Origin of the sequence: Mucilaginibacter auburnensis (assembly GCF_002797815.1) — a bacterium.
GTDB lineage: Bacteria > Bacteroidota > Bacteroidia > Sphingobacteriales > Sphingobacteriaceae > Mucilaginibacter > Mucilaginibacter auburnensis.
In genome coordinates this window covers 461,374-519,044 of sequence record NZ_PGFJ01000001.1, presented here as the reverse complement: position 1 = coordinate 519,044, position 57,671 = coordinate 461,374, and the positions used below count along the sequence as shown (strand labels likewise).

60 protein-coding genes (2 of these 60 only partly in view) are annotated in these 57,671 nt (G+C 43.0%); 26 read left to right on the top strand and 34 right to left on the bottom strand.

The window, feature by feature from the left end; genetic code table 11:
* On the bottom strand, positions 1-355 hold the 5' portion of the coding sequence (locus tag CLV57_RS02300) for a response regulator (RefSeq protein ID WP_100339743.1). Its footprint begins 11 nt before the window's first position; only the first 355 of its 366 coding nucleotides appear in the window; its start codon is at positions 353-355; its stop codon lies beyond the left edge, outside the window.
* A gap of 93 nt (positions 356-448) precedes the next feature.
* Here CLV57_RS02300 and CLV57_RS02295 point away from each other — a divergent pair, with 93 nt between their 5' ends.
* From CLV57_RS02295 to CLV57_RS02285, 3 genes are read left to right on the top strand one after another with little or no spacing between them, the layout of a single operon-like run.
* Entirely contained in the window at positions 449-1,060 is a 612-nt protein-coding gene (locus CLV57_RS02295; RefSeq protein ID WP_100339742.1) for a SprT-like domain-containing protein, read from the top strand.
* Between the two features lie 7 nt (positions 1,061-1,067).
* A complete protein-coding gene (locus CLV57_RS02290) occupies positions 1,068-2,198 on the top strand; it encodes an alpha/beta hydrolase (protein ID WP_100339741.1) in 1,131 nt (376 codons plus the stop codon).
* A gap of 55 nt (positions 2,199-2,253) precedes the next feature.
* Positions 2,254-3,066 carry a M90 family metallopeptidase gene (locus CLV57_RS02285; RefSeq protein ID WP_100339740.1) on the top strand — a complete coding sequence of 271 codons (813 nt, stop codon included), beginning with the start codon at positions 2,254-2,256 and terminating at the stop codon, positions 3,064-3,066.
* On the opposite strand, the gene CLV57_RS02280 is transcribed toward CLV57_RS02285, so the two are convergent.
* The gene (locus CLV57_RS02280; RefSeq protein ID WP_100339739.1) at positions 3,056-3,271 is read right to left on the bottom strand and encodes a hypothetical protein; all 216 of its coding nucleotides are present in this window, start codon (positions 3,269-3,271) and stop codon (positions 3,056-3,058) included. The genes CLV57_RS02285 and CLV57_RS02280 overlap by 11 nt on opposite strands.
* A gap of 99 nt (positions 3,272-3,370) precedes the next feature.
* Entirely contained in the window at positions 3,371-3,838 is a 468-nt protein-coding gene (locus CLV57_RS02275; protein WP_157799043.1) for a BLUF domain-containing protein, read from the bottom strand.
* Between the two features lie 118 nt (positions 3,839-3,956).
* Between CLV57_RS02275 and CLV57_RS02270 the strand changes: the two genes are divergently transcribed.
* Entirely contained in the window at positions 3,957-6,170 is a 2,214-nt protein-coding gene (locus tag CLV57_RS02270) for a biosynthetic peptidoglycan transglycosylase (protein ID WP_100339737.1), read from the top strand.
* Positions 6,171-6,175: 5 nt separating this feature from the next.
* Here CLV57_RS02270 and feoB read toward each other — a convergent pair whose 3' ends face one another.
* The 3 genes from feoB to CLV57_RS02255 all read right to left on the bottom strand — a co-directional run bounded on the left by feoB (position 6,176) and on the right by CLV57_RS02255 (position 10,025).
* Positions 6,176-8,293, bottom strand: a complete 2,118-nt coding sequence (feoB, locus tag CLV57_RS02265; RefSeq protein ID WP_100339736.1) for a ferrous iron transport protein B — start codon at positions 8,291-8,293, stop codon at positions 6,176-6,178.
* Positions 8,294-8,515, bottom strand: a complete 222-nt coding sequence (locus CLV57_RS02260; protein WP_100339735.1) for a FeoA family protein — start codon at positions 8,513-8,515, stop codon at positions 8,294-8,296. It abuts the gene before it with no gap.
* Between the two features lie 526 nt (positions 8,516-9,041).
* Positions 9,042-10,025 (bottom strand): pyruvate dehydrogenase complex E1 component subunit beta, encoded by a 984-nt coding sequence (locus CLV57_RS02255; protein WP_100339734.1) that lies wholly within the window; start codon positions 10,023-10,025, stop codon positions 9,042-9,044.
* Positions 10,026-10,177: 152 nt separating this feature from the next.
* Here CLV57_RS02255 and CLV57_RS02250 point away from each other — a divergent pair, with 152 nt between their 5' ends.
* Together CLV57_RS02250 and CLV57_RS02245 are read left to right on the top strand one after the other, a co-directional pair.
* A complete protein-coding gene (locus CLV57_RS02250) occupies positions 10,178-12,031 on the top strand; it encodes a DUF4153 domain-containing protein (protein ID WP_100339733.1) in 1,854 nt (617 codons plus the stop codon).
* A gap of 25 nt (positions 12,032-12,056) precedes the next feature.
* Complete coding sequence (locus CLV57_RS02245) at positions 12,057-12,458, top strand: PH domain-containing protein (protein ID WP_100339732.1); 402 nt, start codon at positions 12,057-12,059, stop codon at positions 12,456-12,458.
* A 211-nt stretch (positions 12,459-12,669) separates the two neighbouring features.
* Here CLV57_RS02245 and CLV57_RS02240 read toward each other — a convergent pair whose 3' ends face one another.
* Positions 12,670-13,488: an N-acetylmuramoyl-L-alanine amidase gene (locus CLV57_RS02240; protein ID WP_245856827.1), complete on the bottom strand. Its 819-nt coding sequence runs from the start codon at positions 13,486-13,488 to the stop codon at positions 12,670-12,672.
* A 241-nt stretch (positions 13,489-13,729) separates the two neighbouring features.
* Positions 13,730-14,578 (bottom strand): KPN_02809 family neutral zinc metallopeptidase, encoded by an 849-nt coding sequence (ypfJ, locus tag CLV57_RS02235; protein ID WP_100339730.1) that lies wholly within the window; start codon positions 14,576-14,578, stop codon positions 13,730-13,732.
* Positions 14,579-14,770: 192 nt separating this feature from the next.
* On the opposite strand from ypfJ, the gene polA reads away from it, so the two are divergent.
* Positions 14,771-17,584 carry a DNA polymerase I gene (polA, locus tag CLV57_RS02230; RefSeq protein ID WP_100339729.1) on the top strand — a complete coding sequence of 938 codons (2,814 nt, stop codon included), beginning with the start codon at positions 14,771-14,773 and terminating at the stop codon, positions 17,582-17,584.
* A 76-nt stretch (positions 17,585-17,660) separates the two neighbouring features.
* On the top strand, positions 17,661-18,062 hold the full coding sequence (locus CLV57_RS02225; protein WP_100339728.1) for a DoxX family protein: 402 nt from the start codon (positions 17,661-17,663) through the stop codon (positions 18,060-18,062).
* A 21-nt stretch (positions 18,063-18,083) separates the two neighbouring features.
* Here CLV57_RS02225 and CLV57_RS02220 read toward each other — a convergent pair whose 3' ends face one another.
* Positions 18,084-19,019, bottom strand: coding sequence for a hydrogen peroxide-inducible genes activator (locus CLV57_RS02220; RefSeq protein ID WP_100339727.1), 936 nt, complete (start codon positions 19,017-19,019; stop codon positions 18,084-18,086).
* Positions 19,020-19,153: 134 nt separating this feature from the next.
* On the opposite strand from CLV57_RS02220, the gene CLV57_RS02215 reads away from it, so the two are divergent.
* The 9 genes from CLV57_RS02215 to rplS all read left to right on the top strand — a co-directional run bounded on the left by CLV57_RS02215 (position 19,154) and on the right by rplS (position 24,835).
* Positions 19,154-19,708 carry a DNA-3-methyladenine glycosylase I gene (locus CLV57_RS02215; RefSeq protein ID WP_100339726.1) on the top strand — a complete coding sequence of 185 codons (555 nt, stop codon included), beginning with the start codon at positions 19,154-19,156 and terminating at the stop codon, positions 19,706-19,708.
* 128 nt (positions 19,709-19,836) lie between these two features.
* The gene (locus CLV57_RS02210; RefSeq protein ID WP_100339725.1) at positions 19,837-20,364 is read left to right on the top strand and encodes a 30S ribosomal protein S16; all 528 of its coding nucleotides are present in this window, start codon (positions 19,837-19,839) and stop codon (positions 20,362-20,364) included.
* 154 nt (positions 20,365-20,518) lie between these two features.
* Positions 20,519-21,043, top strand: coding sequence for a ribosome maturation factor RimM (rimM, locus tag CLV57_RS02205; protein WP_100339724.1), 525 nt, complete (start codon positions 20,519-20,521; stop codon positions 21,041-21,043).
* 71 nt (positions 21,044-21,114) lie between these two features.
* Positions 21,115-21,552 carry a hypothetical protein gene (locus CLV57_RS02200; protein WP_157799042.1) on the top strand — a complete coding sequence of 146 codons (438 nt, stop codon included), beginning with the start codon at positions 21,115-21,117 and terminating at the stop codon, positions 21,550-21,552.
* Between the two features lie 10 nt (positions 21,553-21,562).
* The gene (locus tag CLV57_RS02195) at positions 21,563-22,411 is read left to right on the top strand and encodes a hypothetical protein (RefSeq protein WP_100339722.1); all 849 of its coding nucleotides are present in this window, start codon (positions 21,563-21,565) and stop codon (positions 22,409-22,411) included.
* Positions 22,412-22,538: 127 nt separating this feature from the next.
* Entirely contained in the window at positions 22,539-23,336 is a 798-nt protein-coding gene (locus tag CLV57_RS02190; protein ID WP_100339721.1) for a hypothetical protein, read from the top strand.
* A complete protein-coding gene (locus tag CLV57_RS02185) occupies positions 23,333-23,533 on the top strand; it encodes a helix-turn-helix transcriptional regulator (protein ID WP_100339720.1) in 201 nt (66 codons plus the stop codon). Before CLV57_RS02190 ends, CLV57_RS02185 begins: the two co-directional genes overlap by 4 nt.
* A 93-nt stretch (positions 23,534-23,626) precedes the next feature.
* The gene (gene trmD, locus CLV57_RS02180; protein WP_100339719.1) at positions 23,627-24,301 is read left to right on the top strand and encodes a tRNA (guanosine(37)-N1)-methyltransferase TrmD; all 675 of its coding nucleotides are present in this window, start codon (positions 23,627-23,629) and stop codon (positions 24,299-24,301) included.
* A gap of 180 nt (positions 24,302-24,481) precedes the next feature.
* A complete protein-coding gene (gene rplS / locus CLV57_RS02175; RefSeq protein WP_100339718.1) occupies positions 24,482-24,835 on the top strand; it encodes a 50S ribosomal protein L19 in 354 nt (117 codons plus the stop codon).
* Between the two features lie 201 nt (positions 24,836-25,036).
* Here rplS and CLV57_RS02170 read toward each other — a convergent pair whose 3' ends face one another.
* Genes CLV57_RS02170 through CLV57_RS02155 form a run of 4 tightly spaced genes read right to left on the bottom strand, consistent with a single transcriptional unit; the run spans position 25,037 to position 27,675 of the window.
* Positions 25,037-25,702, bottom strand: coding sequence for a phosphatidylserine decarboxylase family protein (locus tag CLV57_RS02170; protein ID WP_100339717.1), 666 nt, complete (start codon positions 25,700-25,702; stop codon positions 25,037-25,039).
* Between the two features lie 21 nt (positions 25,703-25,723).
* A complete protein-coding gene (locus tag CLV57_RS02165) occupies positions 25,724-26,530 on the bottom strand; it encodes a phosphatidate cytidylyltransferase (protein WP_100339716.1) in 807 nt (268 codons plus the stop codon).
* Positions 26,527-26,739 carry a putative signal transducing protein gene (locus CLV57_RS02160; protein WP_100339715.1) on the bottom strand — a complete coding sequence of 71 codons (213 nt, stop codon included), beginning with the start codon at positions 26,737-26,739 and terminating at the stop codon, positions 26,527-26,529. Before CLV57_RS02160 ends, CLV57_RS02165 begins: the two co-directional genes overlap by 4 nt.
* A gap of 9 nt (positions 26,740-26,748) precedes the next feature.
* Positions 26,749-27,675, bottom strand: a complete 927-nt coding sequence (locus CLV57_RS02155; protein ID WP_100339714.1) for a CPBP family intramembrane glutamic endopeptidase — start codon at positions 27,673-27,675, stop codon at positions 26,749-26,751.
* Positions 27,676-27,717: 42 nt separating this feature from the next.
* Between CLV57_RS02155 and dusB the strand changes: the two genes are divergently transcribed.
* The 3 genes from dusB (at position 27,718) to CLV57_RS02140 (ending at position 29,764) form a co-directional block, all read left to right on the top strand.
* Positions 27,718-28,728: a tRNA dihydrouridine synthase DusB gene (gene dusB / locus CLV57_RS02150; protein WP_100339713.1), complete on the top strand. Its 1,011-nt coding sequence runs from the start codon at positions 27,718-27,720 to the stop codon at positions 28,726-28,728.
* A gap of 112 nt (positions 28,729-28,840) precedes the next feature.
* Entirely contained in the window at positions 28,841-29,227 is a 387-nt protein-coding gene (gene apaG, locus CLV57_RS02145; RefSeq protein ID WP_100339712.1) for a Co2+/Mg2+ efflux protein ApaG, read from the top strand.
* Between the two features lie 45 nt (positions 29,228-29,272).
* Positions 29,273-29,764: a hypothetical protein gene (locus CLV57_RS02140; protein ID WP_100339711.1), complete on the top strand. Its 492-nt coding sequence runs from the start codon at positions 29,273-29,275 to the stop codon at positions 29,762-29,764.
* A gap of 64 nt (positions 29,765-29,828) precedes the next feature.
* Here the strand turns inward: CLV57_RS02140 and CLV57_RS02135 are convergent, their stop codons facing one another.
* The 8 genes from CLV57_RS02135 to kbl all read right to left on the bottom strand — a co-directional run bounded on the left by CLV57_RS02135 (position 29,829) and on the right by kbl (position 36,522).
* Complete coding sequence (locus CLV57_RS02135) at positions 29,829-31,448, bottom strand: glucuronyl esterase domain-containing protein (RefSeq protein ID WP_100339710.1); 1,620 nt, start codon at positions 31,446-31,448, stop codon at positions 29,829-29,831.
* 224 nt (positions 31,449-31,672) lie between these two features.
* Positions 31,673-32,404: a zinc metallopeptidase gene (locus CLV57_RS02130; RefSeq protein WP_100339709.1), complete on the bottom strand. Its 732-nt coding sequence runs from the start codon at positions 32,402-32,404 to the stop codon at positions 31,673-31,675.
* 154 nt (positions 32,405-32,558) lie between these two features.
* Entirely contained in the window at positions 32,559-33,140 is a 582-nt protein-coding gene (locus CLV57_RS02125) for a TetR/AcrR family transcriptional regulator (protein WP_100339708.1), read from the bottom strand.
* 4 nt (positions 33,141-33,144) lie between these two features.
* Positions 33,145-33,561: a Rieske (2Fe-2S) protein gene (locus tag CLV57_RS02120; protein ID WP_245856825.1), complete on the bottom strand. Its 417-nt coding sequence runs from the start codon at positions 33,559-33,561 to the stop codon at positions 33,145-33,147.
* On the bottom strand, positions 33,561-34,595 hold the full coding sequence (gene pheS, locus CLV57_RS02115) for a phenylalanine--tRNA ligase subunit alpha (RefSeq protein WP_100339706.1): 1,035 nt from the start codon (positions 34,593-34,595) through the stop codon (positions 33,561-33,563). Before pheS ends, CLV57_RS02120 begins: the two co-directional genes overlap by 1 nt.
* Positions 34,596-35,015 (bottom strand): PIN domain-containing protein, encoded by a 420-nt coding sequence (locus tag CLV57_RS02110; protein WP_100339705.1) that lies wholly within the window; start codon positions 35,013-35,015, stop codon positions 34,596-34,598.
* Positions 35,005-35,289, bottom strand: a complete 285-nt coding sequence (locus tag CLV57_RS02105) for a DUF6364 family protein (protein ID WP_100339704.1) — start codon at positions 35,287-35,289, stop codon at positions 35,005-35,007. The genes CLV57_RS02110 and CLV57_RS02105 overlap by 11 nt, the downstream gene beginning before the upstream one ends.
* 42 nt (positions 35,290-35,331) lie before the next feature.
* Positions 35,332-36,522, bottom strand: a complete 1,191-nt coding sequence (kbl, locus tag CLV57_RS02100) for a glycine C-acetyltransferase (RefSeq protein WP_100339703.1) — start codon at positions 36,520-36,522, stop codon at positions 35,332-35,334.
* Positions 36,523-36,638: 116 nt separating this feature from the next.
* Here kbl and CLV57_RS02095 point away from each other — a divergent pair, with 116 nt between their 5' ends.
* Positions 36,639-39,128 (top strand): DUF5686 and carboxypeptidase regulatory-like domain-containing protein, encoded by a 2,490-nt coding sequence (locus CLV57_RS02095; protein ID WP_100339702.1) that lies wholly within the window; start codon positions 36,639-36,641, stop codon positions 39,126-39,128.
* On the opposite strand, the gene CLV57_RS02090 is transcribed toward CLV57_RS02095, so the two are convergent.
* Complete coding sequence (locus CLV57_RS02090; RefSeq protein ID WP_100339701.1) at positions 39,129-40,433, bottom strand: UDP-N-acetylmuramoyl-tripeptide--D-alanyl-D-alanine ligase; 1,305 nt, start codon at positions 40,431-40,433, stop codon at positions 39,129-39,131.
* Positions 40,434-40,659: 226 nt separating this feature from the next.
* Here CLV57_RS02090 and CLV57_RS02085 point away from each other — a divergent pair, with 226 nt between their 5' ends.
* A complete protein-coding gene (locus tag CLV57_RS02085) occupies positions 40,660-41,526 on the top strand; it encodes an alpha/beta hydrolase (RefSeq protein ID WP_100339700.1) in 867 nt (288 codons plus the stop codon).
* Positions 41,527-41,541: 15 nt separating this feature from the next.
* On the opposite strand, the gene CLV57_RS02080 is transcribed toward CLV57_RS02085, so the two are convergent.
* Positions 41,542-42,810, bottom strand: a complete 1,269-nt coding sequence (locus CLV57_RS02080; RefSeq protein ID WP_100339699.1) for a mandelate racemase/muconate lactonizing enzyme family protein — start codon at positions 42,808-42,810, stop codon at positions 41,542-41,544.
* Positions 42,811-42,930: 120 nt separating this feature from the next.
* Between CLV57_RS02080 and CLV57_RS02075 the strand changes: the two genes are divergently transcribed.
* On the top strand, positions 42,931-43,539 hold the full coding sequence (locus CLV57_RS02075) for a class I SAM-dependent DNA methyltransferase (RefSeq protein ID WP_100339698.1): 609 nt from the start codon (positions 42,931-42,933) through the stop codon (positions 43,537-43,539).
* 46 nt (positions 43,540-43,585) lie between these two features.
* Here the strand turns inward: CLV57_RS02075 and CLV57_RS02070 are convergent, their stop codons facing one another.
* From CLV57_RS02070 to CLV57_RS02055, 4 genes are all read right to left on the bottom strand, one after another.
* The gene (locus CLV57_RS02070) at positions 43,586-44,653 is read right to left on the bottom strand and encodes a serine hydrolase domain-containing protein (RefSeq protein WP_157799040.1); all 1,068 of its coding nucleotides are present in this window, start codon (positions 44,651-44,653) and stop codon (positions 43,586-43,588) included.
* 188 nt (positions 44,654-44,841) lie between these two features.
* On the bottom strand, positions 44,842-45,480 hold the full coding sequence (locus CLV57_RS02065) for a phosphatase PAP2 family protein (RefSeq protein WP_157799039.1): 639 nt from the start codon (positions 45,478-45,480) through the stop codon (positions 44,842-44,844).
* 4 nt (positions 45,481-45,484) lie between these two features.
* Entirely contained in the window at positions 45,485-46,240 is a 756-nt protein-coding gene (locus CLV57_RS02060) for a phosphosulfolactate synthase (RefSeq protein WP_100339695.1), read from the bottom strand.
* Positions 46,241-46,343: 103 nt separating this feature from the next.
* Positions 46,344-47,747 carry a tetratricopeptide repeat protein gene (locus tag CLV57_RS02055; RefSeq protein ID WP_100339694.1) on the bottom strand — a complete coding sequence of 468 codons (1,404 nt, stop codon included), beginning with the start codon at positions 47,745-47,747 and terminating at the stop codon, positions 46,344-46,346.
* A 243-nt stretch (positions 47,748-47,990) separates the two neighbouring features.
* Here CLV57_RS02055 and amaB point away from each other — a divergent pair, with 243 nt between their 5' ends.
* Both amaB and CLV57_RS02045 read left to right on the top strand, forming a co-directional pair.
* Entirely contained in the window at positions 47,991-49,532 is a 1,542-nt protein-coding gene (gene amaB, locus CLV57_RS02050) for an L-piperidine-6-carboxylate dehydrogenase (protein WP_100341281.1), read from the top strand.
* A gap of 167 nt (positions 49,533-49,699) precedes the next feature.
* Positions 49,700-51,328, top strand: a complete 1,629-nt coding sequence (locus CLV57_RS02045; protein WP_100339693.1) for a S8 family serine peptidase — start codon at positions 49,700-49,702, stop codon at positions 51,326-51,328.
* Positions 51,329-51,424: 96 nt separating this feature from the next.
* Here CLV57_RS02045 and CLV57_RS02040 read toward each other — a convergent pair whose 3' ends face one another.
* Entirely contained in the window at positions 51,425-53,098 is a 1,674-nt protein-coding gene (locus CLV57_RS02040) for a glutamine--tRNA ligase/YqeY domain fusion protein (RefSeq protein WP_100339692.1), read from the bottom strand.
* A gap of 198 nt (positions 53,099-53,296) precedes the next feature.
* Between CLV57_RS02040 and CLV57_RS02035 the strand changes: the two genes are divergently transcribed.
* Entirely contained in the window at positions 53,297-54,184 is an 888-nt protein-coding gene (locus CLV57_RS02035; protein WP_100339691.1) for a bestrophin family protein, read from the top strand.
* Positions 54,185-54,271: 87 nt separating this feature from the next.
* On the opposite strand, the gene CLV57_RS02030 is transcribed toward CLV57_RS02035, so the two are convergent.
* From CLV57_RS02030 to CLV57_RS02010, 6 genes are all read right to left on the bottom strand, one after another.
* Positions 54,272-54,694: a hypothetical protein gene (locus tag CLV57_RS02030; protein WP_100339690.1), complete on the bottom strand. Its 423-nt coding sequence runs from the start codon at positions 54,692-54,694 to the stop codon at positions 54,272-54,274.
* A gap of 16 nt (positions 54,695-54,710) precedes the next feature.
* A complete protein-coding gene (locus CLV57_RS02025) occupies positions 54,711-55,451 on the bottom strand; it encodes a ferritin-like domain-containing protein (protein ID WP_245856823.1) in 741 nt (246 codons plus the stop codon).
* A gap of 39 nt (positions 55,452-55,490) precedes the next feature.
* Entirely contained in the window at positions 55,491-55,643 is a 153-nt protein-coding gene (locus CLV57_RS18275) for a hypothetical protein (RefSeq protein WP_157799038.1), read from the bottom strand.
* 7 nt (positions 55,644-55,650) lie between these two features.
* Positions 55,651-56,994 carry a cell envelope integrity protein CreD gene (creD, locus tag CLV57_RS02020; RefSeq protein ID WP_100339689.1) on the bottom strand — a complete coding sequence of 448 codons (1,344 nt, stop codon included), beginning with the start codon at positions 56,992-56,994 and terminating at the stop codon, positions 55,651-55,653.
* Between the two features lie 98 nt (positions 56,995-57,092).
* Positions 57,093-57,401, bottom strand: a complete 309-nt coding sequence (locus tag CLV57_RS02015) for a winged helix-turn-helix domain-containing protein (protein WP_245856821.1) — start codon at positions 57,399-57,401, stop codon at positions 57,093-57,095.
* Positions 57,398-57,671: the end of a hypothetical protein gene (locus CLV57_RS02010; protein WP_100339688.1), read on the bottom strand. 359 nt of this gene lie beyond the right edge of the window; the window shows 274 of its 633 coding nt (coding positions 360-633); its start codon lies beyond the right edge, outside the window — the gene reads right to left on this strand; its stop codon occupies positions 57,398-57,400. The genes CLV57_RS02015 and CLV57_RS02010 overlap by 4 nt, the downstream gene beginning before the upstream one ends.

The following is a 57,671-nucleotide window of genomic DNA, read 5'->3' as shown; positions in this document are numbered from 1 at the left end:
ACTGGTATTCTACTTTTTGCATAAACACATCTATATCAAATGGCTTATGTAAAACATCGTTGGGCGCGCCGGGTAATTGTAGAGCTTCGTCCAGATTATCGGCCCCCGAACATAAAATTACCGGAAGGTCTTTAGTAGAAGTATTCAATTTAAGTAGCTTGCAAATATCCCGTCCGTCAAAGTCTGGCAGACCAAGGTCCAATATTACCAGGTCGGGGTGATCTATTTTAATAGTATTAAATACTTCATTTCCGGTGTACAAGGCAGTAACTTCATAGCCCTTACTGTTTAATATATAGGTCATTACTTCTACCATGAACACATTATCATCAACTATTAATATCCGCTTCATCATGATATATTTTTAATTGTAATAGATGAGTCAAACCCTGTGCCATGGTTTTTTAAACTGGTTTGCAAAGTGTTATCTTTACCGTCGAGGTAAAATTTGGACAAAGTAAAAGTACTGCAACGCTATCTGCCACCCGACGCGGCTCCGCTAATTGGCCGCTGGATAGATTATTTTAAGTGCGAGTTTAAAATTTCGCGCAACCGCAACAGCAAGTTTGGTGATTACCGCCCTCCGTTTGATGGAAAGGGGCATCGTATATCAGTTAATTATGATCTTAATCCTTATGCGTTTTTGGTAACCACCGTACATGAATTTGCGCACCTGCATACCTGGAACGAGCATAAGCACAAGGCCAAACCGCACGGCACCGAGTGGAAAAACAACTTTAAGCGCATGATGCAGCCTTTTTTTGAAAAGGAAATATTTCCGCCTGATGTTAAGGCCGCCATTGTAAGTTACCTGAATAACCCTGCTGCCTCCAGTTGTTCTGACCTGGGCTTGTACCGCTCCTTACGCAAGTATGATGCACCTAAAGAAGATGTACACACGGTAGAGAAAATACCTGTACATGCGCTGTTCAAAATAAAGGATGGCCGTGTGTTCCGTAAAGAAGAAAAGCTGAGAAAGCGCTATAAATGCACAGAAGTGGCTACAAAAAGGGTCTATTTGTTTAGTCCGGTTGCTGAAGTTGAACTGATAAAAGATTAAGGCCGGAATGATACGTTTGGTTATACCCATCGCGCTGTTCCTGCTTTCGCTTTTGGCGGTTTTTAACGCGCCTGCTTATTACCTGTGGCTAATGGCCATAGCCGTAACAGAATATCCGCTGGTTTTTGTAGCCATAACTATTGTTGTATTACTCACAGGCTTTTGGATGAGGCAGTACAATATGGCAGGAAGCATAGCAGGGATATTAGCTTTGCTACTGTTTTTATCGCCCATTGCACGCGCTTACAAGGTTGCGGCTACCTTGCCGGATGAAATGGACGCAAGCTTTGGCAAAAGTACTCTTCCACCTCAAAAGCCTTTTAGTTGGCTTAAACTATTCTCATCTGTACAGAACAGCTCTTATAAAACGTTCACTTACGCAAACTATACAGACATACAGCTTAACCTCGACTTTTACAGCGCCCATGCAAAGGGTAACAAGCCCTGCGTTGTGGTTATACACGGCGGATCGTGGAGCAGCGGTGACAGTAAACAATTATCAGAGTTAAACACTTACCTGGCTAAAGCCGGTTACAATGTAGCTGCCATTAATTACCGCATGGCCCCAAAGTATAAAAGTCCGTTACAAATAGAGGATGTTAAAAACGCCTTGAATTACTTACGCCAACATGCCGATAGTTTGCATATTGATACCACACAATTTGTTTTGTTAGGAAGATCGGCAGGCGCGCAGATAGCCTTGCTGGCGGGATATACTTTAAAAGATGCAGGTATAAAAGGCGTTATTGATTTTTACGGACCGGCAGATATGGTTTGGGGCTATTCGCTGCCGGCTAATCCGCTGGTGATGGACTCTCGCGCGGTGATGGAAAACTACCTTGGCGGAACTTATACCGAGGTGCCCCAAAACTATGCGGCAAGTTCGCCCATTGCGTTTGTTAACCCCAACTCGCCACCTACCCTCATCATTCATGGGGCTAATGATGTACTGGTAGCTTATGAACATAGCCGCCGCCTCAATGAAAAGCTGGAGCAAAACGGCATAAAACATTTTTGGCTCAAATTACCCTGGGCCACGCATGGCTTTGATTATAATTTGAACGGTCCAGGCGGTCAGCTTTCAACTTATGCAGTGGGGCGGTTTTTAGATTTTGTAACTAAACGTCCCTCACAATAAAAACATTGATGAATTAAAACGGTTACATAACGCACACTATTAAACAGCTAACGCCGTGACTTTATACTTCCTTATTGTAATACCGCTACTGGCCATTTTGGCTTTTATCATCTTTAAACGTAAAAACAAACCTGTTATCAGTGAGCCTTTAGAAGTGCTTGACAGATCGCTTGTAACCTTATTAAATACACACATTGAATACTACCGCGAGTTAGAGCCTCAGGATAAAAAGCAGTTTGAAAGCAGGGTGGCCCGCTTTTTTCAATATGTAAACATTGAAGGTGTAGGTTTGGAAATAACTGATGCCGACCGTATAATGGTGGCTTCAAGCGCGGTTATTCCGGTTTTTGCATTTGGCGATTGGGAGTACCCTAACCTTACCAATGTTATTTTGTACCCGGACACTTTTGATAACGAATACCAGTTTGAAGGCAACAACCGCAATATTATGGGCATGGTAGGTACAGGGTATATGAACGGGCAAATGCTGCTGTCGCGCAGCGCGCTGGTAAAAGGCTTTTCCTCACAATCCGGTAATCAAAATACAGCTATTCATGAGTTTGTGCATTTGGTTGATAAAACTGATGGCGCTACAGATGGTGTACCAGAAAACCTGCTGCCCAATGCTTACGCCGAGCCCTGGCTTAAACTAATGCATCAGGAAATGCACCGCATTAAAGATGGCCGCTCAGACATTGACCCTTATGCTTTAACCAACGAGGCCGAGTTTTTTGCTGTTGCTTCCGAATACTTTTTTGAAAAACCCGGACGCTTTCAGCAACGCCACCCTGAGTTATATGAGCAGTTAAGCCTGATATTCAGGCAGGAGCCGGCTAATAATATTGATCAGTTTGGGATTAAACGTTAGTACGGTATGCTGTGTAAACGCAGGTAATCATTTTATTTAGCTCGTCGTAAAACTCGGTAAATTCTTTTGTTTGCACGTGCGCGTTAAGGCTGGTATTTTCCTTGCAGCTCACAACCAGCCATTTTAATAATGCCCCTTTAACATCAGCAATGTGATGCTTTTCACAGTAAAGTCTTAAAAATTCTTCGGCAGCTACTTTCTCCATTCTTATTTAAAGATAAGTTTAGGGGTTAGCAAATATATACAACGCCTGCCTGTAAAGAGTTTATAAAAACACGATATGACCTATTGGTCAGCATATGCATTAAAAAAATGGCTTCTCGTTGTTTATGGTGTAAAAAGACCGGAAGAAATTGAGTACCTCATGCTGCTCATGGCGCATGTGCTGCTCCAAAAAGCCGGCATCTACATTAAAAAAGCCAGGAATATCGCCGGTTTGGCCGGCGGCTATTTTTTTAAAGCCCATGCTCCATTTATCAAACAGCCGTTGCTCCAACAAGCCCTGTTTCAGCAGAATTATTTTATCATGCCTGTCATCTTGCTTTATACTGTTAAATATTTTGGTTACTTCCGGCTCAGGCCCTTCCAAAAGTTGCATAAACCTACCTTCAATATTGGTTAAAAACCGCCCTTCAAGGTAAAGCAGCATACCGGTTACGTTACCAGCCATATTATTGCGGCGCGATTGCTCCAACAGGAATTGCAGTTCAGGATCTGTCATGAGGTTTAATGCCTTACTGAAATAGATAATGAAATTTACCGGATCTGCCATAAACAACACTTTATCTTTACTAAATACCCGCGGCTTAACCTTAAGGCAAGGAAACATTTTAAGCAACCTTACGTTTGTAACGGAGGAGATTTAATTTAGTTTTGGAGAAATTTGTTTGATGCGTCGCCTTAATCCTAAATATGTTCGTATTGCCGCTATAGTTGCCGCTTCGTTATTGGTTATTTTAATAATTGCAGGCATTGTAGCCTATAATAAACGCGAAGCCTTTTTGCAGAGCGCCCTGGTTAAAGCTAAAGCGAAAGCAAAAAGAGATTACCAGCTTGATTTGAACATTGCCAATGCCCGGTTTACTGGCCTGGCTACTGTTACCTGCGATGGTATAACCATAGTGCCCGAACAGCGCGACAGCCTGGTGCGCATTGACCATTTTGAAGTGAGCGTTAAATTATTGCCGCTTATTTTAGGTAAGGTAAAACTGGGCGACGTTAACCTGCAAAATGGCTTTGTACACCTTACCGATATAAAGGGGGTAAAGAACTTTGATTTCCTTTTTAAAAAGAAAAAAGACACCACTGCCAAAACCAAAGCCGACCTCTCTTTACTGGCTAATAACCTCATCAACGAGGTGCTGTATAAGATCCCCGACGATCTGGACATGAAAAATTTTATGATCTCCTACACTAAGGACAGCACCAGTTTGAAACTGCTAACGCAACAGGCTGTAATTGACAATGGTGAGCTTACCTCAACAATTAAAGTAAATGATGGCGAAGCTACCTGGCATCTGGCCGGAAAGATGGAACCATCAGACAAGGAAATTGATGTGAAGCTGTATGCCGACGGCGGCAAGGTGGAGATCCCTTTTATACAGAACCGATACAAGGCCCGCATCAACTTTGAAAGCATGAACATTAAGCTGGATGATGTTGACCACAGCGAGGGCGAAACTCGTATTGCAAGTTCATTTGGTGTGAAAAACCTGTTGATCAATCATAAAGGCCTTTCATCAAGCGACATTGTGGTGCAAAACGGATCGTTGGATGCGGATATAATGGTGGGAACCAATTTTGTGGCGCTGGATAGCTCATCAGTTATTCACCTTAAAAAAATGACGGCCCATCCGTATCTGAAATACACACTCTCGCCTAAAAAGCTGTATGACCTTAAACTAAATACGGGCTGGCAGAGTGCACAGGATATTTTCGACTCGTTCCCAGATGGTACTTTTGAATCATTTGAAGGTATAAAGGTTGCCGGCAAATTGAACTACACGCTTGATTTTAGTCTGGATATGCAAAACCCCGATGCGGTAGTTTTCAATTCTACCTTGCAGAAAGACCCAGACTTTAAAATATTAAAATACGGCCGTACCGATTTGAGCAAACTGAACCGCCCGTTTGAGTATACGCCATACGTAAAAGGAAAACCGGTGCGTACCATGATAGTTGGGCCGCAAAACCCGGAATATACCCCTTTGGACCAGATATCGCCCTACCTGCGCAACGCGGTGATGACGGCCGAAGATCCTACATTTTACCAGCACCATGGCTTTGTTGAGGAAGCCATACGCAAATCAATAGCTACTGATATAAAAACCAAGGCTTTCAAACGTGGCGGTAGTACCATGTCTATGCAATTAGTTAAAAACTCCTTTTTAAGCATGGAAAAAACCCTTGCCCGTAAAATGGAGGAGATATTGATTGTGTGGATGATAGAGAACAATAATATTATGACGAAGAACCGTATGCTGGAGATCTACTTTAATATTATTGAATGGGGAAATAACATATACGGTATAAAAGAAGCTGCCCGCTATTACTTTGGCAAAACACCGGCGGAGCTTGACCTGGGCGAGAGTATTTACCTGGCCAGTATAGTACCAAGCCCGCGCACAGGCCTTTACGCCTTTTTACCTGATGGCACGTTAAGACCAAGCCGCATATTTTACTTTAACTCGTTAGGAAAACTAATGGCGATGTCGCATCATATACCGCGTGACACTACGGGTGCCTATGGATTTTACGGTGTTAGATTACGTGAAGGCCTGCGCCATGAAATTGCGCCGGTAGATTCGGCACAGGCTGAGCAAATTTTGAATGGCTCGCCGGATGAGAGCATCATTGATATTCCGGAACCAGCTAACGAAGAGCCGGAGAAAAAACCGAGCTTCTTTCAGCGTCTGTTTGGTGGTGGTAAAAAAGACACGGTTGCCGAAAATCTGAAGGATCGTTTAAAACGCGAGGAAGAACTCCGCATTAAAAACATTGACAGCACGGGCAAAACCAATAAACAGATACGCCAGGAAAAACGCGAAATAAAGCGCCAGGAAAAGGAACGGCGCAAGGCACTTGAGCAACAAGGATTGCTTTAAACTGATTAGTGCGTTAACAGTTGGTAAGTAATAAAACTTATTACATAAGCCAGCACCGTCATGTAAGTTAGCTGAATTACCGGCCAGCGCCAGTTTTTGGTTTCGCGGTATACTATGGCAACAGTGCTTGCACACTGCATAGCAAATGCATAAAACATCATGAGCGACATAGCCACCGGAACGGTAAACACCGGCTGCTGCGTTTTAGGGTTTTTGGCATCGCGCATTTTTTGAAGTACGGATGCTGTATCGCCATCGCCGCCGCTAACACTGTAGATGGTTGCCATGGTGCCTACAAAAACCTCGCGTGCAGCAAATGATGTAATTAAGGCTATACCAATTTTCCAGTCGTACCCTAACGGACGGATAGCCGGTTCAATGAAATGCCCTAACACACCGGCGTAAGAGTTCTCTAATTTTTCAGAAGCTTCCAGCGTGCTGATCTCTTCCGGGGTAAAATTGAAAGCGTACTCGGTACTTTTATATTTTTGCTCTATCTTTTCAAAGCGGTCGCCCGGACCATAGGAGGCCATTACCCACAAAATGATAGATACGGCTATGATCACTTTACCTGCCTCGAACACAAAAGATTTAGACCTGTCGTACATGGAGAAGATCACATTCTTCCACCTTGGCATGCGGTATACGGGCAACTCCATTATAAAGTAGCCACGTTCGCGTGCTTTTAAAATGAATTTAAACACCCATGCCACAATGATTGCCGACAATAAGCTAAACACATACATGGCGGTTAAAGCAAGGCCCTGCAGGCTAAAAATGCCCCATATGGTATCATTAGGAACTACCAATGCTATCAGTAAGGTATAAACTGGCAAACGCGCAGAGCAGGCCACTAATGGTGTAACCATAATGGTGATCATTCGGTCTTTCCAGTTCTCAATGGTGCGGGTACTCATAATGGATGGCACCGCGCATGCAAAACCACCTATCAATGGCACTACAGATTTGCCATTCAAACCTACCTTACGCATTACTTTATCCATCATAAAAGTAACACGGGCCATGTAGCCGGTATCTTCCAGTATGGATATAAAGGCAAACAGTATAGCAATTTGCGGAATGAATACCAGCACACCGCTCAAACCGGCAACAACGCCGTCAACCAATAAGCTGGTAAGCGGGCCGGGAGGCAAGGTGTCGTTAAGGCTATCCTGCGCCCACATGAAAAAGCTTTCTATCAGATCCATTGGGTACGATGCCCACGAAAATATGGCCTGAAACATGAACAGCAATATGGCGAAGAAAATAACAAAGCCAAATACCTTATGGGTAAGTATCTTATCTATTTTGTTGCTAAATGTTTCGTCGTGCGGATTGAAAGGTGTTTTAACCGTATCATACAGCAGGTCATTAATAAAAGCATAACGGGCAACGGTTTCTGCTCCCTGTGCTTTTTGCGTATGAAAGCCGTGCTGCAGTTCCAGTTCTTCTATTCTGTCTGATTGCTCCTTCGACAGAAATTTTAAATGTTCATGCTGATGCGCCAGTTGCAGGGCAAAGTACGGGTTGTCCAATTGCAGCTCAGCGCTGATGGCATCAACCAGTTCGGGCGCAATGCTTCTTACGTCAATACTGCTTTGCTGTAACGCTATTTTATTAGCGAATGAGATTGTACTTTTAAGTTGCTCTATACCCTCGTTTTTCCTTGCAGCTATTGGCACTACAGGTACACCTAATTTATCAGAAAGTGCGTTAAAATCAATGCTGATGCCGGCCTTATTGGCCATATCCATCATATTAAGGGCAACAATAACGGGTATTTTGAGGTCGGCCACCTGGCTATATAGCAGCAGGTTTCTTTTCAGGTTGGTAGCATCCAGTATCACCACAACCAGATCAGGCACGTGCGAGCTCGAGCGATCTGCTAATACTGAAAATACAATGGATTCGTCCTGACTTTTAGGGTAAAGGCTATAGGTGCCGGGTAAGTCAACAACTTCGGCGGTACGGCCATCAGGCAGGTGGGTATAGCCCACCTTTTTATCAACCGTTACGCCCGGAAAATTACCTATTTTTTGATTGAGACCGGTTAATACGTTAAACAGGGTTGATTTACCTGTGTTTGGGTTTCCAACAAGTGCAACGCGTATATCAGCTTTCAATTAGTTCTTTTGTAATATAATGGTTGAAGCTTCCAGCTTACGCAAACTCAACTGATAACCCGATACCCGGATAGCAATAGGATCGCCAAGCGGGGCAATGCGGTCAACCTGTATTTCCTCGCCGGGCAGGCAACCCATCTCCATCAACTTTACCGACATTTCAAGATCGGTAAACTCCTTTACTATACCTTTTTGTCCTACTTCAAGTTGCGATAGCTTCATACCTTAATAAATGGAGCTCAAATGTAATTCTTATTTAAAACAAATCCAAATAGTGTGACCAACATCACAAAAAAATTAGGTGTTTAAACCTTGATTGTCATTTTAATATCACTAAATGGAATAAAACGTAATCGTGTACAACTAAATGGTAAAAACATACGTTAATAGGACTGTGGGTTCTACCCCACATTGTGATAAGGTTTAGGTTGAAAGTCCCCAAGCAGCGAGTGTGCGGGGACTTTTATTTTTTAAAGGGATTTTTATTGCAAAGCGACGTCATTCCGACTAACGAAGCGAGCAACCGCGGGGGATTGAGGAGAGACCCTTTCAAAGATGCGTTGTGCCGTCGATTCGAAAGTAGTCTTCTTTGAGTAGAATGACATGGAATGTGGGCTATTATTACCTCGAAAAGATTCCTCGTCGCGCAACACACAAGCCAACGCTTCTCCTTATTCGGAATGACAGAAGATTGAATAAAAATTGGTAAATAACAAAAACGCCCCCGTTTCCGGAGGCGTTAGCTGTATTATTTTGTAACGTACATTACTTCTTTCACTGCCTTTACTACCTTGTCGGCATTTGGCAGATACTCTTGTATCAATGTTGGCGCGTATGGTAGCGGCACATCGCCACCCATAATGCGTAATATCGGTGCGTCTAAATAATCAAACGCGTCTTTTTGTACTTTGAAGGCTATCTCTGTAGCAATTGAACCCAATGGCCAGCTTTCTTCAACCAATACCAAACGGTTGGTTTTCTTTACCGACTCAATTACCGTAGCGTAGTCAATTGGGCGAACGGTACGTAAGTCAATCACCTCAGCGCTGATACCTTCTTTTTCAAGTTCCGCAGCTGCAGCGTTAACTACCTTCATTATTTTACCAAAACCTACCAAAGTAACATCAGTACCTTGTTTGGTTACGGCAGCTTTACCTATCTCTATATAATAAGTCTCTTCAGGAACCGGGCCTTTATCGCCATACATCAATTCTGACTCCATAAAAATAACAGGATCGGGATCAATAATGGCAGATTTTAACAAACCTTTCGCATCAGCAGGATTTGAAGGTACTACCACCTTTAAACCCGGACAGTTGGCATACCAGTTTTCAAAGCACTGGCTGTGCTGTGAGCTTAACATACCCGCGTTACCGGTAGGGCCACGAAAAACAATTGGAACCGAGAACTGACCGCCGCTCATTGACATGATCTTGGCAGCACCGTTAATTACCTGGTCAATTGCCACCAACGAGAAGTTGAAGGTCATGAATTCGATGATCGGCTTTAAACCGTTCATGGCCGAGCCAATGCCTATACCGGCAAAACCCAACTCAGAGATAGGCGTATCAATAACACGTTTAGCGCCAAACTCATCCAGCATACCCTGACTAACCTTGTAAGCACCGTTATATTCGGCAACTTCTTCACCCATCAGGTATATGTTTTCATCATTGCGCATTTCCTCTTGCATAGCTTCGCGAAGCGCTTCTCTGAACTGTATTTCTCTCATCGTATGTAAAAAAATGATGTTTTTCAGTCGCAAATATAAGCACTAATGTGTGAAAAGCAATTGAGTAGCGTTTGGGGCGATGTTTTTATTACTGTATCGACGTAGATTTTGTACATTAGATAAGATTAATAAACTACCGCAACCCTAACACAATGAAATTTCCGTCTATAAAAGCACTTACCGAAGGTTTTAAAAACACCATAAAACTATACCCGCTTGAAGTAGTATTTGCACTTATGGGTACAATAGCGGCCACCATAAATGTTGAACTTGATAATATAAAGCCGGTTGCCGAAAGCTGGTGCATGCGTATTATAATGACTGCTAACCTGGGATTACTACTTAGTTTGGCGGTTACTTTATTTACTCGCAGCCGACAAATTAGCGCGGGTAAAGCAAATCTGTTCAGGTTGGGGGCAATTTTAATAGCGGCTTGCTGCTGCCTGCTGATCAACCCCTATTACAGGCAAAGCGATTATATACGTTTCCTTTTACTTAGCTTATCATTTCACCTGTTGGTTGCTTACGCTGCATTTACAGTAAAAGGGAATATACAGGGTTTCTGGCAGTTTAACAAAACGCTGTTTTTACGCATTTTAACCAGCGCGCTTTACAGCGCGGTATTATTTGTTGGGTTGGCCGCAGCTATGGGAGCCCTGAACTTTTTATTCAATTTTAAATTTGAGTCTGATGCATTCCTGATCCTTTGGATATGGATTGTTGGGATGTTCAATACCTTGTTCTTTTTGGCGGGCGTGCCGGTTGATACCGCTGCTTTAGATCAGGACGATTCTTATCCTAAAGGATTAAAAATATTTACTCAGTATGTATTGGTGCCGCTGGCTACGGTTTATGTATTGATATTACTGGCTTATGAAGCCAAAATATTGCTGCAATGGAGCCTGCCTAAAGGATACGTGTCTAACATAATATTAGGCTATGCGGTTTTTGGCATACTCTCCCTGCTGCTGGTATACCCCATACGCGAACGCGAAGAAAATAAGTGGCTAAAAACCTATGCCAAAAGCTTCTATTTTTTAATGCTGCCGCTGCTTGGTTTGCTATTTGTTGCCGTAGGCACACGGGTATTTAAGTATGGCGTTACAGAAGAACGTTACTTTTTAATTGTACTGGCTGTTTGGCTGCTATTTATATCTGTTTACTTTTTGCTCTTTAAAAAGCAAAATATAAAGGTAATACCTGGTTCACTTTCCGTATTAACGTTGTTATCTGTTTACGGTCCGCAAAGTGCATTCTCTGTATCTCAATACTCGCAAACACGCATACTTGTTAATATTTTTAAAAAGCATGGCGCTTTTCAAAATGGCAAATTGCAGCCAATTACTGCCAAGATAGATTCTGTAGCAGGCGACGAAGCGGTAAGAAAAATAGAGTATCTGGTAAGTGAGCATGATTTGACTTCATTGCAACCCTACCTCAAACAGGACCTGCAAGCGGTGAGCGATTCGATATCAAAAAAAGAAAAGCATGATTATTATCTAAGCAGATATATTTTGAAAAGACGCAAAACTGATTGGGCGATACAGCATTTAGGATTGAGTAGTTACACTAACTTATACTTTGATAAACCAACCACAACAAATTATTACTACACCTTTACGCCTGATGACCAGGTGTTTGACATTAAAGGGTTTGACTACATAGTGCCTAAACTTGAAGCAGACTCGGCAACTGTGAAAGACCATAACCTGACTTTCAAACGTAACGTTAGACAGAATGGCCGCATTATGGAACTTTTGATTGACGGGGAGCTATACAGTTTCAATATTGAAACGATTGCCAAAACCCTGATTGAAACAGAGCTTGATCAAAATGCAGGGCATAACAACATCAGGAAGGTTAAAGATGAAATGGTACTAACTAAAGCAGGCAAAAAATTTTATGTTAAACTTTTTATTAAAAGCATAAGCTTTAGCGTAAACAAGAAAGCCATTGACGGCGACATTACAGTTGAAGGCAACTATTTGATAAAAGAGCTGCGCTGAACATTATCACATTAAAATTAAAAGCATGAAATTTTATTCAAGTAAAGGATGGATTTTCGGCGCCATGTTTCCGGTTTTGGGCGCGTTTGCAGGTATAAGCTTTGCTGACGGCGTTTATGTAATGGCGCTGCTACTATGTGTTTGCATTTTGTATCTTACCTGGATGTGGTTTGATACCTGGTATCAAATTATTGGTGATGAATTACTTTACAGATCAGCCCTGATAAAAGGGTCAATTAAAATAAATGCCATTACCGAAGTCATTAAAAATAAAACCATTACCAGCGGCGTAAAGCCGGCTTTATCAACAAAAGGTATCGCCATAAAATATAACAAGTGGGATGAACTTTATGTATCGGCAATTGATGCGGAAGGCCTTATTGCAGGTTTAAAACAGGTAAAGCCGGAGATTAGGGTGGTGGATTGATGTTAGTCCGGATTTAAAATCAGGCTGAGAGAAGAGCGCGCGGCGTAAAAAGTCCCACGTTTGGCTAAAGCCCTTTGTCGCTTATCCTTCCGTCGGTTAAAACCGACGGCAAGTAAGTATCTTCTTCTTTTAGCGTAAATTCAACGTGATTATTAACTCCTTGGATAACCTTTGGTTCAAACTTTTCGGCAGGCGACCAACCTTAAGCCCACTAATACTTTCTATATACATTATACAACACATTCAAATCCAGCGGACTTAACTGTGGATTGTTATCCTGCTGCACATAATGACGTTTAAAGGCAATGATGGCAGCATTTAGGTCGGATGTATCGTAGCCAATCAACCGCAATGCCGTTGTATAATCAAAGTTTACCGGCGCAGGCACTAAAACGGCATCGCTCCAGTAGCCAAAACCTTTGTCGGCCAAAGTTTTCCACGGGAATAGCGGACCTGGATCTGGTTTGCGTTTAGGTGCATAGTCCTGGTGGCCAATAAAGTTGGCCGTTGGGATGTTATAAGCTTTTTTTAATTGCGTCAACAAAAGCAAAAGGCTATTGATCTGCGCATCGGTAAAAGGTTCGCGGCCATTGTTGTCTATCTCAATACCTAAAGAGCAACTGTTCATGTCGGTAACACTTCCCCACTTACCGGCACCTGCATGGTTAGAGCGCAGGTAATCATTAACCATGTGGAAGATCTTGCCGTCTTTACCTACAACATAATGCGCGCTTACTTCTGTACGAAGCAAAGTAAAGGTGCGCAGCGTTTGTTGTATAGAATCCTGCGCAGTGTAATGGATGATAACATAGTTAGCCTTGCGGATGCCATAATTTACAGAAGCTACCCATTCAGACGGTACTGCTATAGCTCCCGTACTGTCATACAACATGGCGGGTGTTTCCTGCTTAATGATAGCAAGAAGTGAGTCGGTTTTGGTAGTATAAAACTTATCAGTTGTTTCGTACTGCTTGGTTACAACAGGAACCGGCGGCGCATCAGGTGGCTGAACGGCCTTGGGTGGTTGCACTTTTGGGGAACAGGCGTAAAAAAGAATAATAGTAAATAAAAACGAAACTCTACGCAAAACACTATTCATACATGTAGTAAACCATCGAACCATTTTACTGACGTTAGCAAAATGGTTCGTTTGGGGTTGGTTGCCAATATAAGTCATTTTCGTGATGTCACGAAAATGATCAACCTAAATTAATTGGTTCAAAAATGGCCTTGTCAAAGCACATCACCTAATGGGGTAATTTGTGGTAACATTATTCTTCAACTGCTGCAAAAGTATCCCCTTCTCTAATATCACCGCTTTCAAAACCTTTTTTAAACCAGTACATACGTTGCTGGCTGCTGCCATGGGTAAAGCTATCGGGAGTAACGCGGCCCTGATATTGTTTTTGTAGTCTATCGTCGCCTATCTGGTTCGCGGCATTCAGGGCCGAATCAATATCCGCCCGTTCAAATACAATCTTGTTATACTGTTTTAATGCCTGGTGATGAGCCCACACTCCTGCGTAAAAATCAGCCTGTAGCTCCAGTTTTACAGAGAGTTTGTTGTACTCGGTCTCGCTCATTCTTTTACGGGCAGCTTCCATTTTTTCTGATGTGCCCATCAGGTTCTGTACATGGTGCCCCACCTCATGCGCTATTACGTAAGCACTGGCAGCCTCACCGGGAGCGCCAAACTTGTTGGCCAGCTCATCAAAAAATGAAATATCCAAGTAAACCTCCCCGTTGGCAGGGCAATAAAACGGACCAGTTGCCGATGATGCATAACCGCAGCCCTCGGCATTCACCTCTTCTTCAAAAACATGCAGGGTTGGGTGCTGATAACGCTCGTTCATGGTATTGAAAAGGCTATCCCAAACAATGTTGGTACCCTCAAAAATTACACGGGCAAATTGTTTGTTACGGTCGGTACTTGCGCCGGGCTGCGTGGTTATCTGGTCCGAATTGTCAGACTGGTTAAGGATCTGCCCGGGATTAATACCGGTGAACATATAGATAACCGCCCCTATCAAACCCAATATGCCGCCGCCCATTAACATGCCTCGGCCGCCGCCGCTACTTTCTTTGTAATCAGTTGTTTGCTTACCACCAAACCATTTCATAGTAAAGTTTTTTGTTTAGGTAACATGCTGATGCTGTAAATGTTTAGTAAATGTGTTGCATTTTAAGGTTGCTTAATAAATGCCTGCAATGTGGGCATAAATACTATTTTTGCGTAAAGCGCTCAGATTTTAATCGATAAGCAATTCGTGCAATTCGGAAAAATCAGGCGCAATTCGTGCAATAATCAGATCATGAAGAAATTATTCCTTTTAGATGGTATGGCGCTTATTTACAGAGCGCATTTTGCTTTAAGTAAATCGCCGCGTTTTACATCGGGCGGTATAAATACCTCCGCAGTGATGGGTTTTACCAATACCCTGCTGGATGTATTAAAGAAAGAGAACCCTACCCATATGGCTGTGGTTTTTGATACTGATGCACCAACTGAAAGACATACCGAATTTGAAGCTTACAAGGCCCACCGCGAGGCTATGCCAGAGGACCTCTCCAAAGCGCTGCCTTATGTTGTAAAGCTGATATTAGGCTTCAACATACCCGTAATTACTTCTGATGGATATGAGGCCGATGATATAATCGGAACGCTCGCCAAAAAAGCCGAACAAAAAGGCTACCAGGTTTATTGCATGACACCCGATAAAGACTTTGCCCAACTGGTATCAGACAATATCTTTATTTACAAGCCTGCCCGCATGGGTAACGAGATGGAGATATTAGGTGTTAAAGAAGTATTGGCAAAATGGGAAATAGAGCGCGTTGAGCAGGTAATAGACATATTAGGTTTATGGGGCGATGCTGTGGATAACATTCCCGGCATACCCGGCATTGGCGAGAAAACGGCTAAAGCCCTCATTAAACAGTATGGGTCGGTTGAAGGGATCATTGCTCATAGTCATGAGTTGAAAGGCAAACAACGCGAGAACGTAGAAACCTATGCCGAGCAGGGTTTATTATCTAAGAAACTTGCCACCATATTATTAAATGTTCCTGTTGAACTGGACGAAGAAGGCTTGGAAATATGCGCTCCAAGTAAAGAATTACTGGAGCCGCTGTTTGCCGAGTTAGAGTTCAGAACCTTAGGCCGAAGGGTATTTGGAGATGATTTTAGCATCACAGAAATAAAGGCGGTATCTGCCGGTACACAGATTGACATGTTTGGCGCGCCCGTGGCTGAAGGCCGTAGCACCCTTACTGTAGATGTGCAGGATATTAAAGAACCCGCTGTTGAGGCCGGTAAGAATATCAACAATACGCCGCATGAGTATTTCCTGGCCGAAACGCACGAAAAACGCGCTGAACTCATCAACATCCTCAAACAACAAAAAAGCTTTTGTTTTGATACCGAAACTACCGGCACCGACGCCAACAACTGCGAGTTGGTAGGCCTATCATTCTCAGTTAAAGCGGGCGAGGGTTGGTATGTACCTGTTCCGCCAACCGAGGCAGAGGCTAAAGCCATTGTGCAGGAGTTTAAAGAAGTGATGGAAGATACCGCCATTGGCAAAATTGGTCAGAATTTAAAATTCGACATATTGATGCTGAAATGGTATGATGTTGAAATTAAAGGCGACCTGTTTGATACCATGATGGCGCATTACGTTATTGACCCGGACACCCGCCACAACATGGACGTTTTGAGTGAGAATTATCTGGGCTATAAACCGGTATCAATAACTGAGCTTATTGGTCCGAAAGGAAAGAACCAGGGCAGCATGCGCGATGTGGAACTTGAAAAAATAAAAGAATACGCCGCAGAGGATGCTGATATCACCTTGCAATTAAAAGAAGTTTTCGAGCCAAAAATAAAAGCTGCCGGGGCGGTGGAGTTGCTGCATAATATTGAAAACCCGCTAATTTATGTACTGGCAGATATTGAGCATGAAGGCGTACGTATTGACCACGATACTTTAAATGAATTTTCTAAGGAGCTGGAAAAAGACATCGCTCAATTAGAAAAAACTGTTTACGAAAAAGCGGGGGTGCGTTTCAATATAGCATCGCCAAAACAATTAGGCGAGGTGCTGTTTGAAAAGCTGATGCTTGACCCTAAAGCCAAAAAAACCAAAACCGGTCAGTATCAAACTGGGGAGGATGTGCTGCTATCATTAGCTGCCAAAAGTGATATAGTACGCGATATTCTGGATTACCGCCAGCTGCAAAAACTGAAATCAACCTATGTTGATGCACTGCCTACCATGGTTAACCAAAAAACCGGACGCGTGCATACCAGCTATAACCAAGCTGTGGCGGCAACCGGCAGGTTAAGTTCAACCAATCCCAATCTGCAAAATATTCCTATCCGTACAGAAAGGGGCAGGGAAGTGCGTAAGGCTTTTATTCCGAGGGACGAGAACCACACCATTATATCTGCCGATTACTCGCAAATAGAGCTGCGTATCATTGCCGAGATCAGCAAGGATGCTAACATGATGGATGCTTTTGTTAAAGGGATAGATATTCATACCGCTACAGCGGCCAACGTTTATGGTGTACCTGTGTTAGAGGTTGACAGCACGCAACGCCGGAACGCAAAAGCCGTTAACTTTGGTATTATTTATGGGCAATCGGCTTTTGGTTTATCGCAAAATTTAGGCATACCACGTAAAGAGGCTGCTGAGATCATTGAGAACTACTTTTTGCAGTTTCCCGGTATAAAGCAATACATGAGCGATACTATGAACTTTGCCCGCGAGAACGGCTACGTTACCACGCTGATGGGGCGGCGCCGTTACCTGCGCGATATTAACTCGGCTAACGCTACCGTGCGCGGATTTGCTGAACGAAATGCCATTAACGCGCCTATACAAGGTTCGGCGGCTGATATGATCAAGATTGCCATGATCAACATTCACCGTGAGTTAAAAGCACAAAAACTGGGCGCCCGCATGACCATGCAGGTGCATGACGAGTTGGTGTTTGACGTACCGAACAATGAAATAGAGATAGTTAAACCTATTATTGTAGAGCATATGCGCAATGCCATTAAAACCGAAGTGCCTATATTAGTGGAGATCGGCACCGGCAGCAACTGGCTGGAAGCACATTAAGCTATTTGTATTGGTCATTGGTCATTGGGGCCAAGCATTGAGGGAATATTTTTATTTGAAGATACTATAAGTTATTATGGCTAAAAAATTAGATGTTGCTTTGTTTATCCTTCGCGTAGGCATTGGTATAGTATTTATTGTACACGGCCTTCCAAAGCTAAATGGCGGACCAGAGCTATGGACGCTTTTGGGTGGCAGCATGAAGCATTTAGGCATCAATTTCCTGCCTGCTTTCTGGGGATTTATGGCCATGGTAGCCGAACTGTTTGGCGGCATTTGTTTGATACTCGGTATTTATCCCCGCCTCGCAGCTATACTTATGCTTTTCACTATGTTGGTGGCCGGAATTAGCGAGCTTGCCGAAGGACAAAAGTTTAAAGACATGCTGGAGCTTTTCCAGCTCACCATATCACTGGTTGTAATTTTACTTTTGGGCGGGGGCAAATATGTGCTGGTAAAATCAAAAAGGTGGGGCTAAACCCCACTTTAAATTGGTCTATTAAATCTCCATCACCTCTTTTTTCTTTTTAGAGCGCATACGTTTAGGCACCAGCTCTAATATTTCATTCTTTAAAGCTTCAACCATACGGCGCTTTAAATAATTTTTTTGGATTACGATGCTTACCTCACGCGCTGGCTCCGGCGATTTAAAGTAGCGCACCTTCTCTATTTGCTTTTCACTCATGTCGGCCAGCGATAGTTCGGGTAATATTGTAGCGCCGTTGTTTTGCTCCACCATGCGTTTTAGCGTTTCAACGCTGCCGGTATTATATTCAAAATGACGGAAGCCCTGCGTGGTTTTGCGTCGCTGGCAAATATTTAATACCTGCTCCCGCATACAATGCCCCTCATTCAGCACCCATATTTCTTCCATATCAATATCATCCGGCGATATGTTTTTCTTTTTAAATAGTTTGCTATTCTTTGATGCGTACGCCACAAAATTCTCGTAAAATACCGGTATCTCTTTCAAAGACGGCTCGCGTAGCGGGGTAGAAAGTATGCCGCAATCCAAGGTGCCCAGTTTTAGTTGATGAATAATTTGCTCGGTAGTTTGCTCCCAGACCACCAGCTTTACCTGCGGATATTTATCTATAAATCCTTTTATCACCTTAGGTAAAATATAAGGTGAAATGGTTGGAATGATGCCCACTTTTAACTCGCCGGAAAGCTCACGCTGCCTGTCGGATATGATCTCTTTGATCTTCTCACTCTCGCCTAATAATACCCGTGCCTGTTGAATAATGTCAACGCCGATCTCGGTTGGTGTTACAGGCTGTTTACTCCGGTCGAAAAGTTTTACGCCTAACGTATCTTCCAGCTTTTGTATCTGCATACTTAGCGTGGGTTGGGTAACAAAGCATTTTTCGGCAGCTACAACAAAACTGCGGTAGGTGTCAACAGCAACAATGTATTCTAATTGAACTATAGTCATAAGTGGTATAAACAAAATCTATGGTAAAGATAAATATTAATCAATTCAATCTATATAACAAAATACAATGTCGTCTTGCTAAATTTTTTGGCATTTAGAATGCGCTTATTATATTTGAATTTAATTGCCTGAATATGGATACAAGCCTTAAACGTTGCAGCTGGTGCGGTACCGACCCATTATACGTTAAATATCATGATGAAGAATGGGGAAAGGAAGTGCATGACGATAAAACGCTGTTTGAGTTTTTGATTTTGGAATCGGCACAGGCAGGTTTAAGCTGGATCACCATTCTGCGCCGTCGCGAAGGTTACCGTAAAGCTTTTGCTAATTTTGATGTGCATAAAGTTGCTGCGTTTACAGATGCGGATGTGGAGCGCTTAATGCAGGATGAAGGTATCATTCGTAATCGTTTAAAAATATTAGCCGCTATTAATAACGCTAAATTGTTCATAGGTATTCAAGAGGAGTTTGGCTCATTTGATAAATACCTGTACAGTTTTATGCCGGATGGTAAACCTATTAACAGTACTACCGGTATAACACCCGCCAGTACGCCCATATCCGATGCGATAAGCAAAGACATGAAAAAGCGAGGCTTTAAATTTTTTGGCACTACCATTTGTTATGCGCATATGCAGGCCACCGGTATGGTTAATGACCATGTGCCCGATTGTGCCTTTAAATAATTATAACCCTTTCTGCCTCAAACAAAATAAGTTACACCACCTATTTTATATAAAATAAATTTTCTTACCTTTGCGTCCCCGCTGAACAAAACTCCGGGGGAATGTTGAACACATAAACAAATTAAGAAATGGCAACTAAAATCAGATTGCAAAGACACGGTAAAAAAGGAAAACCTTTTTACTACATTGTAGTGGCAGATGCACGTGCACCTCGCGATGGTAGGTTTATTGAGCGTATTGGTTCATACAACCCAAACACCAACCCGGCTACTATTGACATTAATTTTGAAAAAACCCTTAACTGGGTAAACAACGGTGCACAGCCAACTGATACTTGTCGTGCTATTCTGTCTTACAAAGGAGTTTTATACAAAAAACACTTAGAAGGCGGCGTTAAAAAAGGCGCTTTAACTCAAGAACAAGCTGACGAAAAATTTGCAGCCTGGACTGAGCAAAAAGACGGTAAAATCACCGGTAAAAAATCAGGTTTACTATCAGCAAAAGAAGAAGCGCGTAAAGCTGCTTTAGCTGCTGAAGCAAAACGTAATGCTGATAAAGCTGCTGCTGTTGCTGCTAAAAATGCTCCGGTTGCCGAAGAAGTTGAAGAAGCTCCGGCTGCTGAAGAAGCTGCACCAGAAGCAGAAAGCGCAGAATAATTTTTTCGAAAATTTTAAATCTAAAGATATGGCGAAGCAACCTTACCGGTTCTTCGCCATTATTATTTTAGCCTCACCCCACCCCTCTACTTAAGGAGAGGGAGAATTAGAAATTCGTGTAATTCGCTCAAATTCGAGAAATTAGTGAAATAATATGAAAATTGAAGACCACTTCCGCATAGGCAGCGTACTAAAAACCAAAGGCCTTAAAGGCGAAATGCAGCTGTATATTGATTTTGACGGACTGGAAGCCATTAAATTTAATGCCCTGTTTATTGAAATAGGCGGAAAACTGGCTCCTTACTTTGTGCAATCTATCAAATACAATCAAAAAAACTCGGCATACCTGTACCTGGAAGATGTTGACACTGTTGAAAAAGCATCGTTACTAGTAAAAAAGGATATATACCTTCCTAATAAACTTAAACCCAAAAAGAAAAAGGAAGAGTTTACGCTGAAAGACCTAAAGGGCTTTATTGCTATTGATGAGACAGAAGGTGAGCTGGGCGAAATTACCGATATCCTGGAATATCCGCAGCAAATATTAGCTGCCGTTAATTACGAAGGCAAAGAAGTGCTGTTCCCGCTTAACGGCACCTTTATTAAAGGTATTGATGTAGAAGGCGGCGAAGTGTACCTTGATCTGCCGGAGGGATTATTGGATATTTATCTCGACTAAAAAATATTTGTCAAAAATACTTGACATATGTAAAGTTTGTTTTACATTTGGTAAACCAAACTTTACAGATAGTGAAAACACGTTTCTTATTTCCGCACCATTGGCGCAAGGGAGCAATCATTTTAATATTCTTGGGTATTATACTTGCAATTGTTCTAATTTGCTTTTATAAACAATTTACTGCTTGGCAGACTGAAAGATCGAACAGCGGCCTGCTGGATCTTGAAGGGATCGTAGAAAGTGCGGTACTCTTATTACTGATTTGTGGTTTGTTGCTATTTGCATTTACGAAAGAAGAAGTAGAGGACGAGCACTTGGTACAGCTTCGTCTTGATTCTTTGCAGTGGGCGGTCTATTCAAATTACGGCTTAGTAATAATCAGCATACTAATATTAAATGGCAGCGACCTGATTACTGTTCTTGGCGCTAATGTATTTACTCCGCTTGTCATTTTCATTTTACGTTTCAGGTGGGTTGTTTATCAATCCAATAGTTTACTTGAAAAATAATATTACAATTATGAAACCTTATTTATTATTTCCTAACAAATTCCGGATGATTGGATGGCTGCTTTTCATCCCTGGATTTATTTTAGGCGTAGCCTGCCAAATATGGCAGTACCAAATACCCGGCTTCACTTTAAAATTGCGTGAAACAAGTAGTTTACTAAAGCCGGAGTATGAAAATTTTACCAATGAACTGGCTTTGGCCCTTGTTGTAGCAGGCCTTTTAATGACGGCTTTTGCTAAAGAGAAAGTAGAGGACGAACTGATTTCAAAAATAAGGGCAAATTCGCTGTACTGGGCTATATTAGTTAGTTCTTTGGTCAGATTGGTCTATATAACATTACATTCGTTTAATTTAGATATGTTTCCGGACGTTGGCTACACAATGTTCTTTATTCCATTGCTGATTTTCAAACTACGGTTCCGTTATTTGATAACCCGCAAAAAAGATATTTACGCCTTAGATAATTTATATTATCTACCTAACCGACCTTATCGTATAGTATCGGCCGCGCTATCATTTTTTTTGATCGGATCTGGTATTTATTGCGTGTATAACTTTTTAACAGCTCCCGATTTTCTAAATACACTGGCAAACTTTATGTTTTTACCGCTAATAGCATGGGTATACACTAAAGAAGAAAAAGAAGATGAATTTATTGCTTCGCTACGTGTACAATCAATGCAGTTAGCTGTAATCATATATTATTTAATGCTATTGATAGCTAACATTATTTTATACTCCGTTCCGTTTTTATACATCATTAGTTTCAGTACAGAAATTATAGCTATTGCATTCCTTATTAAGTTTAATTGGCAATTGAGAAAGTACAAAGTTATGCAAGGGGGATTGGCTTTATGAAAAACTCATTGTGTGTTGATCGCGCTATAAAAAACATAAGCGAGGCCGACCTTGTCATGCTTGAAGCAATATATAACAGCGTAGGGTTTGATCATCATAATAAAATTTGTCAGGAGGCTAACTTATCATGAATTTCGAGCTTTTATCTCCAAGAGTTAAACAGGCAGGTTATTTATTATTAATGATATCGGCCATTGGGTTTTTTATAAATACATCCGGCATTTTGATGCTGATTTACCCTCCTAAAAAATTTGATAATCAATTCGCGTTGGCCTCTATAGGTAATTCTATAGCCTTAGTTTTATTCGCACTGGCTATCGTATTTATAGTGGTTGGCAAAGCCAAAAAAGATTATACTTCCTTATCAAACAGGTTGTTATTACCGCATTATTTTAAATATGCGGGTTATATTTATCTATTTTTTACGCTGATATATGCTGTAACCAATTATAAACACCGGTATGTAAGAAAGGAAGAGTGGTTTACGCACGTAATGATCCCCTCTTATCAAGCTGGTTTAACCGATGAACAAAACAAGGTTTTTAACAGTATGAAAGATGGGGGAATAGTTGTGCATTCAAATAGTATCATTATTACCCCCTTTACTATGATTTTGCCCGTTGGGTTACTGTTTTTGGCTTTTGCTAAAGAGCGGGTTGAAGACGAGTTGATCAGTAAATACCGTACACAGTCGCTGCAATTAGCCATTTTGCTGCTTTTCTTTATTGTACTGTATCAAAAATTTAATGTCCCTGAAATAAAGACACTTATTTTGACAAGCAAAAAAGGTATAGGCTACTTTGACATTCCGGGAACAACATGGAGGGCAGATGTATTAATTAATGTAGTTTTGATTTTTAGCATTTTAAGAATGGAATATATGCTAAGAATAAAGCCGTTATTCTCAAAACACGCCGAATCATGAAGAACTCGCTGCGTGTAGAGCGCGCCATAAAGAACATAAGCCAAGCAGAACTGGCACAGTTAATAGGTGTATCCCGACAAACCATTAATACAATAGAAAGCAACAAGTACGTGCCATCAACCGTGCTTGCTTTAAAAATTGCAAGAGTTTTCGGTAAAAATGTGGAAGAGATATTTGAGTTAGAGGAAGAAGATTAAGCTCCCTAACCCCCTAAAGGGGGAATATATCGTCATTAAAAGCTCCGCCTTCAGGGGGTTGGGGGGCTCAACACTATTCCCTACCTTTGCCGCATGCGTTTTGATATTATAACGGTATTGCCGGGTTTGTTGGAAAGTCCTTTTGCTCACTCTATTTTGCTGCGTGCGCAAAAAAAAGGCATCAGCGAAATATATGTGCATAACCTGCGCGATTACGCTACCAACAAACAAAAAAGCGTTGACGATTACCCTTATGGTGGTGGCAGCGGCATGGTAATGTCAATAGCGCCATTTGCTGCTTGTATTGAAAAGCTCAAAAGTGAACGGGAATACGATGAGGTGATATTCATGACGCCGGATGGCGAAACGCTTAACCAGCCCATTGCCAATCAGCTGTCCACAAAAAAGAATATTATTATTCTATGCGGTCACTATAAAGGCATAGATCAACGCATCCGTGATGTTTATGTTACCCGCGAGATTTCTATTGGAGATTACGTGCTATCAGGTGGCGAGCTGCCTGCTGCTGTTTTAGTGGATGCCGTTGTTAGGTTAATACCCGGTGTATTGAATGATGAAACTTCGGCTTTGTCTGATTCTTTTCAGGATGGCTTGTTAGATGCTCCGATTTATACGCGCCCTGTTGACTGGAACGGCCACAAAGTGCCCGATGTATTATTAAGCGGGCACGCTGCAGAGATTGAAAAATGGCGTTTTGAGCAGGCTGTTGAGCGTACCAAAACAAGGCGACCGGATCTGTTAGATTAACGAGTATTAGCTAAAAGCGGGCATGAGTTAACACCTTGAGCGAGTGCCCGAACCGACGCATTTTGTTAATAAAAAACAAAATGTGGAATTTTTTAAAATCGTTTTTTAATTCTCAAAAATAATCCCTATACTTGCAATCCGATTTTTAGGGGCTAAAAATCGCTTTAAGAGCTTAAAATCATGGATTTAATAAAATTTGTAGAAGAGCAAACAGTAACAGTTAACCAACTTCCGTCTTTCAAAGCAGGCGATACTGTAAGCGTACATTATAAGATCAAAGAAGGTAACAAAGAGCGTATCCAGGTTTACCAAGGTGTTGTTATTCAACGTAACAGCACAGGCGTTTCTGAAACTTTCACTGTACGTAAAGTCTCTAACGGTGTAGGTGTTGAGCGTATCTTCCCTGCTAATTCACCTAACATTGATAAAGTTGAGGTTAACAGCTTTGGTAAAGTACGTCGTGCTAAATTGTTCTACCTGCGTGCACTTACCGGTAAAGCTGCCCGTATCAAAGCAAAACGCGTAGCAAAGTAATTTGCTAATAAGCATATTTAAAAACCTTTCTGAGCGATCAGAGAGGTTTTTTTATTGGCTAAAATTTTGTTGCAATTGCTGAGTACTTCTAAACAGTTCTATTGATTGCTTAATGCTCGCGCCGATTAATAACCTTAAAAGAAAAGCCTTACCCCTTTTTAGAGGCAAGGCTTTCGCTTTTCGTCATAATATTTTACTTAGTTAAGCCGGTAGCTCAGCTAAAACGGTTCTGCCGCCTTTAACTACTTCGCCAATCTGTACGTTAACTTTTGAGCCGATTGGTAAAAACACATCCACCCTTGAGCCAAATTTAATAAAGCCAAACTGGTCGCCTTGCTCAACTTTGTCGCCTTCTTTTACATACCAAACAATACGGCGGGCCAAAGCGCCTGCAATTTGTCTGAACAATACCTGATGCTTGCCGTCTGTGGTTTCGGTAACTACAGTTGTACGCTCATTCTCGGTTGATGATTTTGGGTGCCATGCTACCAAATATTTACCCGGGTGATATTTAAAATATTTCACTACCCCGCTAATCGGGTTGCGGTTAACATGCACATTAACCGGCGACATGAATACCGACACCTGCAAGCGCTTATCTTTTAAAAATTCAGGTTCATCTGTTTCCTCAATAACAACAACTTTACCATCTGCAGGGCAAAGTACCGAGTTTTCATCCTGTGTGATGAGCAGTTTCGGACTGCGGAAAAACTGAACAATGGTAACAAACAGCAGGAACGAGAAAATGTAAATTATCCATTTAAACACGTAAGCCTGCGGAAAATAGAACTGTATGGCCGCATTCAACACAAATATGAATAAAATGCAAAGTGCCAGCGAAGTGTATCCCTCTTTATGAAAAGTCATTTATATAAATTTTATGCAAAACTAAAAATTTGTTACAAAGTACAGGTATGCATATACAATTGGTGCAGCCAGTAATAAACCGTCAAACCTATCCAATAACCCACCGTGCCCCGGCAATATACCACCCGAATCTTTCACCTTAAGGCTGCGTTTCAACATAGATTCTATCAGATCGCCAATGGTGCCAAATACGCTGATGATCATGGCCATCCATATTAAATTTTGCAGTGGTTGTTCTGTAAAATAATGGTTTACTATAAATGCAATACCAACAGTAATTAATACGCCTCCAATAAAGCCCTCCCATGTTTTTTTAGGCGAATGCCTTTCAAACAGCTTGGTTCGGCCAAATTTGCTGCCTACCAGATATGCGCCTGTATCATTACCCCAAAGCATCAACAAAAATGCCAAAGGCAAATGCGGATTAAAACTACCATTAAGGTAACCTAACGCGTGAAAGAAGCTGAACGGAATAATAGTGAACAGGAGGCCAAAAAATGTGTAGGAGATATTGGTAAACGGCGCGTCGGTTTTTTTGAATAGCTCCTGTATGGCAATAAAACTCAAAGTAACAGGAAGCAGTAATATCAATTTGCGGGCATCGTCATCATAAGCTATCAAAACAAAAATAACATATATGAAAGCCCCGTTTAGTAAGGCGGTGGTTATATTAGGTTTGATGGATGCTGATTTTAGCAGACCGTAAAACTCCCACAGGCAAAAACTCCCCAGCAAAAAGTAAAACACATCAAAAACATACTGCCCGGTTAAAACGGATGACAGCATTACAATAACAAAGAAGAAGCCGGTAATGGCGCGGGTTTTCATAAAAAGTTAACTTGGTTGAGGATCATGAGTTCAATAGCGTGGCTAAAGTTGTCACGATGGATGTAAACCTCTACATTGCCAAAGCCATGAGAAGAAGCTTGCTTGTTCATTAAAACAGCATCAATATCATTTTCGCACAGTACCTGCTTCACAATCTCCGACTGGTAAAAGTGGGTTGAAGTGAAAATTTTTATCCAGTTTTTCTCCATTTATGTTCGTCAGGGTGCTGTTGAGCGTTTTTTGGCCACATAGTGGTACACATACAGCAAAAATAGCACAATTATGAAGCTAAATACATAGACATAAGTGGAATTCTGAAAAATCTGATTCGCATTGGGATCAACTTTGATCACCTTGCGTTGGTAAAGGTAATAGGCCACCACCGCGGTGCCGTTATTAAGGAAGTGCGCCCATATGGCCGGCCACACGCTGCCGCTCCACGCGGTAAAGTAGCCAAACAAAACACCTAAAAGCAAACGGGGCAAAAATCCAAAAAACTCTAAGTGAAATGCGCTGAACAATATGCCTGTTACCCAAACTGCAACGTGCACATTACCAAACCACTTAAAAAAAATGGTTTGCAGGCATCCCCTAAAGGTTAACTCTTCTACAATAGCTGTAAGTAGTCCGATGGCCAATACATTAACTATAACCGACCAGATTGAATCCATTTTCAACAGGATGCCTAAAAGTTGCTGGGCTTTGTCTTCGCTTTCGCGCATCCAATCCTGCACGGCTTTCAAATACTCAGGTAAAACCATCCGCTTATTAATGGCTCCTAAAAACTCAATTAACGGCGATGATACCAGCATCACACAAAAAACCAGCAATAGCAATTGCCACGGAAATTTAAAGGAAGGCTTTAAGTATTCATCGGTTTGTTTTACAATAACTTTAGCGAACAGCAGTGGGGTTATCAACAAAGGCAATGTTGTACCAACTATCTGTAAAACCCAAAGCGCGCCGGCAGCGCCGGGCTTTGAAAAATCAAGCTGAGCAATGCCCATTACCATCTCTAGGCCATATAGGGCTGTCACCAATGCAAGTGCAATTACGTTGCCTACCAGTACAACACCAATAATGAGCGATACCAGAATAAGGAATTGCACCGATGGATGCAGGCGACCGGAGGGTGTAGCTGTCATTTAATTCAATTTTCGTATTTTTGTAACGGGTTAAAGATAAGCATGTCTGTAAAAATAGGAAATATAGATTTAGGGGAGTTCCCGTTATTGCTGGCACCGATGGAAGATGTGAGCGATCCACCGTTCCGTTACGTTTGCAAACAGCACGGGGCCGATATGATGTATACCGAGTTCATATCGTCGGAAGGGTTGATACGTGATGCTGCCAAGAGCATTAAAAAACTCGATATTTTTGAATACGAACGCCCGATAGGCATTCAGATTTTTGGCAGTGATATTGAACACATGCGCGAAGCATCTGAAATTTCAAGTCGCGCTAACCCGGATCTTATCGATATTAACTATGGCTGCCCGGTGAAAAATGTGGCTTGTCGTGGCGCTGGTGCCAGTCTTTTGCAGGATATAGACAAGATGGTAGCCATGACCAAGGCGGTTGTTGAGGGTACCCATTTACCGGTTACCGTTAAAACACGCCTGGGCTGGGACGATAACACTAAAAACGTAGAAGAGGTGGCCATGCGCCTGCAGGATGTGGGCATCAAGGCGCTTACCATTCATGGACGCACCCGCGCGCAGATGTATAAAGGCCATGCCGACTGGACACTGATTTCCAAAATAAAGAAGAATCCACTCATCCATATTCCCATTTTTGGAAACGGTGATATTGACTCGCCTGAAAAAGCCGCCGAATGGCGTTTGCAATACGGTGTTGACGGTATGATGATAGGCAGAGCAGCTATTGGCTACCCATGGATCTTCCGGGAGATAAAACACTACTTTGAAACCGGCGAACACCGGGAAAAGCCAACCTTTGCCGAGCGCATTGATGCATGCCGTACGCATTTGATCAAATCAATAGAATGGAAAGGACCAAAAACCGGCGTTTTTGAAATGCGCAGGCACTATTCCAATTACTTTAAAGGGATTGATAACTTTAAAGAATACCGCTCGCGTTTGGTTACGGCAGGAACATTTGAGGAGGTTAGTGATATTTTAAACGAGATTGAATGCAACCCCCGGTTCAGCTCATCCGTATCAATAGTGGAAGTTTAACATTTGGGATTTGTTTATTTAATGTTAAAAAATCTATATTGCTGAAAATTATAGGTTTACATGGCTTGATTTTTGAAGCCTCGCATTATCTTTGACTTAAGCTATAATCAATATGGTTACATGTATAACAGACGGAGTTAAGGTTTCGGTAGAAACCATCTATCAGCCCGAGTATTCTAACCCGGCTAATGATCATTTTATGTTTGCTTATAAAGTGACGATAGAGAATAAGGGAAGTTATTCTGTGCGTCTGTTAAGCCGCCATTGGCATATATTTGATTCGAACGGCGCCAAGCGCGAAGTGGAGGGAGAAGGTGTTGTAGGTATGCAGCCGGTTATTGAGCCCGGCAGTTCGCACGAGTACGTATCAGGCTGTAACCTTAAAACAGATATGGGTACCATGAAAGGCCAGTACCGCATGATGCGCCTTTTAGATAACACTTTTTTTGATGTTCAAATACCTGAGTTTGATCTGATAGCTCCGTATAGGATGAATTAACTTACAAGTATATATTCCAGTTTAACACCTTCCGTAAAATCACCGATGCAATCGATGAAACTCAACTTTAAATCGATTGCAATCGTAGTGGTAGGTATTCTACTATCATTGATATTGGTTGATATATTACTCACCGATAGTGTAAGTTCAGAAAATATCGCCCTTATAAAGGGGCATTTTTCAAAAATAGAACAAGAAGTTAATAGAGGGGAATATTCTTATAACTTATTTACTGAGGAAGAAGCCGATAAATATTATAAGATTGCTGCTGATGACTCAGATTGTTTCTTTTACTTCAGCTTTTTGTCACAGGTTAAAAAGGGGCAACCAATAGAGATTGGTATATGTAAAAATGATTTCCTTAGAAAGGGATTTGTCGTGAGCCTTATTCTTAACAAGCAAAATTATATTGGCATCGATTGCATAAACGACCGTATCTCCAATACTAAAATTTCAGTATCCGTCATATTTTTCTCTTTGACACTAGTTTTTCTGTTCCGGTTTTTATATCTAAAGAAAATAATACGAATAAAATAACGAAAACAAAAAGAGCGATGATTTTTTACGCCCATCGCCCTTTTGGTTTATATCGAAGATTCGATTACCTACCCGCCTGTACAGCCGGCGTAGCCGCTGGTCTGCCCATCTTTTGATCGGCCCATTTAATGAACCATTTCATATTAGCCTGATCCTGGTGTCCCTGATCGTGCTGGCGCCAGGCCAGATCGCCATCTAACATTGGCGTATTTACAGGTGGCATTTTTTCTTTGTTATAATCATTTGATACGCCGAGATCTTTTTTACCCAACAGCTTAAATACCGGTCCGGCGGCAACGGTAGCCATATAGCTTCCTTGCTGATCCAGCCATTTAGCGTCGCCTTGTTCGGGTATACCGTAGCTAATAAAAGTTAAGCGTGGTGCGCAAAGCGCTATCAGCATGTGCGAATCAACAGGAATATCGCCCGGCGTTTTAGCGCCAAATTTAGCATCGGATGCGCCGTATTTCATAAAGTTGCCGGCCATCCAGTGAAATTCTCCGGTGCCGGTCAAGCTTTCAACAGCCTCACCAAAATTACGACGGTGCAGTTTAGCGCCACCCTCGCCCGATGAACCCACCAGAGCCATATTAAATTTAGGCTCAAATGCCAATGCTATCAAAGCCGCCTTACCATAACGTGAAACGCCTTCGATGCCTACCTTTTTAGCATCAACAGCAGGTTCTTTTGCTTCCAGGTAATCTAATGCCCTGCCTGCGCCCCATGCCCATGCACGTAAAGCGCCCCAGTCTTCAGGTTTGCGGGGCTGGCCTTTGTTAACCAAACCAATTATGCCACGGGTTAAACCGGCGCCATTATCAGCCTGTATGCTTGCGGTACTAATAGTGCAATAGCCCCACCCTGCGGCCAGCAACTGTTGCGTTGACGATGGATCATTGTTAACGCCTGCTATGCCCGGAACATCAACCGGTCCGGCGGCCGGAGCGGCAGGAGCGCCCGGGCGACCACCCGGAGCACCGCCACCTAAACCAAACGCACTTTGCACGGCGGGTAAGGTAACTGGCTGCCATGCTGGATGCTCATCTAAAATTGTTTTTAATGACGGATCGCTTTTGATCAGCAGATCCTTTAAAGCCGCGTTAAGCCTGGTAACTTCCGCAGCTGTTGGTGCACTTGGCGCAGGCAGGCCCGGCATGCCAAACATCATCAGCACCGGTACCGGGCCTTTAACGTTAGTAGGCACAACCAGCGTCATTTCAATATTCACATCAATTTGCGGGTAGGCTGAGTTATCTACATGCCCTATGATCTGTTTGGCAATAACCGGTATGCGGTTTACCATTTCTTTGTCAACCAGCTTTACCTGCCAGTTTATTTTAGGCATGTTTTTCGGTACGCGTCCAATTACCTCTCTTTCAAAATCTTCAACTATCTCGGGGCGGCGCTGGTTCCACCATTGCTCGGGGGTTGTTACTTTTTTACCGTTCTTAAGCGTTAAAACATCCGGCAGGTTAGGGTAAGGATTAGCTAATGCCTCATCGTAGTTAGCATGATTAGGCGCGCTTTCGTTACCACTGGGTCCGGGGCGCAAGGCTTTAATGCCCAGTTGCTCCATCATGTTTTTGTGGTCTTCCTGCGCGGTAAAGGTCACCATGGGTGGGTTGCCGGTTTGGGCCATTGCCGCTGTTGAAGCAAGCATAAGCAGGCCAAGCATTCTTTTCATTTTAGTGTAATGGGTTTTAAAGGGTTATTTAGTTGTGCCGAAAATCGGCTAATCGGTTACAACAAATCTATATAAAAACCTATCAAGCTAATAATCAACAGGTGAATAATATATAACGCTAACGATTGCGAATCAGCAAACAACACAATTGTTACAGGATGTAAGTGCCAACAAAAAAGGCGACCGGTGAAGTCGCCTTGTAAAATAAAAATTTATGCTGATTATTAATCGTCTCTTCTGCCTAACAGAAAAGAAGCGTAATAAAGCAATGTAGCCAATGCGCTCAGTGCTGCAACAACATAAGTCATGGCCGCCCACCAAAGTGCATCTTTAGCCTGCTGATGTTCTGCTTGAGTTTGCATTACATTGTAGTTATTATTCAACCACGCTAAAGCCCTGTTGCTGGCATCAAACTCAACCGGCAGCGTTATAAAGGTAAACAGCGTTACCACCGCCAGTGCTGCCACACCAATGGTTAATACAAAAGCATTATGGGAGAAAAAAAACAGCATAACACCTATGGTTAAGGTAACCTGCACCAAGGTATTAGCTACATTAGTTAATGGCACCAAGGTGGAGCGTAATTGCAGCCAGCTATAACCTTTGGCATGTTGCACTGCATGTCCGCACTCGTGGGCGGCAACGGCCGCCGCGGCTATACTACGACTGTTATAAACGTCGGCGCTCAAATTTACGGTGCGGTTCTCCGGGTTATAATGGTCGGTTAGCTGGCCATCAACAGAAGTTACCTGAACATCATAAACGCCGTTATCTTTGAGCATTAGTTCGGCTACTTCTCGGCCGGTTAAGCCTGAAGACAAAGCCATCTCTGAGTATTCCTTAAACTTGCTTTTAAAGCGCCATTGCACTATAAAACTGATCACGGCAATAGCTATCATTAAAAACAAAGCAGAGCCGTAACTTATAAATCCTAATATAATTGATAAATGATCCATGTTTCTTTTTGGTATTGATCAAATACATTCAAAAAGTATTCCAGTATGTGTTTAACCTGGTTTGCCTCAAAATGGCATCAGCTATAGCCGATACACTGTCATTTATGCAGTAGTAATGCTAAAATTGCAGTTTTGACGAGTGGGAATAAAGGACTTAGATGGTAATAGCCGCTTTAACCAGGTAGGGCAATACATCTTTTTGGAAGGAAACAAAGTTTTTGCGTACGTCGCTATCGCTTACTGAGGTGAAGGCGAAACTGAAAACAATGCTTTTGCTACATGTGATCAAAAAACGCAGGCGCTGCATATAGTTGCCATCGCGGCGAATGTGCGTAATGCGGGCGAAGGACGACATCAGCATATCTTCCAGCTCGTTACTCAAATTCTTTAAAAACTCCTGTGAATTGGTTGATTCGCGAATGAAATCCCAGCCAATAAACTCATTACAAACCGTATAACTTAATCGGCAGGTTTTCATGATGAGGCCGCTCAGGTGTTTCTCTTCGTCGGCTTCGGGGTTGCTTTTGCTGATAAGGTCGTCTACACTCAGGCGGATGTAATCCATCAGCAAGGTATGGAGCAACTCTTCTTTACTCTCAAAATATTTGTAAATGGTAGCCTTGGCAATACGGGCACGCTTGGCAATTTCGTTAACGCTTGTTTTATGGTAGCCAAACTTTCGGAATAGCTCCTGCGCGGCCCGCTTAATGCTGTCTTTTATTTTTTCGGCTTCCATAAGATCAGTTAGAGATGGTCAGAAAATTTCCCGACGGATCAATATACACATTATATTGCTTAAGCGAGCGTACAGCGGGCGCTTTGTTAGGTGTACCGTCTTGCAACAGCCATTTAGAGCCACTGCAAGGATCGGTAACCAGTATTTTATTATCATCAATAGTTACAGCGCAGCGTTTTTCAGGTTCGTATGCGCTGCATCGGTCGTAAGCCCGATAGCCATAAACTGTATTAGCCACAATAATGCCCGAAACGCCATAGCCATTAATAGCAACCGCGCTGCCAATGGAACGTAGTTGTGAGTATCTTGGGTCATTTAGCTGCAACTGAAGGTTTACGGCAACATAAGGCACAACATTGCCCTGCTTGCCGCACCCGGCCAGCAAAAACAACAATAGTATAGCTGTGCCCAGTTGCTTCATTATATAATTTCAGATTGAAACTGTTTCAGGAACCTTACGTCGTTCTCAGAGAACAGACGAAGATCGCGGATAACATATTTCAAATTAGTGATACGTTCAATACCCATACCAAAAGCAAAGCCGGTATATTTTTTACTGTCGATGCCGCAGTTCTCTAATACATTAGGATCAACCATGCCGCAGCCCAATATCTCTACCCAACCGCTGTATTTACACATGTTACATCCGCTGCCTTTACAAATGGTGCATGATACATCCATTTCGGCAGATGGCTCGGTGAACGGGAAGTACGACGGGCGGAAGCGCACTTTGGTGCCTTCGCCGTACAGCTCCTGCACAAAGTGATAAAGCGTTTGCTTCAAGTCGGCAAATGATACGTTCTCATCTACATATAAACCCTCTACCTGGTGGAAGAAGCAATGTGCACGGGCAGAGATAGCCTCATTACGGTAAACACGGCCCGGCATAATAGCGCGGAACGGCGGTTTGCCATTCTCCATCATGCGCACCTGTACCGATGAGGTATGCGTACGCAGCGCAATATCATCAGTACCGCTGTTCTTTTTGATGAAGAAGGTATCCTGCATATCGCGGGCAGGGTGCTCTTCAGGGAAGTTTAGGGCCGAGAAGTTGTGCCAGTCGTCTTCTATCTCCGGACCTTCGGCCACTACGAAGCCTAAACGCTTAAACACATCAATGATCTCGTTCCTTACCAAAGTAAGCGGATGGCGCGATCCTAACTCAAAGCCATCCCCTGGAAGGGTTTTGTCAATATCAGCTGTAGCAGTGTCAGCAGTATTTGCTGATGCTTCTTTAAGCTCGCTATATTTTTCTTCGGCCAGTTGTTTAAACTGGTTAAGTACTTTGCCAAAGGTGCGTTTTTCTTCCGGACCAACGGTTTTAAACTGGTCAAAAAGATCTTTTATAATACCCTTGGTTCCTAAAAACTTGATACGGAAAGCTTCCAGTTCATCAGCCTTTGTAGCCGCGAATGCCTTGATCTCGGCGGTATATTTATCTATTTTTTCCTGCATTTAGCTTAATGTTCGTAAAAATTGCTCGGCTGTTAAAACCGGTATAGTGGCTTGCTTATAATCTTTTATATTACGGGTGATGATGGCATCACAGTTGTTTTTTATGGCGATGTGATGTTGGATTGCATCTTCGAAATCACTGAATGAGCTTGATAATGCAAAATTAACCGCATCTTTATCAAACGGCAATACTTCAATCAAATCAGATAAAGCACGCAAACTTTCTTTAGCCTTTACAGCACCCATCTTCTTTGACAGGATATAATTCATATTTGCAAATATCAGCGAAGATGTGCTCACATTAAACCTTGAATTTTCGCTGTAATGAAATATTAGCTGTGTATAACCGTAAAACGGCTCTCTAAACAATAACATATCCAGTAAAACATCGCTGTCTAAATACAAGTTTTTAAAGGTCATATTTATCCTTTAAATATTCATACTTCATGTCCTTATAGTCCATGTCATCCGGGTAAGCTCCTTTTAAAATGCCGGTTAATGCCTTAATATTATCAGATAGTTCTATGGTCTTTAAACGTTCAAGCAAATCATCCTCTTTTTTCTCCTTTTTTACAATCTCATCAAAAAAATCCTGAACCAGTTTGGATACGCTTGTGTGCTTTTTCTTGGCATAGCTTTTTATAGCAGGTAAGGAGTCGGATTTAACACTTAAAGTTAACTTTGTATTTTCCATAACAAACACGTTATACGTACAAATATAAGCAACTTATACGTATTATTTAAGCACACCCAACTCCTTACCTACTTTGGTAAATGCGGCAATGGCCTTATCCAAGTGCTCTTGATTGTGCGCGGCGGATAGCTGTACCCTTATCCTGGCTTTGCCCTGCGGCACAACCGGATAGTAGAAACCAATAACATAAATGCCTTCGTCCAGCATTTTGGCGGCAAACTCCTGCGCCAGCTTGGCGTCATACAACATCACCGGAACAATGGGGTGAACGCCGGGTTTAATGTCAAAACCTGCTTCCGTCATTGCTTTGCGGAAGTATTGGGTATTATACTCCAGCTTATCCCGCAGTTGCGTTGTTTGGCTCAGCATATCCAACACCGCGATAGATGCACCGGTAATTGCAGGTGCCAATGTATTGCTGAACAGGTATGGCCTTGAGCGCTGGCGCAGCATCTCAATTATTTCTTTCCTGCCGGATGTGAATCCACCCGAAGCTCCTCCTAATGCCTTACCTAATGTGCCGGTAATAATGTCTATCTTATCCATCACATGATGGTGCTCATGCGTACCGCGACCTGTTTTCCCCATAAATCCGCTGCAATGGCTTTCGTCTATCATTACCAAAGCATTATATTGCTCGGCTAACACGCATATTTTATCCAGTTGCGCAATGGTGCCATCCATACTGAAAGCGCCGTCAGTCACGATAATTCTATGACGGCAGTTCTGTGTGGCTTTTAACTTCTCTTCCAGATCGGCCATGTCATCGTGCTTGTAACGCTGGCGCTGGGCTTTGCACAGGCGTACGCCGTCAATAATGGAAGCATGGTTCAGCTCATCAGAGATAATCGCATCCTGGTCATTAAACAGCGGCTCAAACACTCCGCCATTGGCATCAAAGGCAGCGGCGTAAAGTATGGTGTCTTCAGTACCTAAAAATTCAGAAATCTTCTTTTCGAGTTCTTTGTGGATATCCTGCGTGCCGCAAATAAAACGCACGGATGACAGGCCATAGCCGTGGCTATCCATAGCAGCTTTGGCCGCGTCTACTACTTGCTGGTTACCAGATAGTCCTAAGTAATTATTGGCACAAAAGTTAATTACTTCTTTACCGCCCTGTACGGTTATCCCGGCCCCCTGGCGGGAGGTTATTATTCTTTCTTTTTTATACAGACCGGCCTGCTCAATTTCAGCAAGTTCCTGCTGCAATACGGGTTTCAGCGTGTTATACATAGATCAGTTAATTAATGTGCCCAAAAGTAAACAATAATGCCCGTTTAACCGGGCTTGTAAATATATTGTGCCAGCAAGCAAACATTTGCGTATAAAAACCATTAATAGAATTATTTATGGCCAAACGTTTACTTATATTCTTATTCTTTTCAGTCGCTTTTTTATGTAAAGCTTCCGGGCAGCAATTTGTTTTGTCTGGCCGTGTGGTTGATGAGCAGAATAAGCCGGTCGCCTTTGTGTCAATTTACATCCGTAATTCCACTTACGGCACCACAACCAACGAGGAAGGTAATTACCAGTTAAAACTAAATCCGGGTAATTACCGCATTATGTACCGTTTCGTAGGTTATAAGGAACAGGTTCAAAATGTTACAATCGGCAATGCCGACCAGCGCGTCAACGTAAAACTGGAAAAAGAAGTATACCAACCACGCGCTATATCGCAAAGGGCCCGTCGCGGACAAGACACCTCTGCCATGAACATTATGCGCAAGGTGATAGATAAGCGCCAATATTATCTGAACGAGTTGGACTCTTATTCCTGCTCAGTTTACATTAAGGGTGTACAAAAGCTGATTGAGGCCCCCAACTCATTAATGCGTAGCGGTGTATCAAATGTTTTGTCGTTAGATAGCAACGGCAAAGGTTTGTTGTATCAGTCGGAAATGTTGTCAACCTTTACCTCTGCCCGGCCTAATAAAATTAAGGAAGAAACAATAGCCCAGCGCATGGCAGGGGTTACGCCGGCATTTAGCTATTCAAAAGCGTCAGATCTTCAGGCCAATTTTTATAATAATGTTTTCGCGGTGCAGGGTTTGAGCAGCAGGGGTTTTGTATCACCAATAGCTTCATACGCATTCTCTTACTATAACTACAGGTTGGTTGGTACAGCCGTGAGCGGCGGAAAAACCATTTCTAAAATTGAATTGCTGCCCAAACACAAATATGACCCTGTTTTTCGCGGTCATATTTATGTTGTTGAGGGCGACTGGCGATTGTACAGCGTTGATCTGATGTTGACGGACGATGCCAATTTTCTTAACCTGGTTGATACCATGCGCATCAGTCAACAGTATGTGCCGATACGCGATAGTACATGGATGCCCTCCTCTATCGAATATGCTTACAGCGGAAACGTGTTCGGGTTTAAGTTTGAAGGTTACTATATTGGTCTATACAACAATTACAAATTCGACCTGAAAATACCTGACGATTATTTTACAGGCGAGGTGTTGCATATTGATACAGCGGCAAATCTTAAACCTACCGTTTACTGGAACAGCCAGCGCCCGGTACCATTAACCCGCGATGAAGGTATTGATTCCCGGAAACGCGATAGCATATTAGCCATTCAAAGTACCAACGCCTATCTCGATTCGGTGCAGCGGAGTAATAACCAGCTGTCTATATTGCCCTACCTGGTGTTCGGACATACAATTGTTCATCGTAACGCTAAAGACACACTTTACATCCATCCGTTCAGAGAATCGTTCTTTTACAATACGGTTGAGGGCTTTGGAACCAACCTGCGGGTGAGGTACTCCAAAACGTTTGACGACTTTAGTTCATACAGTATCTCTCCGGCGGTAAGGTATGGTTTCGGTAACAAACTGTTCAGCGCCAATGTGCGGTCATCATATACCTATGACCTGTTTAATGCAGGCATATTTACCTTTGACATAGGCAGCGATGTGCTTGACCTTAACAATGTTGCTACGCGTTCCCTCTTTTTCAATACGTTGAGTACCCTTTTAAGCGAACGGAACTTTGTAAAATATTATCGCTCAAAATTTGCCAATTTTGGCTGGCAGCGGGAAGTTGCCAATGGTATAAGGTTGAATGTTGGTTTGGGCTATTCAGATCGTACACAGCTTTTCAATACCTCTTACTACACTATTTTCAATAATAAGAACCGAGATTTTACTTCCAACAATCCGCTTGCGCCAGAAAGTGCACCGGCAAGTGACCGCTCGGTATTGTTTCCGCAGCACCAGGCGCTTACCTTAAATGTATCAGCCAGATTTACATTTGATCAGCCGTTTATAACCCGGCCAACCGGAAGGGTATTTCTGCAATCCCGCTTTCCGGTACTTACAGTAAATTATCGTAAGGCTATCAGCGGTATATTAGGCGCAGACGCCAATTATGATTTTGCATCTGTTACAGCAACGCAAGACAGGATCAGAATAGGTCTGTCCGGTTACTCATCTTTTAAGCTTGCTGCGGGTACTTTTTTAAGCAAGAAAACGCTGTACTTTCCTGATTTTTATCATTTTATTGGTAACCAGGGCACAACATTTGATCCTACAGATGTGGGCAGTTTTCACTTCCTGCCCTTTTATACCTACAGTGCTAACAGTACATTTTTAGAAGCGCATTATCAGCATAATTTTTCAGGTTCTATTTTACGCAGGGTGCCTTTTGTACGCAAGCTAAAACTGGAAGAAATTGTAGGTGTGAACTACCTTACCGAGCGCAATAACAAAAACTATTCAGAGCTTTATATAGGCATACAACGCCTTATATTCAGGGTTGATTATGGTGTCTCATTTATTGGGAACCAACGTTATTTGCAGGGGTTCAGAATATTTTACGGGATAAGGTAGTTAAAACAACTCCACCAACTTCTCCAGCGCCATCCCTCTCGACCCTTTGATAAGCACTGTCGCACCTTTAATTGGGTTGGCTCGCAACGCTTCGGCGGCGGCATCGCGTGTTTCGTAAAATTCGGCGCTATTGTTTTTTAATTTATAAAACTCTTTGCCAATGAAAATACGCCTGTTAATTGCGGTGATAATGGCTTTTTCAACAATAGCTTTGTGCTCTGCTTCTGCTTCTTCGCCCAACTCAAACATATCTCCCAGCACAACAACCTTTTGGGCAGCGGTTAGTTTATCAACGTTCTCAATTGCAGCCAGCATGCTTGTGGGGTTGGCGTTGTAATAGTCGCAGATCAATGTATTGTTAGCCGTTTTTACCACCTGCGAGCGGTTGTTATTAGGCTGATAATTTTCTATGCCACGGTTTATTTCTTCTGCAGATAGTTTAAAATGTACACCCATGCAAATGGCCACCAAAATATTATCCAGGTTATAAGAACCCGTTAGCTGAGTGGTTATGTCATAACTTTCACCGGATGTATTGTTGGTCCAGCGCAGGGATAAAAACGGCGCGTTGCCGGTTATTTCCGCGCTTACCAGGTCATCTATAGCATCACCATAAAAAATGGGAGGTGTAGTAAACTTTCTGGCTTCCTGCATCTCCATTAAAATTGGATTATTGCTATTAACGAAAGCCTGACGGTTGTTATTACTTAAAAAGTCATACAGCTCTCCTTTGCCTTTTTTAATGCCTTCAACACCGCCGAAACCCTCTAAATGCGCCTTGCCTACATTGGTGATCATGCCATGCGATGGCTGCGATATGCTGCTTAATAAAGCTATTTCGCCAACATGGTTAGCACCCATCTCTACAACTGCAGCCTCGTGCGAACTGTTGATACTTAATACCGTTAACGGTACGCCAATATGGTTATTTAAATTACCCTGAGTAGCCAGGGTATTGAACTTTTGCGATAGTACGGCGTTGATGAGCTCTTTGGTGGTAGTTTTCCCGTTTGAACCGGTAAGCCCAACAACAGGTATGTTAAGCTGCCTGCGGTGGTGACTGGCCAGATCCTGCAAGGCGGTCAATACCTCAGGTACTAAAATAAATTTGTCGCCGGTGTTGTATTCTGCGTTGTCTATTACCGCGTATGCGGCACCTGCCTCAATAGCTTGCGCTGCAAACGTATTGGCATCAAAGTTTTCGCCCTTTAGGGCAAAAAACAGGCTGCCTTTGGTAATTTTACGCGTATCGGTTGTTATAACCGGGTGTTGCAGGTAAATCTGGTATAATTCTTCGGTAGTCATAAATCAGTAATGGTAAAGATATTGATTTATGCAGAAATGCATCTGCAAATAATAAATTGAATGGGGTGGTGGCTCTGGCCGGGGTGAACCACCGAGGACCGGGTGAGCCACTAAAAGCTCCTAAGAACCGCCAAGAGCCACTAAGAGCCGGGCTGAGCCAAACCTTATCTTGTCACCCAAAACCAACGTATAACTTTACTAACTTTGTTGAATTGATACACCAGTTATGCCGGCAATTTCTACATCAAACACAAAATCTATCAGCAAACAATGGCTTGACATAAATTATGCTGATGATGGCAAGGCTTATCATAAATTGGACATTTACCTGCCCGAATCCGCCAAAACCGTTTACAAGCCTGTTATAGTGATATATGGCAGCGCATGGCGGCATAACAATGCTAAAAAGTTCGGATTTGAAACTTTAGGCCAACCTTTGCTGGATGCCGGCTTCGCGGTGATTTCAATTAATCATCGCTCAAGCGCTGACGCGGCATGGCCGGCTCAACTGCATGATGTTAAGGCGGCTGTACGTTTTATCAGGGCAAATGCGCATTTCTATAATATTGACACATCGTTTATAGGCATAACAGGCTATTCATCGGGTGGGCATTTGGCTTCAGTAGCGGCGGTTACCAATGGCTTACATAAATACACGGTTGGCAGCGCAACAATTGATGTTGAAGGCAGTATCGGCAATTATGCCAACGCAGGTAGTGCAGTTAACGCGGTGGTAGATTGGTTTGCTCCAACAGATTTTACCCGCTTTAAAGATTGTAACACAACAAACGGCGCCACATCGCCGGAGGCTGCTTTGATAAACGGAGATCCGGCCAGTAATTTAGATATGCTGGCGCTACTAAGTCCGTTAACCTACGTTACCCATAATGCGCCCCATTTTTTGTTGATACATGGCGATGCCGACGAGCTTGTACCGCATTGCCAAAGCCTCTTCTTTGCAGAAAAGTTAAAGAAGCATAATTTACTGGATGAATTGATCATTGTTCCCAATGGGCAGCATGGCCCCGTAACTTTTAATCACCTGACTTTCAAAAAAATGGCCGACTTTTTTATTAAGTCGGCCGGGGTTTAAAATCAATAATTAATATCAATCCCACCAAGTCTCACCCGGGACCATGTATTTTTCTTTTACCAGTTTCTCGTCAAGGGTAATGCCGAGGCCGGGTTTATCGTTAAATTGCAGATAGCCATCTTTTAACAGATCAACACCATAGCCCAACACCGCGTTGTCGCCATTACAGCTTTTACCGTCGGCGTTGATAGCCTGGTTCATAAATGCTTCATGACCGGCAAACTCACGAATAGTAGCAGCGCAATGCGCCGACGCCACAGTAGCCACCGGGCCGGCAACGTTATGCGTAGCTACCGAAATGTAGTACGTTTCGGCCATATCTGCTATTTTTTTAGCCTCCAATAAACCACCTGCACTTGAAATATCTATCTCAATTTTGTTTACCGCGCCGTTAACAATAAACGGACGGAAATCATCGCGGGTATACAGGTTCTCGCCGGTTAGAATTGGGATAGGCGAACGCTCTGTTAATTTCACCCATTGTTCGTTATAGGCAATAGGCAGCGGGTCTTCAAACCACCAGGGTTTCATGGGCGCAACCGCATGTGCAACACGCAGGGCGCTGTCAAAATCCAGTTCCCAATGCGCGTGTACCGCAATGTCAAAATCAGGACCTACGGCATCACGCACGTTTTGAAAACCGCGGCCGTTGCGGTCTATCTCGTTGTATGACATCATCCGGTTATCCAAACGCTCCCAGTTTTGGTCGCGGATAAAGTCAACCTTAGCGGCGGTGAAGCCCCATGTTTTCATTTTCCCGGCAAACTCCTGGCAGGAATCTTTGCTCAGCAGGTCGCGCGGGCGACTGGTGCAATACGCCCTTACCGATTTACGGTGCGCGCCTCCTCCTAATATTTTATATACAGGCTGATCGGCCAGCTTTCCTAAAATATCCCACAGCGCAAACTCAACACCGGTAATGGCGTGCAGCGGTATGCCGTGGTTACCACCGTAGTAGGAACTGCGGGTGCTCATTTTAAATACCAGTCGCTCCAGTTCGTAAGGGTCCTGGCCCACTAATATGGGTTTTATCACATTCAGTACCACATCCTTCGCGCCCATGCTGTTCTCGTCGTGATGGCACTCTCCAATTCCTACAATGCCGGCATCGGTCTCAATTTTCACCAGCAAACTGGGCCTGAAACCTATTTTGGTACGAACGCATTTAACGTTGGTGATCTTTACTTTTTTAACATTGGGCGATGCCATGAGGTCGAGGTAAGGCATAAAAACAGTTGCCGCACCCGCAACGGCCATCTTGTGTAGAAAGCTGCGTCTTTTCATCAGATAACGATAAGATATATAATTGGTTAACAAACCCTTTAGGCGGGGCTTACAATCCAAATATATTATTTATTGTTAAATGCGGCGTGTTGCAGCTTTAAAATTTACGTTATTTATAGTATGGAAGCCGATGAAAAGCAAAATGTATACAAGGTTTATAATAAAATAGCCGCCTGGTATGACCAAAACAGGAGCGGCGAATTATATGAAAAGCCCTATCTGGATAAGATGCTTAGCCATATGCCGCCTGCACCCACTGTTTTAGACCTTGGCTGCGGAACCGGAAAACCGATAATTGAGTATTTTATTAGCCGTGATATACAAATTGTAGGCGTTGATGCCAGCAGCGAACTATTGAACATTGCGCGGACCAACTTTCCTGACACTGACTTTTATGAGCAGGATATGCGACTGCTTAAATTGAATAGAAAATTTGATGGTATAATTGCATGGAACAGTTTTTTCCATTTACCTGCAGCAGATCAGCCGGCTATGTTCGGCATATTTGAACAGCACCTAAATCCCGGTGGTATATTGATGTTTACATCAGGAACCGAACAGGGGGAAGCCTGGGGAGTGAACGGCGGTGAAAATATGTATCATGCTTCTTTAGATACCGCGGAGTATGAGCAATTATTGTCGAACCATAATTTTGACGTAATACATCACAAGGTTAACGATCCTGATTGTGGCGGGTTGACGGTTTGGATGGCGAAACTTGTTAAATAATTTTTCAGAACGAGATGCGCAGCACCAGTTAAGCTACATCAAATCATCATTTGCTTAACAGCGAGGCAAGGTCTTTTTCTAATTGGTTACGATTGGCCAGACTATTGGTCAATATCACGAATCCGGTCTTTAACTCCGGAAAACATTCCAGTGAACTGCGTGAACCACCGGTTCCTCCGCTGTGCTCAAGCACACGGTGGCCTGTTGGTGTGCGGTGAAGAAACCAATTGAGTCCCATTCCATCCTCATCAGTGCCAAAAATGCGTTGGTGCGATAACTTGATAGCCGCATTAGCTTCGTTATTGTTAGCTATGATGTACTTAACCATATCTGTAGTTGTTGACCTTAGCGCGCCCATAGCAGGTACGTAAAATATATCCCACATAGGTACAGGCTTTCTGTTTTCATCATGTGGGTGGGCAATTCGCCTGGCTGGCAAAGCATCAATTCGGATCATCGTATTATCCATTTGCAAGGGCGTAAGGATGTATTTTTGTATAAGGGTAAAGTAATCCTTTCCATACGCGTCTTCCAATATTGTACCCAGCAATGCAACGGCCATATTTGAGTATGCATACTTTTTCCCCGGCAAGGTATCCATTTGCATTTTATGTAACCCTTGGTATAATAGCGCTTTGTTATAGTTTTTTAAAGGATTGAGCGAGTCGTATTCCGGCCGCTCCCACATGTTAGGAAATATGCGGGTTATCCTTGAAGTATGGCTTGCCAGGTTTCGTATGGTAATTGGTGTGCCTTGGTAAACAAGGTTGGGAAATTCGCCTTTCAGATAGTCCCTGATATCATTGTCAAGCCCGATTTTATGATCTGTAATTGCTTGTCCAAGCAGAATGCCTGTAAATGATTTGGTTGTTGAGCCTATCTCATAAATTGTGTTTTTATCAGGGCGCAGCTTGTTCCCTGCTTGGGTTTCGCCGTAGTTGTAAAAGTAAATATTTCCGCCTTTAACTATACCTATGGAAACACCAACCGACCTTTTGTCCTGATAGTACTGCGTTACATATTTGTCTACTTGTTTATCCAAGGCTGATAGTTTGGGGTTATCTGTTGAAATAGTACGGTGCTGACCATAACTTATTGAACAAAATAAATTCATTAAAATTAAAAGCCTGCCTAATATAAAGGCTTGTTTTTTAGCGATAAACATAGCTAAGTGCGGTTTAGGTGTAAATATTAAGTGAGAGCAAACAATAGTGCACGCAAGTTCAGATCAGTTCAGTGCATCAATAACGTTAATGTTGCAAATTAAGTATGGGCTATAAATGCGTTAAGGGCATGATACCACTAATGAACGTGCTTTTTATTCAGCAGCTTCGTCAATTTAACGGTGAGGTAAGACGAGCCCGCGCCTATCAGCGCCCCTGCCAAAACATCACTCGGGTAATGAACGCCCAAACGCAGGCGGGAATAGCCAACAGCGGTAGCATAACTAAACGAAGGCACAATAACATACCATTTCGGGAAAGCTATGCTAACAGATGTTGCCGTTGCAAATGCTACTGAAGTATGCCCGGATGGAAAAGATGGATCGGTGGGATTAGAATGCGCGTAAACCAGATGGGGATAGGCATCGAACGGGCGCTGCCGTTTAATGGTATATTTGAGGCCCGCGGTTAAGCCCTCGGCAATAATTATTGAGCCTGCAATTTGGAGGCCCTTTGTAGTAAGCTCCTTGTTCTTAATGGTCAGCCCGGTTAAAACAATACTTGCCGGCGTGGCTACAGCTAAAATACTTGTTGTGCCCGAAAGGTCTTTCCAAAACGCATCAGATGGAGATGCGGGGCCATTAATGCTTTGAAGTATCCGTACATCAATGTTTTGCGCATTGGTTGTACCAATGCAGTATACCAGTAGCAGGCAAAAAATATACTTAAGCAATAACGCTTTGGTGTGTTCGGCTATTAATTGAATTTTATACGGCACAGAATTATAAGAAATGATCAAATGTATCACTTCTTATACCTAAACGCAAGGTTTCCAACGGAATAACATCGTTCGGGGCAATGTTACCTAAGCTAACGTTCGCGCCAACCAGTTTAATGAACCAAACCTGCTGTGGTTTTTGGGGTGCTTCCCAAATAATGCGTTGCTCGGGTATTTGGGTAAGTATCTCATCAACTAAGCCCTGGCGCACTTCTCCCGAGTCGCGGTAGATGCCTACGTTGCCGCTTTCGCGGGCCTCTGCAATTACCTTCCATGACCCGGCCTCAATTTCGGCCTTCATCAGTTGTATCCATTTGTAGGGCGCAAATATCTTCTGCACGTCTTTTGAACCCACTTCGGATATAACCGTAACCTGCTTAGCTAACTCGGTGATGTATTTGCACTTTTCATCATGCGATATCTCGATAGAGCCGTCGGAAACTTCGGCGTAGGCAAGATCGTACTTATCTAAAATGCGGCGGTAATCGTCAAACTGTCCGCGTATGATCATGGCTTCAAACAATGTACCGCCAAAATATACCGGGATGCCGGCATCTTTATAAAGTTTCAGCTTTTGATCAAGATTGGGGGTAACATAAGAGGTGGCCCAACCTAATTTCACCATATCGGTATATATTCCGGCAACTTCAATAAAATCCTCAACCTGCCTTAAACTAAGGCCCTTATCCATTACCATGGTAATACCGCTCTCCCTTGGCTTTTGTATACGCTCCGGAAGGTTATTAATGGTGTAATTCATACTTAAAAGGTGAACAACTTGTGCTAAACGCGGTAAAAGTCACAAAAAAAAACTAAAACCCGAAAGAGTTTTAGTTTAATTTATAGTGACGTTAGTCAAATTTCTACCTTGTGTACCTGTTAATAATGTCTAAGATTACCTTGTTTTGCTGCAATTGCGGCAGGTAATCAAATAATATATAATGCTTCTCGGGGTCTGTAGTAAGCGCTTGTTCCAAATAGTTCAGCGCCTCGTTGTAATCCCCTTTTGCAAACATATAGGCTACCATGCGGTAGTGCAGTTCGGCTGCGTCGGGGTTGTTTTTAATGGCTTCGGCCATCACCTCAATGGCGCCGTCTAACCGGGTCTGCTCATATAAAATGGAGGAGTAATCCAGCCAGGCATCCACATCAATCGGGTTCAGTTCAACCACTTTCTCATAAGCGCTTTCGGCTTCAGCTAAGTGGCCCAATTTGTATTCAGCATCTGCAATGGCAAACCAATAGTCGGCATTGGCAATGTCAAGATCAAGGGCTTTCTTGTAAAAGTGCAAAGCTTCAAAATAGCGTTCCTCAAAATCAAGCGTAACGCCTATACCAAACCAGGCATCAGCTAATTTGGGGTCCATTTTTACCGACTTTTTGTAGAACACCCGCGCCTCGTCCATCTGCTCCAGTTTCTCGTAGCATTCGCCTATGGCACAATAGGTATCAGCATTAGGTTGCTCATACTCAAAAGTATGGCGGTAAACCTCAATGGCCTCCGCGTACTTTTCCAGATTTACCAAAGCGTTGCCTTTGTTAAAGTAAGCCGAAGCGAAGTTGTCTTTTATCAGGATAGCATAATCGTAAGCATCAATAGCCTTTTCAAACAAGCTCAGTTTAGTGAACGCGTTGCCTAAATTATACCAGGCCGCATAGCTGTAAGGCTCGTTATCAATATATTGCTGATAAAACTGAACGCTTTCTTCCTGGTTGTCCAGCACGTCATAGCAAAAAGCCAGTTCATACAGGGCATCCTGGTTTTCCATGTTCTGCTTTAAACAAAGCTTCAGGTATTTTATGGCCGTTTCGTAATCGCCCATGTTTTGGTAAACGTAGGCAATGTGCAGTAGTATCTCGTCGGTCTCCTCGGCCAGTTCCAATGCTTTTTCGTAGTTCTCCAAAGCTTCTGTAAAGCGCTCCATTCCCTCGTAGATGTTACCACGGATAAGGTAAATATCTGCATCAGATGCTTCCAGCATAGCCGCTTTTTCAAGGGCAGCAAAGGCTTCATCAATTTTATTGGCTACCACCAGCAACTGGGCGCGCTTTATTAAGAATACCGCGGCAAAAGGGTGTTGGCTAATTGCATACTCTGCAACCTGCAGAGCCCGGGCGGGGTCGTTCTTTTCGATGTAGTAATCGATAATGTTCTCAAACGCCTGGGCATCAAAAAAGTACTGGTCGTGATTCCGGATCATTTCCTCGTACCGCTCCACCGAGAATTTTGGATCTTCGGTAAAGCCAAATTCAAATTCTTCTTCCATTCAATAGTGTTTGCAGAACATTCAGGCTTAATACACAATTTTTATGATGTATATTAAGTTTTAGTTGTGTTTAAATTACAAAGTAAACCTGCTAATAGGTAATTAAGTTTTCCACATACGCACATTGGTTAACAGCAGCAATTGCAATTGTTTGATTATTAATCAGAAGCAAGCGGCTATGGCAATGAGATGGGAAATGTTAATTGCCTTAAAGATTTTAACTTTGACTCAAATGTACGAAATATGAACATCAATATAGCCGACACCCTGAAACATTTACATATAGATGGTATTAATGAGGCCTGTAGCACAGGAAGCAATTGGGCGAGTAGCGCCAACGCGGAAGTGCGGGCAATTACTTCTCCTGTTGATGGTAAAATCATCGCTCAGGTAAAAATGGCTACCGCTGCTGATTATGACAAGGTAGTGCAGCAGGCGCAAAAGGCCTTTATTAACTGGCGCACCCTACCGGCGCCAAAGCGAGGTGATATTGTGCGGCAGATAGGCGATGCCCTGCGCCAAAACAAGCAACACTTAGGCACGCTGGTGAGTTATGAAATGGGCAAAAGTCTGCAGGAAGGTCTTGGCGAGGTGCAGGAAATGATTGATATATGCGATTTTGCCGTTGGCCTGAGCCGACAGCTACACGGCCTAACCATGCATTCCGAAAGACCGCTGCACCGCATGTATGAGCAGTATCATCCATTGGGTGTGGTGGGTATTATATCAGCGTTTAACTTCCCGGTGGCGGTGTGGAGCTGGAACGCCATGCTGGCCTGGGTATGCGGCGATGTTTGTATTTGGAAACCATCCGAGAAAACACCGTTAACTGCCATAGCCTGTCAACATATTGCGCAAGCCGTGTGTACCGCCAACGGCGTTGAAGAAGGCGTATCCTGTCTCCTAATTGGCGATAGCAAAATTGGTGAATTGATGGCAAATGATAGCCGCCTGCCTTTAATATCGGCAACAGGCTCCACCCGCATGGGTAAGGCTGTGGGTGCAGCGGTTGGCGCACGTTTGGGTCGTAGCCTGTTAGAACTGGGTGGTAATAATGCCATCATTATAACAGAAAACGCCGATTTGGATATGGCGCTGATAGGCGCAGTATTTGGCGCGGTTGGTACTGCGGGGCAACGCTGCACCACTACGCGCAGACTCATTATTCATGATAGCGTTTACGAGGCATTTAAGCAAAAACTGGTTAAAGCTTATGCGCAAATACGTATTGGCAACCCACTGGATGAGAACAACCACATGGGGCCGCTGATTGACCAGGAAGCGGTGAACAGCTACCTGGCAGCGATTGACGCTTGCAAAGCAGTGGGTGGCAATTTTGTAGTTGAAGGCGGCCGGCTTCAAGGCGAGGCTTATGCTTCCGGGTGTTATGTTAGGCCTTGCATTGCCGAGGTGGAGAACCATTATAAAATAGTGCAGCATGAAACATTCGCGCCTATCCTGTATCTTATGCGATATAAAACTTTAGAGGAGGCTATCGCGCTGCAAAACGGTGTTCCGCAGGGCTTGTCATCAGCTATTATGACCAATAACCTGCGTGAGGCCGAAACATTTCTTTCTGTAGCGGGTTCAGATTGCGGGATCGCTAATGTGAACATTGGAACCTCGGGGGCGGAAATTGGCGGCGCTTTTGGCGGCGAGAAGGAGACAGGCGGCGGGCGCGAGTCGGGCTCAGACGCGTGGAAGGTTTATATGCGCAGACAAACCAATACCATCAATTACTCAACCAGCTTGCCGCTGGCACAGGGCATAAAGTTTGATCTGTAGCGTTTCGTCTCACGGTGGATGTGAGACGATTTGAAACAATATTTTTTATAAACGCCTTATTATCATTTTTTTAACTAAAATTAGTGAAACGAAAATGAGACGGGTGAACCGATTTTATGCAAATTATAATTAAGCATTTTTGAATATATTACACAAAAATTAAATAGATGAGCAATTTCAAAAAACATATGTTTGGCCCCCTGTTTTTTGGGGCGTTTATAACAAGCTTTGGCGCGTTGGCGCAGGATGCACCTAAAAACTGGCACACGCTTGATTTTAAAACCGATGGCTATTATGGTATTAGTCTTACCCCTGCGTACAAACTGGTACAGGGCAAAAAAAGCAAGCCGGTTGTAGTGGCTACTATTGACAGTGGCATTGATACCGCTCAAACAGATCTGAAAAGCGTCCTTTGGGTAAATACCAAAGAGATACCCGGCAACGGCATTGATGATGACAAGAATGGTTACATTGACGATATACACGGCTGGAACTTTTTAGGAGGCCCGGATGGTAAGTGCGATTATACCGAAACTACCGAGGAAGTACGCGAATACAATCGCCTTAAACCTAAATACGGCAATTTAACGGCAACCCCTGCAGGCGATGCAAAAGGTTATGCCTATTGGTTAAAAGTTAAACAAACCTACGAGGAAACCACGCAGAAGTCGACCGAAGAACTGAAACAATATTCGCCTATGCTAAACGCCTTGATGGTGACCAGCGGTTACTTAAAACGTGAGTTAAAGCTGGATGCCGCGGCTACATTCAAAAAGACCGATCTGGATAAAATTACAGCGGCTAATGATACCATATCGCAAAGCAAAGGCATCTGGACACAGATATTTACCCAACAAGGTGGCGACGAAGACAATGGCAAAATCATTAAAGAGCTGAGCGAATACATGGCTAAGCTGAATAATGATGTTAACCCCGATCTGAACAGCCGTAAAAACATTGTTGGAGACGATGCTGACGTTTGGGATACCAAACCATACGGTAGCGGATTGCTGAAATTTCCGGATGCATCACATGGAACAGGTGTGGCCGGTTTGATGGGCGCGCAACGCGGCAATGGCTACGGTATAGATGGCGTGGCCGATAATGTGCGCATTATTGCTATTAAAGCGGTACCTAATGGCGACGAGTATGATAAAGATATTGCCAAAGCTATACGCTACGCGGTTGATAACGGCGCTAAAGTGGTGAACATGAGCTTTGGTAAAAAACTGTCTCCACACAAGAAATGGGTGGATGAAGCCTTTAAATACGCTGCTTCAAAAGATGTTTTATTAGTTCAGGCATCAGGTAACGATAATCAGAATGTTGATGTTAAACCACAATATCCTAATGATACTTTTGAGGACGGTACGGTAACTGATATGCCTAATGTAATATGCGTGGGTGCATCAGGCGCTAAAAACGACGCAACGCTGGCTGCATCATTTAGTAACTATGGTAAAAAGAATGTTGATGTTTTTGCACCCGGTGCCAAGGTAACGTCAATTAATATGGACGCTGAGTTTAACACCGCCGATGGTACCAGCTTTGCATCGCCAATTGTAGCAGGTATTGCCGCTTTAATTTTAGAGTATTACCCTAACCTGAGCGCAAAACAGTTAAAACAAGCCATTTTACAATCGGCCACACCGCTAACAGGCACTATGGTGAACAAGCCGGGAACCGAGGAAAAGGTTGATTTTACTACGCTTTCGAAAACCGGAGGCATAGCCAATGCTTACCGCGCGTTGCAAATTGCTGCCACCATGAAGGGTGAGCGTAAAGCGGTTAAATAGTGATTGGTTGATCGGAAATTATTAAACAACAAAGGCCGCTCAAAAAGCGGCCTTTGTTGTTTAATTTTCCTTTTTGGGCACGGCTTATGCTTATGCTTATGCCTTAGAGCCTTGGGGGGCTTTCCAGCCATCCTTCAATGTTACTGTTCTGTTGAACACCAGTTTGTCTGGCGTTGACAGCTTATCCATAGTAAAATAACCTTTACGGATAAACTGATAACCTTTGCCAGGTTCGGCGGTAGCCAGATCCTGCTCTATGTAAGCATTCGGAATAATAGTTAAACTCTCCGGGTTAATGTAGTCTTTAAAATCGCCATCCTCGTTTGAGGGATCTTCCACCTTAAATAAGCGGTCGTACAAACGTACCTCGGCAGTTTTAGCGTGCGGCACACTTACCCAATGTATGGTACCTTTTACGTTAACACCACTTGTGTCATTGCCTGATTTTGAGTTAGGCAGATAGCTGCAATGCACTTCGGTAACATTACCATCGGCATCTTTTACAAAGCTTTCGCAGGTAACGATGTACGCATTTTTAAGGCGAACACTTAACCCAACTCCTAAACGGAAGAACTTTTTAGGCGGCTCTTCCATAAAATCTTCCCGCTCTATCCATATTTCGCGACTAAAAGGAATATCCCTTCCGCCATCGCCTCCTTCTACTTCGGGATTATTCTCACCGTGCATTATTTCGGTTTCTCCCTCCGGATAGTTGGTAATAACCAATTTTATTGGATCCAACACAGCCATGCGGCGCCATGCTGTTTTGTTCAGATCTTCGCGGATACAAAACTCCAGCAAGCTAAAGTCTATCATGTTTTCGCGCTTGGCTACACCTATGCGCTCGCAAAACTCACGGATAGACGCAGCGGTATAACCACGACGACGTAAGCCGCTGATGGTTGACATACGCGGATCATCCCAGCCATCAACATGTTTTTCATTCACCAACTGCATCAGCTTGCGCTTGCTCATAACCGTGTAGGTCATGTTCAGGCGGGCAAACTCATATTGCTTACTCGGGAATATAGCCAGTTGCGCAATAAACCAATTGTATAAGTCGCGGTGAGGAATGAACTCTAAAGTACAGATAGAGTGGGTAATGTTCTCAATAGCATCAGACTGACCGTGCGCGAAATCATACATTGGGTAAATACACCATTTGTCGCCGGTGCGGTGGTGATGCGCGTGCTTGATGCGGTACATCAGCGGATCGCGCAGGTGCATGTTTGGCGCGGCAAGGTCAACCTTGGCACGCAGCACTTTGGCTCCGTCAGGATATTTGCCGGCTTTCATCTCGGCAAACAATTGCAGGTTCTCTTCAACGCTGCGGCTGCGGTATTGGTTAGGCGTTCCCGGTTCAGTAGGCGTACCTTTTTGCGCGGCTATTTCTTCAGCGGTGCTGTCATCCACATAGGCCAAACCTTTTTTGATCAGCTCAACAGCGAATGCATATAACTGATCAAAATAATCAGATGCGTATAACTCTTCTGCCCATTCAAAACCCAGCCAGCGCACATCATCCTTAATGCTTTCTACATACTCTGTATCTTCAGTAACCGGGTTGGTATCATCAAAGCGCAGGTTGGTTTTGCCATTGTATTTTTTTGCCAATCCAAAATTCAGGCAAATAGACTTAGCATGACCAATATGTAGATAACCATTAGGCTCGGGCGGGAAACGGGTTAACACCCTACCGCCATGCTTGCCATTGGCTAAATCCTCTTCAACTATCTCCTCTATAAAGTTTAATGATCTCTCTTCGCTCATATCAGGCAAAAGTAGCTTTTTTAGCTGAAAGGGTAAAGGCTGCTAACACGCGTATTTTTAACCACCGTTGAACATTAAATACCGTACATCCAACTAAACCGGGCAAAACTATTTGATGTATATTTTTTAGTGTAAAAACAACACAATACATATACTTTTAATGTTAAAACACAATAATTTAAAAGCACCGCTAAATTTATGCTGCTAAAAAAGAATATCTCCATATACTACTTTCTGAACCTTATTAAATGGGATATAATTGCCATTGCTATTTATGCCACTTTGGTGGGTGCGCTTGACCACTTTGCTTTTTTTGAGCAGATATCTATTCCGCTAAGTATTTCGGCATTGGTAGGCACTTTGCTTTCGCTGTTACTGGCCTTTCGTACATCACAATCATACGAGCGTTGGTGGGAAGCAAGGGTGATATGGGGAGCTATTGTAAATGATAGTCGAAGCCTGATAAGGCAGCTCATTCACCTTTTACCCAATGACGATAAAAAAGCCTGGTACGTAAAAGAGTTTGCTGTAAGGCAGGCCATGTGGTGCTACACGCTTGCTGATAGTTTGCGCAAGGTTCCGTTTTCGGGCAGGGCCGCCGAATATTTTGAGAAGCGAAGTTATAAAAGCGATAACCGCCCCAATTTTTTGCTGACGAAACATGTAGAGCAGCTTATTGACGCAGGCAGACATTACCAGCTTAATCCAAATATACAGGTTCAGTTGGATAACAGCGTTGTTAAACTCACCGACCATATGGGCAAATGCGAGCGCATCAAGAACACCATTTTTCCACGCTCTTACAGTGTTTTGATCCACTTTTTGATCTATGTGCTCATGACTATCCTTCCATTCGGGCTTGATGATAACCACCCTATAGTTGAAGCTGTTTTGGCTACGTTCATACCCGTTTTGTTCATTGCTATTGAACGTACCGCTATTTTAATGCAGGACCCGTTTGAAAATCGGCCCACCGATACACCAATGACCACCCTCTCAGAAACCATTGAAAAAAACTTAATGGAGCTGGCCAATTTAGAAGTTGGCCCTCAGCCTGACGCGCAAGGGGAGTATTATGTAATGTAAAGGGGGGGCTCAGAGCCACTGTGAGCCCTGTGAGCCCCTGTGAGCCACCCCTGAGCCAGGGTGAGCTACCTAAGCCACTTTGTCTCTTTAGTAATACTCTGGATATTTTAAATCATACAAGGGCTTGCTTAGCTTTATACCGTTTAGAAATTTTTCAAAATCGTGTTCTGATATTGGACCTATTATTTGGCCACTAACTCTCCGGATGATGTAGTGGTTAGTGATGCTCGTGTCAATATTCTCATTAGGAAATGTCCCAGTCAATGGATGTTGCTTTGCAAAAATAAACTGTCCATTGTGTCCAACCGCAAATATGTATGCAGGCACAACTTCTACACTAACACTGTCTTTATGTGATAAGTAAATATTACGTGTGTGATGCAAGTCAATCCAACCCGTATAATAATCTCCCACAATATGGTCACTACCGCTGTCAAATAAGCCAAAACAACCGGAGCATTCAAATATGCAGACCAACAAGAATAGTGCGACCTTAACTTTACTTTTCATATTGCATTAAGGCGATTTAAGCAACTACAAGTTTGTGAGATTCTGTAACGGCTTTCAACGTTTTCCTAAACTTCAATCCCATCTTTTTTCGAAAGGAAGCAAATGTAACGCCTCCTGCTTTGAACAACCTGCGATGCCCAAACCATACCAGTCCGCAAGTGGCCATAAAAAACCACTTATACGCTACTGACCGCCACCACCTGAAGAAATCGCTCTTCCCACTCAAAATTATAGCAAGCCGCTCGGTTTGAAAAGTGATGTGATAAGCCTCGTCCATTAAAATATCTGTACATATTTGTTTAAGTAGTTTGCATTGTGTAGCATTCTTTAACGACTGATAAAATATTTGCGCTGTGCTTTCCACCACAATTACAGCCACCGTCCATATCTCCATGCTGGTATTGTAATACCTTACTTTTCTGAAAAGCGAATCGCCCCAGTTTTTCTTTACTCTCGGCACATCAATAGCATCAAGATAGCGCCCCAGGTTATTGCCATGCTTTTGCTCTTCTTTAATGAAAAGCTTAACGGCATCTATGTAAGGCAGGTCGCCTATGTTATGTGCATATTTTGTTGCCGCGCTTATTAAATGCAATCCCTCAGATGTTTCACCCAACTGCCAGGCTTGCAACGAGGCTTTGATGGTTTCGCGTTCTTCGGCAGTTATCGACGGCGCAAGCGTCCAGTCAACGCGCTGTTCCAGTGCGTTGGCTTTAAAGTAATTGATCCAGTATTGACTGGTGCAAATTGTGGCCATAAAAAATGTTTTTAATGTGATAAGGTTTAGCGATTGTTTTTATATAGTAAACCTGATGGCCCGGTAAAGCAGACCTAAAAAAGCTATTATGATAGCCAGACCCGCAGCAAATACAAAGTAGGCTATTGTTTTGCGCACCCGCACCGTTATGGCTAAGGTTATTAATGCTATGGCTGAGAATATCAGTGTCATGGTCATGCTATTTGTCCCAGTTAATTTTTCTTGAGAAGTACATCAATACAGATAGTATAATAAATAAGGCAATGCTTCCTATTAGTAAGGCAAGGTCTTCTAATTGTATCAGCACATATACAAATACATAAAACACACCCAATATTGCCGCGAACAACATGGCCATTAGTTTATTTTTTAACAACGATGAAATAAACACCGATACCAGCGCTATGGTAGCAACTGATGCAATACAATAGGCAAGGGTATAACCCACTTGTTCTGCAAACGAGAGCAGCAGCGTGTAATAAATAACCAGGGCCGCGCCTATCAGCGCGTAATTAAAGGGATGAATGGGTTGCTTTCTTATCAGCTCAGTTAAGAATAACGCTACAAACGTTAACAGGATAATAAGTACGGCATACTTGGCAGTACGGGTAGTTTGTTGATACTGATCAACCGGCAGTTTAAGGTCAACACCAAAAATGGCCTTTTCCTGCTTGCTCATGCTGTTTAGCAGCGTATCAACGCCCACCCACTGTTGCGCAAAGGGCCTGTTATAATACAACACTTGCCATTTGGCATCAAAGCCTTTGTTATTTATTTTACGCTCATCGGGCGAATACCCGCCCGTGAAACTTGGCGTTGCCCATGTACTGTGCACTTTTACCGTTGTGGCTTTGCCGGTGTGTAAAAAGTTAAGGCTTCTGCTGCCCTTAATATCAAGCGTATAACTAAATGGTATAGCCGTAGTATTATTAACATTAAAACTTACCGGCACCTGCAAGCCTCCTTGTAACAATTCATCTTCGCCGAACACGGGAGTAGCATTTAGCTTCTGATTGCCAAACATTATAACCGGATTTGTTTTCAATCCCTTTAGATCAGTCAGTTTGAAAGTTAGGCGGGCTTTTGCTGTATCCATTTGATCCGCAGATATGCCCTTAAAAATTTCAGGCTTAAAATCTCCGGATAGATGGAGTTTTGCAGTGTAAACTATACTCTCAAACATGCCTCGGTGCAATGTATCAGGCACAACATCTGCTGTAATATTTAACTTATCTGGCAGTACGTAAAGCACGTCGTCAACCTGTTTAGTAGTAACCTTGTGGTCTGCTGATTGCTCTGTTACCGTTTTCTTGTAAGGGATAACCAACACAGGAGGCTCTACCAACTGACTGTCGGCCCAGATCTTTGCTATTTCCCTGCCCACTTCTCCCTGCCGTTCGGCACGCTCTGTTATCAGGCTGCTAATCATGCTGGATGGAATAAGCAGCACCAGCGCTAAAAAGCCTATTACAAATAATTTGATCATTACCGACTCTCTGAGCCACGTTGAAATGCTGTTGTATTGAGGTTGTTCTTGTATCATGTTGTTTGATTTTCTTTTTGGCTTGATAAGTATTACTTTTTCATTCTTAATAAAATTTTAAAAGTACTTTTAAATTCAAAGTAAATGGATAAAAAAATTTACTTTATGTTCTGTTGGAAAAAAATAAGCTTCTCCAAAGCATCCAGATGACGCTTGAATGCCTGCTTGCCTTTATCAGTAGCTTCATAGTTAGTGTTGGGTTTTCGTCCTAAAAAAGATTTATTGACCATAATATATTCCTCCTTTTCCAAAGCTTTTAAGTGCGATGCCAGGTTACCGTCGGTAACTTCCAGCAGCTCTTTCAGCGAGTTAAAATCATACCGCTGGTTAGCCACCAGCACGCTCATTATTTGCAAGCGTACCCGGTTCTCAAAAGCTTTATCTAATTTGTCAAAAGGTATCTTCACCTGTCGTATTTAAAATACATTACGCTGCCATATACAATATGCAGCACCCCAAAACCAAGCGCCCAAAATACTAAACCATAGCCGGGTAAGCAAGCGGCAATTAAGCCAAGCACTACATCGCACAAGCCTAAAAACTTCACATCGGTATAAGTAAAGTTGCTCGCGCTGATCAATGCCAGTCCGTAAAATATTAATGTTGAAGGCGCAACAATACCGTAGTAGCCACGATACAGCAATATCATTATTAACACCCCACCGCTTAGCAAAGGA

Excerpts from the sequence above, each read along its gene's own strand:
- CLV57_RS02135 (WP_100339710.1), bottom strand. The coding sequence starts at position 31,448 with ATGAAAAGAATGCTTGGCCTGCTTATGCTTGCTTCAACAGCGGCAATG.
- rimM (WP_100339724.1), top strand. The coding sequence starts at position 20,519 with ATGAAAATTGAAGACCACTTCCGCATAGGCAGCGTACTAAAAACCAAA.
- CLV57_RS02225 (WP_100339728.1), top strand. The coding sequence starts at position 17,661 with ATGGCTAAAAAATTAGATGTTGCTTTGTTTATCCTTCGCGTAGGCATT.
- CLV57_RS02160 (WP_100339715.1), bottom strand. The coding sequence starts at position 26,739 with ATGGAGAAAAACTGGATAAAAATTTTCACTTCAACCCACTTTTACCAG.
- pheS (WP_100339706.1), bottom strand. The coding sequence starts at position 34,595 with ATGCAGGAAAAAATAGATAAATATACCGCCGAGATCAAGGCATTCGCG.
- CLV57_RS02030 (WP_100339690.1), bottom strand. The coding sequence starts at position 54,694 with ATGAAAAGTAAAGTTAAGGTCGCACTATTCTTGTTGGTCTGCATATTT.
- CLV57_RS02085 (WP_100339700.1), top strand. The coding sequence starts at position 40,660 with ATGCCGGCAATTTCTACATCAAACACAAAATCTATCAGCAAACAATGG.
- CLV57_RS02185 (WP_100339720.1), top strand. The coding sequence starts at position 23,333 with ATGAAGAACTCGCTGCGTGTAGAGCGCGCCATAAAGAACATAAGCCAA.
- CLV57_RS02090 (WP_100339701.1), bottom strand. The coding sequence starts at position 40,433 with ATGACTACCGAAGAATTATACCAGATTTACCTGCAACACCCGGTTATA.
- CLV57_RS02125 (WP_100339708.1), bottom strand. The coding sequence starts at position 33,140 with ATGGAAGCCGAAAAAATAAAAGACAGCATTAAGCGGGCCGCGCAGGAG.
- CLV57_RS02190 (WP_100339721.1), top strand. The coding sequence starts at position 22,539 with ATGAATTTCGAGCTTTTATCTCCAAGAGTTAAACAGGCAGGTTATTTA.
- dusB (WP_100339713.1), top strand. The coding sequence starts at position 27,718 with ATGTCTGTAAAAATAGGAAATATAGATTTAGGGGAGTTCCCGTTATTG.
- CLV57_RS02215 (WP_100339726.1), top strand. The coding sequence starts at position 19,154 with ATGGATACAAGCCTTAAACGTTGCAGCTGGTGCGGTACCGACCCATTA.
- CLV57_RS02075 (WP_100339698.1), top strand. The coding sequence starts at position 42,931 with ATGGAAGCCGATGAAAAGCAAAATGTATACAAGGTTTATAATAAAATA.
- CLV57_RS02290 (WP_100339741.1), top strand. The coding sequence starts at position 1,068 with ATGATACGTTTGGTTATACCCATCGCGCTGTTCCTGCTTTCGCTTTTG.
- rplS (WP_100339718.1), top strand. The coding sequence starts at position 24,482 with ATGGATTTAATAAAATTTGTAGAAGAGCAAACAGTAACAGTTAACCAA.
- CLV57_RS18275 (WP_157799038.1), bottom strand. The coding sequence starts at position 55,643 with ATGACACTGATATTCTCAGCCATAGCATTAATAACCTTAGCCATAACG.
- CLV57_RS02120 (WP_245856825.1), bottom strand. The coding sequence starts at position 33,561 with ATGAAGCAACTGGGCACAGCTATACTATTGTTGTTTTTGCTGGCCGGG.
- CLV57_RS02080 (WP_100339699.1), bottom strand. The coding sequence starts at position 42,810 with ATGAAAAGACGCAGCTTTCTACACAAGATGGCCGTTGCGGGTGCGGCA.
- CLV57_RS02195 (WP_100339722.1), top strand. The coding sequence starts at position 21,563 with ATGAAACCTTATTTATTATTTCCTAACAAATTCCGGATGATTGGATGG.
- CLV57_RS02130 (WP_100339709.1), bottom strand. The coding sequence starts at position 32,404 with ATGGATCATTTATCAATTATATTAGGATTTATAAGTTACGGCTCTGCT.
- kbl (WP_100339703.1), bottom strand. The coding sequence starts at position 36,522 with ATGTATAACACGCTGAAACCCGTATTGCAGCAGGAACTTGCTGAAATT.
- creD (WP_100339689.1), bottom strand. The coding sequence starts at position 56,994 with ATGATACAAGAACAACCTCAATACAACAGCATTTCAACGTGGCTCAGA.
- ypfJ (WP_100339730.1), bottom strand. The coding sequence starts at position 14,578 with ATGAAATGGTTTGGTGGTAAGCAAACAACTGATTACAAAGAAAGTAGC.
- CLV57_RS02210 (WP_100339725.1), top strand. The coding sequence starts at position 19,837 with ATGGCAACTAAAATCAGATTGCAAAGACACGGTAAAAAAGGAAAACCT.
- apaG (WP_100339712.1), top strand. The coding sequence starts at position 28,841 with ATGGTTACATGTATAACAGACGGAGTTAAGGTTTCGGTAGAAACCATC.
- CLV57_RS02070 (WP_157799040.1), bottom strand. The coding sequence starts at position 44,653 with ATGAATTTATTTTGTTCAATAAGTTATGGTCAGCACCGTACTATTTCA.
- CLV57_RS02155 (WP_100339714.1), bottom strand. The coding sequence starts at position 27,675 with ATGACAGCTACACCCTCCGGTCGCCTGCATCCATCGGTGCAATTCCTT.
- CLV57_RS02260 (WP_100339735.1), bottom strand. The coding sequence starts at position 8,515 with ATGAAGCTATCGCAACTTGAAGTAGGACAAAAAGGTATAGTAAAGGAG.
- CLV57_RS02040 (WP_100339692.1), bottom strand. The coding sequence starts at position 53,098 with ATGAGCGAAGAGAGATCATTAAACTTTATAGAGGAGATAGTTGAAGAG.
- amaB (WP_100341281.1), top strand. The coding sequence starts at position 47,991 with ATGAACATCAATATAGCCGACACCCTGAAACATTTACATATAGATGGT.
- CLV57_RS02220 (WP_100339727.1), bottom strand. The coding sequence starts at position 19,019 with ATGACTATAGTTCAATTAGAATACATTGTTGCTGTTGACACCTACCGC.
- CLV57_RS02025 (WP_245856823.1), bottom strand. The coding sequence starts at position 55,451 with ATGGCCACAATTTGCACCAGTCAATACTGGATCAATTACTTTAAAGCC.
- trmD (WP_100339719.1), top strand. The coding sequence starts at position 23,627 with ATGCGTTTTGATATTATAACGGTATTGCCGGGTTTGTTGGAAAGTCCT.
- polA (WP_100339729.1), top strand. The coding sequence starts at position 14,771 with ATGAAGAAATTATTCCTTTTAGATGGTATGGCGCTTATTTACAGAGCG.
- CLV57_RS02255 (WP_100339734.1), bottom strand. The coding sequence starts at position 10,025 with ATGAGAGAAATACAGTTCAGAGAAGCGCTTCGCGAAGCTATGCAAGAG.
- CLV57_RS02250 (WP_100339733.1), top strand. The coding sequence starts at position 10,178 with ATGAAATTTCCGTCTATAAAAGCACTTACCGAAGGTTTTAAAAACACC.
- CLV57_RS02035 (WP_100339691.1), top strand. The coding sequence starts at position 53,297 with ATGCTGCTAAAAAAGAATATCTCCATATACTACTTTCTGAACCTTATT.
- CLV57_RS02045 (WP_100339693.1), top strand. The coding sequence starts at position 49,700 with ATGAGCAATTTCAAAAAACATATGTTTGGCCCCCTGTTTTTTGGGGCG.
- CLV57_RS02095 (WP_100339702.1), top strand. The coding sequence starts at position 36,639 with ATGGCCAAACGTTTACTTATATTCTTATTCTTTTCAGTCGCTTTTTTA.
- CLV57_RS02245 (WP_100339732.1), top strand. The coding sequence starts at position 12,057 with ATGAAATTTTATTCAAGTAAAGGATGGATTTTCGGCGCCATGTTTCCG.
- CLV57_RS02055 (WP_100339694.1), bottom strand. The coding sequence starts at position 47,747 with ATGGAAGAAGAATTTGAATTTGGCTTTACCGAAGATCCAAAATTCTCG.
- CLV57_RS02110 (WP_100339705.1), bottom strand. The coding sequence starts at position 35,015 with ATGACCTTTAAAAACTTGTATTTAGACAGCGATGTTTTACTGGATATG.
- CLV57_RS02105 (WP_100339704.1), bottom strand. The coding sequence starts at position 35,289 with ATGGAAAATACAAAGTTAACTTTAAGTGTTAAATCCGACTCCTTACCT.
- CLV57_RS02060 (WP_100339695.1), bottom strand. The coding sequence starts at position 46,240 with ATGAATTACACCATTAATAACCTTCCGGAGCGTATACAAAAGCCAAGG.
- CLV57_RS02280 (WP_100339739.1), bottom strand. The coding sequence starts at position 3,271 with ATGGAGAAAGTAGCTGCCGAAGAATTTTTAAGACTTTACTGTGAAAAG.
- CLV57_RS02170 (WP_100339717.1), bottom strand. The coding sequence starts at position 25,702 with ATGACTTTTCATAAAGAGGGATACACTTCGCTGGCACTTTGCATTTTA.
- CLV57_RS02270 (WP_100339737.1), top strand. The coding sequence starts at position 3,957 with ATGCGTCGCCTTAATCCTAAATATGTTCGTATTGCCGCTATAGTTGCC.
- CLV57_RS02275 (WP_157799043.1), bottom strand. The coding sequence starts at position 3,838 with ATGGCAGATCCGGTAAATTTCATTATCTATTTCAGTAAGGCATTAAAC.
- CLV57_RS02165 (WP_100339716.1), bottom strand. The coding sequence starts at position 26,530 with ATGAAAACCCGCGCCATTACCGGCTTCTTCTTTGTTATTGTAATGCTG.
- CLV57_RS02140 (WP_100339711.1), top strand. The coding sequence starts at position 29,273 with ATGCAATCGATGAAACTCAACTTTAAATCGATTGCAATCGTAGTGGTA.